Source organism: Corynebacterium singulare, assembly GCF_000833575.1.
GTDB classification, from domain to species: domain Bacteria; phylum Actinomycetota; class Actinomycetes; order Mycobacteriales; family Mycobacteriaceae; genus Corynebacterium; species Corynebacterium singulare.
Genome location: NZ_CP010827.1, coordinates 1,778,015 through 1,834,391, shown reverse-complemented (window position 1 = coordinate 1,834,391; position 56,377 = coordinate 1,778,015). Strand labels below are relative to the sequence as shown.

At 61.3% G+C, this 56,377-nt stretch carries 54 protein-coding genes and 1 riboswitch (2 of these 55 cut by a window edge); of the genes, 39 read left to right on the top strand and 15 right to left on the bottom strand.

Annotated features, from left to right (window positions below; all coding sequences use genetic code 11):
* Together CSING_RS08540 and CSING_RS08535 are read right to left on the bottom strand one after the other, a co-directional pair.
* Positions 1-482, bottom strand: the beginning of a protein-coding gene (locus CSING_RS08540) for a glycogen/starch/alpha-glucan phosphorylase (protein ID WP_042531450.1). Its footprint begins 1,903 nt before the window's first position; the window shows 482 of its 2,385 coding nt (coding positions 1-482); the start codon lies at positions 480-482; its stop codon lies off the left edge, out of view.
* Positions 483-600: 118 nt separating this feature from the next.
* On the bottom strand, positions 601-1,800 hold the full coding sequence (locus tag CSING_RS08535) for an amidohydrolase (RefSeq protein ID WP_042531448.1): 1,200 nt from the start codon (positions 1,798-1,800) through the stop codon (positions 601-603).
* A 36-nt stretch (positions 1,801-1,836) separates the two neighbouring features.
* On the opposite strand from CSING_RS08535, the gene CSING_RS08530 reads away from it, so the two are divergent.
* Positions 1,837-2,235 carry a hypothetical protein gene (locus tag CSING_RS08530; RefSeq protein ID WP_042531446.1) on the top strand — a complete coding sequence of 133 codons (399 nt, stop codon included), beginning with the start codon at positions 1,837-1,839 and terminating at the stop codon, positions 2,233-2,235.
* Here the strand turns inward: CSING_RS08530 and CSING_RS08525 are convergent.
* On the bottom strand, positions 2,225-3,367 hold the full coding sequence (locus tag CSING_RS08525; RefSeq protein WP_042531444.1) for a glycerate kinase: 1,143 nt from the start codon (positions 3,365-3,367) through the stop codon (positions 2,225-2,227). The genes CSING_RS08530 and CSING_RS08525 overlap by 11 nt on opposite strands.
* A gap of 173 nt (positions 3,368-3,540) precedes the next feature.
* On the opposite strand from CSING_RS08525, the gene gdhA reads away from it, so the two are divergent.
* Both gdhA and CSING_RS08515 read left to right on the top strand, forming a co-directional pair.
* Positions 3,541-4,887 carry an NADP-specific glutamate dehydrogenase gene (gdhA, locus tag CSING_RS08520; RefSeq protein WP_042531442.1) on the top strand — a complete coding sequence of 449 codons (1,347 nt, stop codon included), beginning with the start codon at positions 3,541-3,543 and terminating at the stop codon, positions 4,885-4,887.
* Positions 4,888-5,012: 125 nt separating this feature from the next.
* Positions 5,013-5,804 carry a DivIVA domain-containing protein gene (locus CSING_RS08515; protein ID WP_042531441.1) on the top strand — a complete coding sequence of 264 codons (792 nt, stop codon included), beginning with the start codon at positions 5,013-5,015 and terminating at the stop codon, positions 5,802-5,804.
* Between the two features lie 100 nt (positions 5,805-5,904).
* Here CSING_RS08515 and CSING_RS08510 read toward each other — a convergent pair whose 3' ends face one another.
* A complete protein-coding gene (locus CSING_RS08510; RefSeq protein ID WP_201773944.1) occupies positions 5,905-6,525 on the bottom strand; it encodes a hypothetical protein in 621 nt (206 codons plus the stop codon).
* Positions 6,526-6,695: 170 nt separating this feature from the next.
* Here CSING_RS08510 and CSING_RS08505 point away from each other — a divergent pair, with 170 nt between their 5' ends.
* The 16 genes from CSING_RS08505 (at position 6,696) to ffh (ending at position 26,621) form a co-directional block, all read left to right on the top strand.
* The gene (locus tag CSING_RS08505; RefSeq protein ID WP_042531439.1) at positions 6,696-7,235 is read left to right on the top strand and encodes a YceD family protein; all 540 of its coding nucleotides are present in this window, start codon (positions 6,696-6,698) and stop codon (positions 7,233-7,235) included.
* Positions 7,232-8,002 (top strand): ribonuclease III, encoded by a 771-nt coding sequence (gene rnc / locus CSING_RS08500; protein WP_042531437.1) that lies wholly within the window; start codon positions 7,232-7,234, stop codon positions 8,000-8,002. The genes CSING_RS08505 and rnc overlap by 4 nt, the downstream gene beginning before the upstream one ends.
* Positions 8,003-8,836, top strand: a complete 834-nt coding sequence (mutM, locus tag CSING_RS08495; RefSeq protein ID WP_042531434.1) for a bifunctional DNA-formamidopyrimidine glycosylase/DNA-(apurinic or apyrimidinic site) lyase — start codon at positions 8,003-8,005, stop codon at positions 8,834-8,836.
* 35 nt (positions 8,837-8,871) lie between these two features.
* A complete protein-coding gene (locus CSING_RS08490) occupies positions 8,872-10,398 on the top strand; it encodes an alanine/glycine:cation symporter family protein (protein WP_042531432.1) in 1,527 nt (508 codons plus the stop codon).
* Positions 10,399-10,683, top strand: coding sequence for an acylphosphatase (locus CSING_RS08485; RefSeq protein ID WP_042531431.1), 285 nt, complete (start codon positions 10,399-10,401; stop codon positions 10,681-10,683).
* Between the two features lie 10 nt (positions 10,684-10,693).
* Positions 10,694-14,197: a chromosome segregation protein SMC gene (smc, locus tag CSING_RS08480; protein ID WP_042531429.1), complete on the top strand. Its 3,504-nt coding sequence runs from the start codon at positions 10,694-10,696 to the stop codon at positions 14,195-14,197.
* A gap of 56 nt (positions 14,198-14,253) precedes the next feature.
* Complete coding sequence (gene ftsY / locus CSING_RS08475; protein WP_042531427.1) at positions 14,254-16,122, top strand: signal recognition particle-docking protein FtsY; 1,869 nt, start codon at positions 14,254-14,256, stop codon at positions 16,120-16,122.
* A 200-nt stretch (positions 16,123-16,322) separates the two neighbouring features.
* Positions 16,323-19,304 (top strand): DUF4040 family protein, encoded by a 2,982-nt coding sequence (locus CSING_RS08470; RefSeq protein ID WP_042531425.1) that lies wholly within the window; start codon positions 16,323-16,325, stop codon positions 19,302-19,304.
* Entirely contained in the window at positions 19,301-19,738 is a 438-nt protein-coding gene (locus CSING_RS08465; protein WP_042531423.1) for a sodium:proton antiporter, read from the top strand. The genes CSING_RS08470 and CSING_RS08465 overlap by 4 nt, the downstream gene beginning before the upstream one ends.
* Positions 19,739-21,280 carry a monovalent cation/H+ antiporter subunit D family protein gene (locus tag CSING_RS08460; RefSeq protein ID WP_042531421.1) on the top strand — a complete coding sequence of 514 codons (1,542 nt, stop codon included), beginning with the start codon at positions 19,739-19,741 and terminating at the stop codon, positions 21,278-21,280.
* Positions 21,281-21,832, top strand: coding sequence for a monovalent cation/H+ antiporter subunit E (locus CSING_RS08455; RefSeq protein WP_042531419.1), 552 nt, complete (start codon positions 21,281-21,283; stop codon positions 21,830-21,832).
* A complete protein-coding gene (locus CSING_RS08450; RefSeq protein ID WP_042531417.1) occupies positions 21,829-22,119 on the top strand; it encodes a cation:proton antiporter in 291 nt (96 codons plus the stop codon). The genes CSING_RS08455 and CSING_RS08450 overlap by 4 nt, the downstream gene beginning before the upstream one ends.
* 3 nt (positions 22,120-22,122) lie before the next feature.
* Positions 22,123-22,491: a Na+/H+ antiporter subunit G gene (locus CSING_RS08445; RefSeq protein WP_042531416.1), complete on the top strand. Its 369-nt coding sequence runs from the start codon at positions 22,123-22,125 to the stop codon at positions 22,489-22,491.
* A gap of 19 nt (positions 22,492-22,510) precedes the next feature.
* Entirely contained in the window at positions 22,511-22,849 is a 339-nt protein-coding gene (locus CSING_RS08440) for a P-II family nitrogen regulator (protein ID WP_042531414.1), read from the top strand.
* Positions 22,850-22,853: 4 nt separating this feature from the next.
* On the top strand, positions 22,854-24,953 hold the full coding sequence (locus tag CSING_RS08435; RefSeq protein ID WP_042533315.1) for a [protein-PII] uridylyltransferase: 2,100 nt from the start codon (positions 22,854-22,856) through the stop codon (positions 24,951-24,953).
* A gap of 48 nt (positions 24,954-25,001) precedes the next feature.
* Entirely contained in the window at positions 25,002-26,621 is a 1,620-nt protein-coding gene (gene ffh, locus CSING_RS08430; protein WP_042531412.1) for a signal recognition particle protein, read from the top strand.
* Positions 26,622-26,684: 63 nt separating this feature from the next.
* On the opposite strand, the gene CSING_RS08425 is transcribed toward ffh, so the two are convergent.
* Entirely contained in the window at positions 26,685-28,940 is a 2,256-nt protein-coding gene (locus CSING_RS08425; protein WP_042531410.1) for an acyltransferase family protein, read from the bottom strand.
* 305 nt (positions 28,941-29,245) lie between these two features.
* Between CSING_RS08425 and rpsP the strand changes: the two genes are divergently transcribed.
* Positions 29,246-29,770, top strand: coding sequence for a 30S ribosomal protein S16 (rpsP, locus tag CSING_RS08420; protein ID WP_042531408.1), 525 nt, complete (start codon positions 29,246-29,248; stop codon positions 29,768-29,770).
* 54 nt (positions 29,771-29,824) lie between these two features.
* Here the strand turns inward: rpsP and CSING_RS08415 are convergent, their stop codons facing one another.
* Positions 29,825-30,493 carry a TetR/AcrR family transcriptional regulator gene (locus CSING_RS08415; RefSeq protein ID WP_042531406.1) on the bottom strand — a complete coding sequence of 223 codons (669 nt, stop codon included), beginning with the start codon at positions 30,491-30,493 and terminating at the stop codon, positions 29,825-29,827.
* A gap of 23 nt (positions 30,494-30,516) precedes the next feature.
* Positions 30,517-30,915 carry a cupin domain-containing protein gene (locus CSING_RS08410; RefSeq protein WP_042531404.1) on the bottom strand — a complete coding sequence of 133 codons (399 nt, stop codon included), beginning with the start codon at positions 30,913-30,915 and terminating at the stop codon, positions 30,517-30,519.
* A gap of 33 nt (positions 30,916-30,948) precedes the next feature.
* Here CSING_RS08410 and rimM point away from each other — a divergent pair, with 33 nt between their 5' ends.
* From rimM to CSING_RS08385, 5 genes are all read left to right on the top strand, one after another.
* Positions 30,949-31,449, top strand: a complete 501-nt coding sequence (gene rimM / locus CSING_RS08405; RefSeq protein ID WP_042531402.1) for a ribosome maturation factor RimM — start codon at positions 30,949-30,951, stop codon at positions 31,447-31,449.
* Entirely contained in the window at positions 31,446-32,306 is an 861-nt protein-coding gene (gene trmD, locus CSING_RS08400) for a tRNA (guanosine(37)-N1)-methyltransferase TrmD (protein WP_042531400.1), read from the top strand. The genes rimM and trmD overlap by 4 nt, the downstream gene beginning before the upstream one ends.
* Positions 32,290-32,658, top strand: a complete 369-nt coding sequence (locus CSING_RS08395; RefSeq protein WP_042531398.1) for a hypothetical protein — start codon at positions 32,290-32,292, stop codon at positions 32,656-32,658. Before trmD ends, CSING_RS08395 begins: the two co-directional genes overlap by 17 nt.
* 38 nt (positions 32,659-32,696) lie before the next feature.
* Positions 32,697-34,997: a Tex family protein gene (locus CSING_RS08390; RefSeq protein WP_042531397.1), complete on the top strand. Its 2,301-nt coding sequence runs from the start codon at positions 32,697-32,699 to the stop codon at positions 34,995-34,997.
* A 362-nt stretch (positions 34,998-35,359) separates the two neighbouring features.
* Entirely contained in the window at positions 35,360-37,435 is a 2,076-nt protein-coding gene (locus tag CSING_RS08385; RefSeq protein ID WP_236683944.1) for a YhgE/Pip domain-containing protein, read from the top strand.
* On the opposite strand, the gene CSING_RS08380 is transcribed toward CSING_RS08385, so the two are convergent.
* From CSING_RS08380 to thiC, 6 genes are all read right to left on the bottom strand, one after another.
* The gene (locus CSING_RS08380) at positions 37,432-38,496 is read right to left on the bottom strand and encodes a ThiF family adenylyltransferase (protein ID WP_042531394.1); all 1,065 of its coding nucleotides are present in this window, start codon (positions 38,494-38,496) and stop codon (positions 37,432-37,434) included. The two genes, CSING_RS08385 and CSING_RS08380, sit on opposite strands and share 4 nt — an antisense overlap.
* A 32-nt stretch (positions 38,497-38,528) precedes the next feature.
* Complete coding sequence (locus tag CSING_RS08375) at positions 38,529-39,308, bottom strand: thiazole synthase (RefSeq protein ID WP_042531392.1); 780 nt, start codon at positions 39,306-39,308, stop codon at positions 38,529-38,531.
* Positions 39,309-39,506 carry a sulfur carrier protein ThiS gene (thiS, locus tag CSING_RS08370; RefSeq protein WP_042531390.1) on the bottom strand — a complete coding sequence of 66 codons (198 nt, stop codon included), beginning with the start codon at positions 39,504-39,506 and terminating at the stop codon, positions 39,309-39,311.
* Positions 39,503-40,648, bottom strand: a complete 1,146-nt coding sequence (gene thiO / locus CSING_RS08365; protein WP_042531388.1) for a glycine oxidase ThiO — start codon at positions 40,646-40,648, stop codon at positions 39,503-39,505. The genes thiS and thiO overlap by 4 nt, the downstream gene beginning before the upstream one ends.
* Positions 40,645-41,298 carry a thiamine phosphate synthase gene (locus CSING_RS08360; RefSeq protein WP_042531386.1) on the bottom strand — a complete coding sequence of 218 codons (654 nt, stop codon included), beginning with the start codon at positions 41,296-41,298 and terminating at the stop codon, positions 40,645-40,647. Before CSING_RS08360 ends, thiO begins: the two co-directional genes overlap by 4 nt.
* On the bottom strand, positions 41,291-43,093 hold the full coding sequence (gene thiC, locus CSING_RS08355; RefSeq protein WP_042531384.1) for a phosphomethylpyrimidine synthase ThiC: 1,803 nt from the start codon (positions 43,091-43,093) through the stop codon (positions 41,291-41,293). The genes CSING_RS08360 and thiC overlap by 8 nt, the downstream gene beginning before the upstream one ends.
* Positions 43,089-43,203, bottom strand: a riboswitch (TPP riboswitch). It overlaps the preceding gene by 5 nt.
* Positions 43,204-43,377: 174 nt before the next feature.
* On the opposite strand from thiC, the gene rplS reads away from it, so the two are divergent.
* From rplS to CSING_RS08310, 9 genes are all read left to right on the top strand, one after another.
* Complete coding sequence (rplS, locus tag CSING_RS08350) at positions 43,378-43,722, top strand: 50S ribosomal protein L19 (protein WP_042531383.1); 345 nt, start codon at positions 43,378-43,380, stop codon at positions 43,720-43,722.
* 303 nt (positions 43,723-44,025) lie between these two features.
* The gene (gene lepB, locus CSING_RS08345; protein WP_042533312.1) at positions 44,026-44,721 is read left to right on the top strand and encodes a signal peptidase I; all 696 of its coding nucleotides are present in this window, start codon (positions 44,026-44,028) and stop codon (positions 44,719-44,721) included.
* The gene (lepB, locus tag CSING_RS08340) at positions 44,699-45,427 is read left to right on the top strand and encodes a signal peptidase I (RefSeq protein ID WP_042531381.1); all 729 of its coding nucleotides are present in this window, start codon (positions 44,699-44,701) and stop codon (positions 45,425-45,427) included. Before lepB (CSING_RS08345) ends, lepB (CSING_RS08340) begins: the two co-directional genes overlap by 23 nt.
* Positions 45,424-46,065, top strand: coding sequence for a ribonuclease HII (locus CSING_RS08335; protein ID WP_042531379.1), 642 nt, complete (start codon positions 45,424-45,426; stop codon positions 46,063-46,065). The genes lepB (CSING_RS08340) and CSING_RS08335 overlap by 4 nt, the downstream gene beginning before the upstream one ends.
* A 91-nt stretch (positions 46,066-46,156) precedes the next feature.
* Positions 46,157-46,462: a DUF2469 domain-containing protein gene (locus tag CSING_RS08330; RefSeq protein ID WP_005528899.1), complete on the top strand. Its 306-nt coding sequence runs from the start codon at positions 46,157-46,159 to the stop codon at positions 46,460-46,462.
* A gap of 249 nt (positions 46,463-46,711) precedes the next feature.
* Positions 46,712-47,134: a YraN family protein gene (locus tag CSING_RS08325; protein ID WP_042531376.1), complete on the top strand. Its 423-nt coding sequence runs from the start codon at positions 46,712-46,714 to the stop codon at positions 47,132-47,134.
* Positions 47,121-48,644, top strand: a complete 1,524-nt coding sequence (locus CSING_RS08320) for a YifB family Mg chelatase-like AAA ATPase (protein ID WP_042531375.1) — start codon at positions 47,121-47,123, stop codon at positions 48,642-48,644. The genes CSING_RS08325 and CSING_RS08320 overlap by 14 nt, the downstream gene beginning before the upstream one ends.
* Entirely contained in the window at positions 48,641-49,819 is a 1,179-nt protein-coding gene (gene dprA / locus CSING_RS08315) for a DNA-processing protein DprA (protein ID WP_042531373.1), read from the top strand. The genes CSING_RS08320 and dprA overlap by 4 nt, the downstream gene beginning before the upstream one ends.
* A gap of 15 nt (positions 49,820-49,834) precedes the next feature.
* Positions 49,835-50,746, top strand: coding sequence for a tyrosine recombinase XerC (locus tag CSING_RS08310; protein ID WP_042531370.1), 912 nt, complete (start codon positions 49,835-49,837; stop codon positions 50,744-50,746).
* Here the strand turns inward: CSING_RS08310 and CSING_RS08305 are convergent.
* Entirely contained in the window at positions 50,709-51,227 is a 519-nt protein-coding gene (locus tag CSING_RS08305) for a M23 family metallopeptidase (protein WP_042531368.1), read from the bottom strand. The two genes, CSING_RS08310 and CSING_RS08305, sit on opposite strands and share 38 nt — an antisense overlap.
* A 430-nt stretch (positions 51,228-51,657) precedes the next feature.
* On the opposite strand from CSING_RS08305, the gene rpsB reads away from it, so the two are divergent.
* From rpsB to CSING_RS08280, 5 genes are all read left to right on the top strand, one after another.
* Positions 51,658-52,485, top strand: coding sequence for a 30S ribosomal protein S2 (gene rpsB / locus CSING_RS08300; protein ID WP_042531367.1), 828 nt, complete (start codon positions 51,658-51,660; stop codon positions 52,483-52,485).
* Positions 52,486-52,733: 248 nt separating this feature from the next.
* Entirely contained in the window at positions 52,734-53,546 is an 813-nt protein-coding gene (tsf, locus tag CSING_RS08295; protein ID WP_042531365.1) for a translation elongation factor Ts, read from the top strand.
* A gap of 232 nt (positions 53,547-53,778) precedes the next feature.
* Entirely contained in the window at positions 53,779-54,516 is a 738-nt protein-coding gene (pyrH, locus tag CSING_RS08290) for a UMP kinase (RefSeq protein WP_042531363.1), read from the top strand.
* Between the two features lie 71 nt (positions 54,517-54,587).
* A complete protein-coding gene (gene frr / locus CSING_RS08285) occupies positions 54,588-55,145 on the top strand; it encodes a ribosome recycling factor (RefSeq protein WP_042531361.1) in 558 nt (185 codons plus the stop codon).
* A 130-nt stretch (positions 55,146-55,275) separates the two neighbouring features.
* Positions 55,276-56,130, top strand: a complete 855-nt coding sequence (locus tag CSING_RS08280) for a phosphatidate cytidylyltransferase (RefSeq protein WP_201773999.1) — start codon at positions 55,276-55,278, stop codon at positions 56,128-56,130.
* 14 nt (positions 56,131-56,144) lie between these two features.
* On the opposite strand, the gene CSING_RS08275 is transcribed toward CSING_RS08280, so the two are convergent.
* On the bottom strand, positions 56,145-56,377 hold the 3' end of the coding sequence (locus CSING_RS08275; protein WP_042531359.1) for a LapA family protein. The gene runs 241 nt beyond the window's last position; 233 of the gene's 474 nt are visible here — the last part of the coding sequence; its start codon lies beyond the right edge, outside the window — the gene reads right to left on this strand; it ends in the stop codon at positions 56,145-56,147.

The window sequence follows — 56,377 nt, the reverse complement described above, 5'->3', positions numbered from 1 at the left end:
ATCCATGCGTCCGGCTCTTCGCGCTGGTAGCCATTCTCGAAGGACTGACGGAACAGGCCGTAGCGATACAGCAGACCGTAGCCGGTCACCGGGTAGTCCTGGGTGACGGCGGAGTCGAGGAAGCAGGCTGCCAAGCGGCCGAGACCACCGTTGCCAAGGGCTGCGTCGTGTTCAGCTTCGAGGACATCAGCCAGCTCGTGGCCGGCTGCCTTCGAGGCGGCGCGGGCCTCATCAACGAGGCCCACGTTTGTCAGGTTGTTGAGCAGCGCACGGCCCTGCAGAAACTCAGCGGAGAAATAGTGTTGCTGGCGGGCGGCGGCGTAGGCGCTTCGGGTAGCTTCCCAGTTATCGGCAATCTGCTCCATCACTGCGGACGATAGGCCGGACCAGAATTTACGGTTGGTAGCGGTCGGCGGCGTCACGCCGGCGGCGGCGCGGACGTGCCCGGGAACCGTTGTCTGAAATTCGGAGTGCTGGCTCATGGGTTTCCTTAAAGTTTCGCTCAATAATGCGGAAAAAGATCACTTTCAAGCTTAACTAGTTCCGATTGGGCGCGCAGACCTCCAGCGCGTGTTGCTGCGGTCCATCTTTCAGGTGGCTTTATCGAGCAAGGAAAGAGAGCACTGCGGCCGCAGCGGCGCGAGTTGCGGACTCCATGGTCGGGGCGTAGTCCGGCAGAAAGGTGGACTGGTGGTTGACTGGAGGGTTGTCTAGGAGCTCGTCCGGGGTAGAGCCGACAAACCAGAAGTAGTAGGGCACGCCCCAGGCCTGGGGGAGGTAGCAGAAATCCTCTGAGACCGTGGCTGGTTGGGCGGTGACGGAGAGCTCGCCAAAGACCTCATCAAAGGACGCGCGCACCGTCTCGTGGGCGCCAGGATCATTATCGGTGACTTCGCCATGGGCGTAGTACTCGAAGGTTGGCTCAGCCGGGCAGCCGGAGGCTTCGCATTCGGCACGCACCATGCGCTCGAGGGAGGCGTAGACACGTTCGGCCAACTCCGGCTTGTAGTAGCGGGTGTTGAGAACTAGCTCGGCGCTGCCGGGGATGATGTTGTTTTTATCGCCGGCATGCAGCTCGCCGACGGAAATGACGAAGAAGTCGTGGGGCGGCACTTCGCGTCCGACGATGGCTTGGAGGCGCGTGACCACCATGGCGGCGACATAGGACGGATCGACGGACTCGTGGGGCATTGAAGCATGGGCAGAGCGGCCGGTGATGTGGATCCGCAGGGAATCACAGCCGGCGAGGATAGGGCCGGCGGTGGACTGCACCTGGCCGGCCGGGCCAGGCATGACGTGCTGGCCTAGGCACACATCTGGCGTGGGCACACGCTCGGTGAGTCCATCCGCAATCATGTACTTCGCGCCCATGGAAGATTCCTCGGCCGGCTGGAACAAGGCTAGGAAGGTGCCCTGCCAGGCGTCGCGGTGGACGTCGAGAAGCGCACAGGCTCCCAACAGTGCCGTGGTGTGGACGTCGTGGCCGCACGCATGCATCGAGCCATTGGTGGCAGCGAAGTCCACGCCGGTTTCCTCCGTCACGGGCAGTGCATCAAAGTCGGCGCGCATGAGCGCCGTCGGCCCCACACCATTGCGGAAAATGGCGACAATACCGTGGCCACCAATGCCGGTCACAACCTCACAATCACAATCGTCCAGCTTCTCCAGAATGCGTCCCGCGGTGCGCTCTTCCTCGTGGGACAGCTCCGGGTGGGCATGGAGATCCTCGTAGAAGGCGCGCTGCCAGGAGAGGTCAACGGCGCTGGAGTTGAAAAGTGTCGCGAGTGTGGGATCTGCCATATTTACTGTCCTTTAAGTTAGGGTAGGATTACCTTCATGCCAATGATTCAGTTTGATGTTCTGGTGCCGGATGACCAAGCCGAGCGCGTTGCCGAGATCTTCACCACTGCTACCCAGAAACTGGTGGATAACAATTCGCTGACCGCAGCCGAGGTTACCCGTGTGGCTTCCCCACCGTGTGTGGAGGGCCTGGAGGAGCAGCTGCGCCAGACCTACCGTGACGAGCACGAGGACCGCGATCTTGAGGGCGCGAATGTGCACCGCTACGAGATTGCGGTGGAGGGGGTCACGGGGTCAGTGAACCAGCTGACAATGGTCCTTGCGCGTCTTCTGACTCCGCATTCGGTGCTGCCCAAGGATCACGTCTTGCTTGAAGATGAGGCTGCGCACGAGCGCCCAGCTATCTTCCCATGGTCGGTGCAGGTTAACCCGTAGTGCTCTGAATAAATTCCGTCACGAGTCTCTCAGTGGCGGCACTGATCTGCGCAGCGACTTCACTGTGGCTGTCACTGTCCAATTCGTGAAGTAGGGCTCCCTCTGGGGGCGCAACCGTGGCGGAGCCCGTAATGACGCCGAGGGTGGGGGAGCCCGCAGTGCCCTCCGCCGTTAACTCCGCCAGAGTGCCCACCACTTTGCCGGTAAGGGATTGCTCATCGAAGCAGCCTTCACCGGTGATGAGCAAATCGGTCTCGGTTAGACGCGCGGGGAGTCCAAGTTTATCGGCCACGTAGTGCCCGCCCGGCACGATCGAGCAGTGCTCATCCGTGCCCCACAATGTCCGTGAGAGCCAGCTCAGCGCGATGGGGATGCCGCCGGCAGCGCCCATGAATTCTGCGTGCGCATCCGTCCCAGTTACCTCGCACAGTTGCAGCATTGCGCCGGCAAGGAGGGCTACCTGCTCGCCCTCGGCGCCCTTTTGTGGGCCATACATGGTGGCTGCCTGAATGGGGACTGCGCGGGTATCCGCCACCAAGGTGTAATCCAGTAGGGCGGCTTTCATATTGAGTTGTGCCGTGTCGATGGTGTCCAGGTTCACCAGCGGGGCGCCGCCCTTGGGGAGCGCATAGCCGCGAGAGTCGTGTGCGGCGGCTCCCAGTGCTGCGAGGATTCCCAGGCCCCCGTCAATGCTGGCGCTTCCGCCGAGGCCCAGCACGATGTGCGTGGCACCGCGTGCCTCCGCATCGGCGATGAGCACTCCGGTGCCGTAGGAATCTGCGTGGAGTGGGTCGAGAGCGTCGGCCACGGCTGGAAGGCCGGTAGCCGCAGCAACATCGATAAACGCTTCCTCACCCACCAGTTGATAGCTTGCCTCCGTCAAGCGCCCCACTGCATCAGTGGTGGGCAACGTGATGGTCTGGCCTGGGGTGCCGTGGCGCGCGACGGCGGCGCTAGCAAGGACTTCTGCAGTACCTTCACCGCCATCCGCCATGGGAAGCGTCGTCACTGTGGATTCGGGCGCGAGGTCGCAGGCGTTCACCGCGCGGCGCGCGCCGAGGGCAATCGCCGCAGCAGCTTCCGCGGCAGTGGCGGTGCCTTTGAAAGAGTCGGGGGCAACGAGAATGTGCATACCCACGAGTATATGAGCCCTAGTGTGACGAACTTTTTTCAGGTCGCTGACCTGCGCGTGAAGGATGTCTCGGCATTTTCGTGTTGCAATTTAGGTCGAATGATAGAAAACTAACGGCTGTTCATTAGATGAAGTGCTAACCGTTCAGGTCGGCACCCTATGGAAGGATTGCCATGTCCATTGATCAGCAAATCTCTGACTATTACAGCAAGCTCCTCAAGCGCAACGCGGGCGAACCCGAGTTTCACCAGGCGCTTGCTGAAGTCCTTGATTCCCTCAAGATCGTCCTCAATAAGGACCCACACTACGCTGACTACGGTCTGGTTGAGCGCCTGTGCGAACCGGAGCGCCAGCTTATCTTCCGTGTCCCGTGGGTCGATGACAATGGCGAAATCCAGGTCAACCGCGGCTTCCGCGTCCAGTTCAACTCTGCTCTTGGCCCCTACAAGGGCGGCCTGCGCTTCCACCCCAGTGTCAACCTGGGCATCATTAAGTTCCTCGGTTTCGAGCAGATCTTTAAGAACTCTCTGACCGGCCTGCCCATCGGCGGCGGTAAGGGCGGCTCGGACTTTGACCCGAAGGGCAAGTCAGACGCTGAGGTCATGCGCTTCTGCCAGTCCTTCATGACGGAGTTGCACAATCACATCGGCGAGTACCGCGATGTTCCGGCAGGTGACATTGGCGTTGGTGGCCGCGAAATTGGCTACCTCTTTGGTCAGTATCGCCGCTTGGAGAATAAGCACGAGTCCGGCGTCTTGACGGGTAAAGGCTTGACCTGGGGTGGCTCGCTCGTGCGTACTGAGGCTACCGGTTACGGTCTGGTCTACCTCACCGCAGAGATGATGAAGGCTCATGGTGAATCCTTCGACGGCGCCAAGGTTATCGTGTCCGGTTCGGGCAACGTGGCCATTTACGCTGCGGAGAAGGTTCAGCAACTTGGCGGAACGGTTGTGGCTATGTCGGATTCCTCCGGCTACATCACCACCCCGAATGGTGTGGACCTGGAGCTGCTCAAGGACATTAAGGAAGTGCGTCGTGAGCGTATCTCCACCTATGCGGGGGAAGCCGGCCAGGGCGTGGAGTTCCACGAGGGCGGCAATGTCTGGGAGGTTCAGGCCGATGTTGCGCTGCCGTGTGCTACCCAAAACGAACTCGATGGTGATGACGCTAAATTGCTGGTGGACAACAAGGTGCGTTACGTTGCCGAGGGTGCGAATATGCCGTGTACTCCGGAGGCGGTTCACTACTTCCTGGAGGAGAAGATCGCCTTCGCGCCGGGCAAGGCTGCCAACGCCGGTGGTGTGGCCACCTCCGCGTTGGAGATGCAGCAGAACGCATCCCGTGACTCGTGGACCTTCGACTACACCGATAAGCGTCTCCACGAGATCATGTCGAGCATCTTCCGCAACATTGACAAGACCGCGAAGGAGTACGGTCTTGAAGGTGACTACGTGGCGGGTGCCAATATTGCCGGATTCAAGAAGGTAGCGGACGCCATGCTGGCACAGGGTGTTATCTAGCCCTTCTTGTAGCCCTTCTTGTTTGGCTGCCTCCTCAGGGCGCGACGTTGCACTGGGGAGGTTTTCGCTGTCAACACCCGCGTGGGATACAACGCGCTGCGTAACGGCTTGGTTAGGCTGGTGCCATGTACCGCGTTTTTGAGTCCCTCGATGAACTTGTTCGCAACTTGGAACAGGCCTATGCCGTTCCCATGACTTCTAATTGCATGGTTCCGCGTCACGAGATGCTTGCGCTTCTCGACGACCTTCGTAACGCCCTTCCCGTTGAAATGGATGACGCCCAGGACGTCTTGGACAAGCAGGACGAAATCCTTCACGGCGCAGAGGAGCGCGCAGACCAGATCATTTCCGAGGCTAACGCTGAGGCCGATGACACCGTCACGCGTGCGCGTGAGGACTCAGACGCCATGCTTGCTGACGCTCAACATCGCGCTACCACCATGGTTGCCCAGGCTGAAGATGAAGCGACCACGTTGGTTGACAACGCCCGCGCCGATGCAGAACGCACGCGTGCCCAGGCGGATGAGGAATATCAGCGCGCGGTTGCTGCCGGTCAGGCAGAGCAGGAGCGCCTTGTCTCCGAGTCTGAGGTTGTGCGCCGCGCTGATGACGAGGCACACCGCATCGTGGAGTCTGCGCACTCTGAGTCCAACCGTCTGCGCACTGAGTGCGATGAGTTTGTTGATGACAAACTGGGAGAGTTCGAGACCACGCTCTCTGACCTCTTGCGCACGGTTAACAATGATCGTTCCGCCCTGCGCCGCGGCGCCGGAGTGCGTTCCCGCGGTGAATCTCGTGCTGAGGGACGTGAGCTGCGAGGCGAAGCACGTGCTGATGCTCGTTCCGAGTCCCGAGGCGAAAATTGGGAACGCGAGTCGCGTCCACGCCGCGCACCGCGCGCGCCCCGTGACTACTAAACTTTCGGTGTGAAAACCGCGGCCCGGCCCTGTTGGGCCGAGCCCTTGTCACTATTATCGGGTTCTCTCACGACGCCGTTCGGCCCCGCAGCAGTGCCGCTTAAGCAGCGGAAGGGGAGATGCGGCGCGAGGTTTCGAAGGCTTTGGCGGCTTCACGGGCGGCCTCAGCGCGGTGGATCCGATCGGCCTCAGCAGCAGGTATTGTGCTCAAGGATGCGGCGATCCCCGCAGCGACCACACCCGGGAGGGCGTAGAGCACCCACATACTTCCGAAGCCCAGTCCCGACGCGAGGGGATCGGAGGTAGGCACCCACGGTGCGCCGGCACGGGCGAGCATGAGATCAACCCCACCAACGCTGAGCATCATCACACCGATCACGAGGAAAGCGGCGGAAAAGGATTCTCGTGCGCCCCAGACGATAAAGGCCGCGAACAAGGAAAACAATGCCGAGGAGATGATGACGATAGAGCTAAAGTGCAAGGGCAAGAGCGCTACTGCGCCCACCATGATGCCGGCGAGAACGCCAATGGGTGCCACGTGGTGGAGGAGTAGCCCGTCGCGGCCGAAGACGCTCGGTCGGCGCCGGGTCACGGTGCGACGGCAAACGACACCGATGGTGACCAAGGCCAGGGCTGGGACGAGACACTGTAGCGGGTACATCGCTGCGAGGTCACGTGCCGTGGACGCTAGGGCAGTCGTGTCAGTGGCGGTGTAGCTCATGTCACTCAACGGTAGGGGCAGAGCAGCGCGTTAGCGAGTCCTATAGACAACTCTTTACATGTCTGTGTCCCAACATTCAGACTCCTGCCAGTCTCGGGCGCTTGCTGGCAGCATTGCCAGGCAGCTTAGGAGTGGGGGATACGAGCACACAGGGTAAGCTGGGTGGCGCTATGAATTCACCATTGAAGTTCGACGTGACGGAATTGCTGCGCAGCCAAGGCTCCGAGGCTCTGCCCGAGCACCGCGTTCAGACGGGCCCAGCCCCAGAGCGCATCGGCGTGGAAATGATCGCTATCCCGCAAGGCAACGAGCTAACAGTAGACGCTACTCTGACGCCGCTGGGCTCGGGCGTGCTGGTGGATGCTGACGTTACCGGAACGCTGAGCGGCGAATGCGCGCGCTGCCTTGAGGAGCTTCACCCAGAGCTGGACCTACACGTCTCGCAGGTTTTCGCTGCCGACGAGTCCTTCATCAGCGGGGACGAGGAGGAGGATGAGGATCAAGGCTCCGGTGATGAGGTGCCAGAGATCAAGGACGGAGTCTTAGATCTTCTGCAGACCGTCATCGATGAGGCTGGGCTCACTCTGCCTTTTGCCCCGACGTGTGAGGGGGGTTGCGAAGCCGCGACTCCGGAAGGCGTGACCACCGGAGTCTCCGGAGAGGAAGAGCGCGTGGATCCGCGCTGGTCTGGGCTGGAGAAGTTCCTATGAGCAAGAAAAAGAAGCTCACCGGTGAGGAAGCACGTGCAGCTGCCTATGCAGAGGTTGACCACACCCCGTTGCTCAAGGCATTGGGCGTGGACATCGACGATGAGCACCTGTGCCTTGCGCTAACGCACCGTTCCTTTGCCAACGAGAATGGTCACCTTCCCAATAACGAGCGCCTCGAGTTTCTGGGGGATGCCGTGCTGGGACTGTCCATCGCGGCGAAGCTGTACGAGCGCTACCCGTCGCGCCCTGAATCGGATATTTCTAAAATGCGCGCCTCCATCGTCTCGCGCTACGGCCTGTCTGATGTAGCCCGCGAGATTGATTTGGGCAAGCATATTCTGCTGGGCAAGGGCGAACAGACCACCGGTGGTCGCGACAAGGATTCCATCCTCGCTGATACCACCGAGGCCATCTTGGGAGCGATTTATCGCCAGCATGGCTTCGAGGTGGCACGCGGGGTTATCCTGCACCTCTTTGCGGCCAAGGTTGAGAATGCCGTGGTCTCTGGCCGTCACATGGACTGGAAGACCACGTTGCAGGAGCTGTGTGCGGAGCTCAAGGCTGCGATGCCGGTGTATTCGGCGACCTCAACCGGTCCCGAGCATGATCAGACCTTTAACGCCGTGGCCACCGTCGCTGGTCTGACTGTGGGACGCGGCACAGGGCACAACAAGAAGCTGGCGGAGCAGCAGGCGGCTGAGGAAGCCTGCCAGGCGCTGCGTGAAACTCCGCTGCTGGTTCAAGGAACCGCAGCTAAAGAGAGCTAGATGCCCGAGCTTCCTGAAGTCGAATCCGTCCGCCGCGGACTTGAGCCATATCTTGCTGGGCGCAGTTTCGCCTCGGTGGAGGTTCTCCATCCACGAGCGAATCGTGGGCAGGAAGAGCCCCTCGCCGCGCTCCTACAGGATCGGAGGATTGCCGCTGTGGCGCGCCGCGGCAAGTTCATGTGGCTCGAGTTCGCCGATGAGGACCGAGCGGATCCGGCCCGCGATGTGCTGTTCATTCACTTGGGCATGTCTGGTCAAGTGCGGATCGGTGCGGTGGATTCCCCACACGTACGTATCGCTGCTGTGCTTGATGACGCCACCCCCATCAACTTCGTCGACCAGCGCACCTTCGGTTACTGGCGTCTCGCTCCGTGGTTGAGTATTGCGCACATTGCCTCAGACCCGCTCGAGCCTGACTTTGACGTGACCTCCGCCGCGCGTCGCATCCGCGCCAAGAAGACCGCGGTGAAGGTGGCGCTCCTAGACCAAACAGTGGTGAGCGGAGTGGGCAATATTTACGCCGACGAGGCCCTGTGGGCGGCGGGGATTTCCCCGCTGAAGAAGGCGAATACACTGCGGCAACGCGATGCGGTGGCTCTTGTGGAGGCTGCTGCGGATGTCATGCGTGCAGCGCTTGAGGTCGGCGGCACCAGCTTTGATGCCCTTTATGTCAATGTCAATGGTGAGTCTGGATATTTTGATCGCTCGCTGCATGTCTATGGGCGCGGTGGTGACCCCTGTGATCGCTGCGGAACTGAGCTGGTCAAGACAGTGCTGGGCGGGCGTGGCACCCATTATTGCCCATCCTGTCAGCGCAGGGGAGCGCGCAAGTAGGTTCATGGTGGCCATACCCATTAAGATTATGGCCCATGCAAGAAGTTTTCAGCACTGTGATTGGTGCCATTAATAACAGCCTCTGGTCTTATGTCCTGCCGTGGCTGCTCATCGCTGCTGGCCTGTTCTTCGGCATCCGTACCGCCGTGGTGCAGGTGCGAATGCTTCCGGACATGTTCAAGGCGGTCGTCGAGAAGCCCAAGGGCGTCGGTGTGGATGCGGATGCTGACTATGGCGGTATCTCAGCCTTCAAAGCTTTCACGATTTCTGCGGCATCTCGTGTGGGCACCGGCAATGTGGCTGGTGTGGCTGTAGCCATTTCCGTGGGTGGCCCCGGTTCGGTGTTCTGGATGTGGCTCATCGCCATCCTCGGTGGCGCCACCGCGTTCGTGGAGTCCACCCTGGCGCAGCTGTGGAAGGTGCGTGAAGGTGATGCCTACCGCGGCGGCCCCGCTTATTACATGTCCCGTGGCCTGGGATGGACACCGCTGGCCACCATCTTCTCCGTGGCCATTGCCATTACCTTCGGCTGGTTCTACAACGCTTTCCAGACCAACGCCATCTCTGATTCCCTCGCAACTTCCTTTGGCCAGGACTCCACCGTCTTCAAAGCGGGTGTAGGTGTTGCCATCGTCCTCGTGTCAGGTGCCATCATCATTGGTGGTGTGCAGCGCATCGCCACCATGACCCAGTTCATTGTCCCGTTCATGGCGGGTGCGTACCTCATTGTTGGTTTTATCGTCGTGGCCCTGAACTATGACAAGGTTCCGGACATGATCGCCTCCATCATCGGCTCGGCCTTTGGCTTCCGTGAGGCCGCCGGCGCCACCTTGGGCTTGGCCATGCTTAAGGGTATTCAGCGAGGCTTGTTCTCCAACGAGGCCGGCGAGGGCTCGGCCCCGAATGCTGCGGCAACGGCCACCGTTTCCCACCCGGTCAAGCAGGGTCTGGTTCAGACCCTCGGTGTCTACTTCGACACCCTCGTGGTTTGTTCCATCACGGCTTTCATCATCTTGTTGGGCACTGATTTCGAGACCTTTGGCTCGGATGCCATCGAGGGCGTGACGCTGACTCAGAACGCTCTGGCAGGAACAGTAGGCGAGTGGGGCATCCACTTCGTGACCTTCATTCTCTTCTTCCTCGCTTTCTCCTCCATTTTGGGCAATTATTACCTTGCCGAATCCAACGTGGAGTACCTCTCGGAAAAGAAGTGGGTGCTCTGGGGCTTCCGCATCATCGTGCTGGCGTTTGTTTTCTATGGCGCTGTCGCTCCGCTGGGCACCATCTTTGACCTTGCCGATACGGGCGCAGCCATCATGGTTCTTCTCAACATCTGCGCCATCGTTCCGCTCTCGGGCGTGGCAATCAAGCTGCTTAAGAACTATAACGAGCAGCGCCGCAAGGGCGTTGACCCGGTATTTCACCGTGATATGCTGCCGGAATTGAAGGGCGTCGAATGCTGGGATGGTTCTGACCCGGTAACCCGCCGTAGCCTGGAAGACCGTCGCGAACTTCGCCACCAGCGCGACCTTGGTGACCACACGAACTTGAGGGAGTACTAAATGGCAGAGCAGCGCTTGACTGCATTCGTTCACGGCTCGGTCCAAGGCGTGGGCTTTCGCTGGTGGACGCGCTCCCGCGCCCTTGAGTTAGGCTTGGCCGGTCATGCAACGAATATGAAGGACGGCCGCGTCCAGGTGGTCGCTGAAGGCTCGCGCGCTGACTGCGAACGCCTGCTGGAGCTGCTTCGTGAAGAACCGTCCACCACGCGCCGCCCGGGCGTGGTCGACACCGTGGTGGAGCAGTGGGCTGAACCACGCGGCGAGACCGGGTTCATCGAGCGCTAAACTAGTCCGAATGCACCTCAAATCGCTCACGCTGAAAGGCTTTAAGTCCTTTGCGTCCGCGACGAACCTGAAGTTCGAGCCCGGCATTTGCGCCGTCGTGGGTCCGAACGGCTCCGGTAAGTCCAATGTCGTCGATGCCCTGGCCTGGGTCATGGGTGAGGGCAGCGCGAAAACCTTGCGTGGCGGCAAGATGCAGGACGTCATCTTCGCCGGAGCCGGCGACCGCAAGGCCTTAGGCCGCGCCGAGGTTACCCTCACCATCGATAACTCCGATGGAGCCTTGCCCATTGAATACTCGGAAGTATCCGTCACGCGCCGCATGTTCCGCGATGGTGCGAGCGAATATGAGATCAACGGCGCCAAAGCGCGCCTCATGGACATCCAGGAGCTGCTCTCCGATTCCGGTATCGGTCGTGAGATGCACATTATCGTCGGCCAGGGAAAGCTTGCGGAAATCCTGGAATCCCGCCCGGAAGATCGTCGCGCCTACATCGAAGAAGCAGCGGGTGTGCTCAAGCACCGCCGCCGTAAAGAAAAGGCACAGCGCAAGCTCACCGGTATGCAGGCAAACCTTGACCGCCTGCAGGATCTCACCGATGAGCTAGGTAAGCAGCTCAAACCGTTGGCGCGGCAGGCGGAGGCTGCGAAACGAGCCGCTACGGTGCAGGCCGACCTTCGTGATGCCCGCCTGCGCCTTGCGGGTGACCGCGTGGTGCGTGTGCGCGCTACCTTCGAGGATGCCGAACGCCGCGCCGCGGTCCTGGCTGAGCAGGTCGAGGAGGTCACGGCTCAGCTCGAAGAAGCGACCGAGAACCAGCTCGAGATCGACGCCGAACTGGGGGATGTCTCTCCGCGCGCGGAGGCCGCCCAGAAATTGTGGTTCGATTTGTCGACTCTCTCCGAGCGCATCTCCGCCACGCAACGCATTGCCGCGGAGCGTGCCAGCAACGTGGGTGCGCAGGTGGCTTATGCCGGCCAGGATCCGGATGAGCTGGAGGCGAAGGCTCAGGTCGCCGACGATACCCATGCCGAGCTCCTCGCCGCTGCGGAGGAGGCGGCGGAGCGCCTCGAATCGATTCGGGAAGAGGTGGCCGAGCGCCGTGAGGCCTTCGAAGAGGCTGATAAGGAACACATGGCGCAGTTGCGCGCCATCGCTGACCGCCGCGAGGGTGTTGTTCGCCTCATTGCTGCCGAAGAAAAGGTGGCAGGCCAAGTGTTGGCCGCGGAGGCGGAGCTAGGCCGTCAGGAAGAGACCCTGACCAGCACCAAGGCCCGCACGCGGGGCGCTCAAGCAGAAGCCGATGAGGTTGCTGACAAACTCAGTACCCTGGCGTCGGAGCGCGAGCCCCTCGAGGAAGCGCATGTGCGTGCGGCCAGCGAGTCCGATGCTGCGGATAAGCGCCTTGAGCAACTGCGTGATGCCCAGCGTGAGCGCGAGCGTGCCGTGTACTCGCTACGCGCCCGCATCGATACCCTCGGACAGACTACTCCTGAGGCGCTCGACTTGGGCGAGGGTTTCTCGCCACTAGCGGATTTCATCTCCACACGGTACGAGACTGCCGTTGCTGCGGCCTTGGGATCTTTTGCTGAGGCGCAGGCGGGTGCGGTGAGCGAGGACATCGTGGCTAACGTGGCGGAGGCAAGCCGCACGCCGCTTGTCGACGTCTCCATGGCCGACCCCAGCACAAGCTGGCGCCTCGACGCGGATTTGCCGCAGGGGGCCGAGTGGTTGCTCGATCACCTGGTCCTCGTTCCGGAGGTGTCGACGGCGCTGACGCGGTTGCTGTCCGACGTCGTCCTCGTCAAGGACTTCGCCGCTGCCCGGGCCGTCGTTGCGGAGGATCCGCGCCTGCGTGCGGTGACGCCGGAGGGCCTGCTCGTGGGTGAGGGCTGGGTTGAAGCCGGCACTGGTAGCGCCTCAACCGTGGAGGTCAGCGCCCAGATTGCTGAGGCCGAGGCCCAGCTTGAGTCAGCGACCCATGAGCTTGAGGAACTCTCCGGAACCCTGGAAGGCGCGAAGCTCGCCGCCGACGATGCCCGCGTGACCGCCGCCAGCGCCAAGGCGGCTCTCCGCGAGCACGACCATGAGGTGGAGGCCTGGAAGCGCGACCACCAGCGCCTGCTTAAACAATACGAAGCCAACAAGGCCGAGCACGAGAAAGCCGCCGCCCACGCCACCGACATCGAGATCCAGCTGGTGCGCCTACGCGAAGAGTTGGACGAGGCCCGCGACCGTCTCTCCCGCATCGACGCCGATGAACAGGCCGACGAGCCCTCCTCCGTCGAGCGCGATGAGGCCTCACGTGCCCTTGAGCAGGTCAAGGCTATGGAGGTCGAGGCCCAACTGGCCGCCCGCAGTGCCGAGGAAAAGGTCGGCCAAGCGGCGGGTAGGGGAGAAGCACTGCGCCGCCAAGCGCAGCATGAGCGTCAAGCCAAAGCCCGCCATGATCAGGCGATGGCACGCCGCCAAGCGCAGGCCCGACTGGCGGGGGCTGTAGACAAGCACGCCCAAGACCTCGCCGCACGTGTCACCCATGCCTTGGAGCGTGCCGCAGAGGAACGTGATGAACTTGTGACCCAGCGTGGAGTGCTGCAGGGCCGTGCCCAGACGGCGAAACAGGCGGTCTCTGCCACCCGCCAGCAGCTGGATCGGCTGACGGATTCCGCACACAACTCGGAGATTGCCCGCAGCCAGGCGCAGGTTCGCGTCGATGAGGCCGAAGCCAAGATTGTGGAGCAGCTCGGCATCGCGATTCCGGATCTTTTGAAGGATTACACCCCGGGCGAGGATTTCGACCGCTCGGAGGAAACGGCTCGTCTCAAACAAGCAGAGAAGGACCTCAACTCCTTGGGTAAAGTCAACCCCTTGGCACTGGAGGAGTACAAGGCGTTGGAGGAGCGCTATACCTTCCTGTCGACACAGCTTGATGATGTTATCCAAGCCCGCAAGGACCTCACCGGTGTCATCGAGGACGTTGACGCGCAGATTCTGCAGCTGTTTACGGATGCCTGGCATGACGTGGAGGCGGAGTTCCCCAAAGTCTTCCAGACTCTCTTCCCAGGTGGTGAGGGACGGCTCATCCTCACGGAGCCCGATGACATGTTGGCCACCGGCATCGAGGTGGAGGCCCGCCCACCGGGCAAGAAGGTCAAGCGCCTGACCTTGCTCTCAGGTGGCGAGAAGTCCCTGACTGCGCTAGCCATGCTGGTGGCCATCTTCCGGGCACGCCCCTCACCGTTCTATGTCATGGATGAGGTGGAGGCCGCGCTTGACGACGTCAACCTCCGCCGCCTCATCGCCCTCTTCGAAGAACTGCGCAAGGACTCGCAGCTCATCGTCATTACCCACCAGAAGCCGACAATGGATGTGGCCAACGTTCTTTATGGCGTCACCATGCGCGGCGACGGCGTCACGCGCGTCATCTCGCAGCGCATGAGCCGCGCCGGTGAGGCCCCCGGCACCGCTCAGGCCGCTGAGGACGCCACGCGCCTGGGCGTTGATGCCCCGCGTTAACCTCGGTTTCCGGGCTCGTGGTGCCTGTCACGGGTAAGCCTGGCACTATAGAGGGCATGAATACTTACCTGTGGATTGTGTTAGCAGTCATCGTTCTAGTCCTGCTAGTCATCGTGCTCGTTGTGCTGGGCAAGAAGCGAGGCGAGTCGAAGAAGGTTTCTTTTGACAAGCCCGTTGAGGAGCCGAAGGAGCTTACTCAGCAGCAGAAGTCTGGAAATTACCAGGCCAAGTCTGGCTTTAACTTTGCCCCTGCCGGAGGCGGCGCTGCCAAGCAGCCTGCTACTGCCCCCAAGGCTAGCCAGCCGCAGAAACCGGAGCAGCCGCAGAAGCCGGAGCAGCGAGATGCTACGCAGCTGGCTAACGATCAGCTCACCGGTACCGAGAAGACCCCGAAGACCGCGCCTACCACGCCAGCTGAATCTGCTGCGCCGGCCGCCGCTGAGCCAACCACGCCTGTAAAGCCAGCGGAGTCCGAGACTGCTCCGAAGTCAGAGCCGGCCAAGAAATCTGCGCCAGTGGCTGAGCCCACTGAGGAGGAGGACTCCACCGCGGGTGCTGTCGCTTCGGGTGCTGCAACCGCTGCGGCCGCAGGTGCCATGGTTCCGGGAGTCGTTGCCGCCGAGATGGAGGAGCGCGAAGCTAACGCGCCCGAGGCTGATGCCGAGGCAGACACGACTGCAGATGAGCCAGTACTTGACGAGCCTGTCGCAGAGTCCCCAGCTACGGAACCGGTCGCGGAGGAACCCCGCGAAGAGACTCCCGCTGCCGAGACCGCGGAGGAACCGGCTGTTCCGGCAGTCGAGAAAGCCGCAGTTGAGGAAGCGGCAGTAGAGGAAGAGCCGGCGGCTGAGGCAGACGCAGAGGCCGAAGAGGCAGCCGCAGCGGCGGAGGCCCAGGCGGCGTCGGCAAGCGCGGCGCTTGAAGCTGAGCCGGACGAGCTCGAGGTCTCCGAGGACGCCGAGGTAGTTCAGGCCCCAGCGCAACCGCAGGACGGCATTGCGCCGGCAGCTGGCCGTCTGGGCAAGTTGCGTGGCCGCCTCTCGCGTTCGCAGAACGCCATCGGCCAAGGTCTTATGGGAATTCTCTCCGCTGGTGACTTGGACGATGATGCCTGGGAGGACATCGAAGACACCCTCATCATGGCGGATCTGGGAACCAAGGCAACGATGCAGGTCACTGACTCCCTGCGCGAGAAGATTGCCGAGCGCGGTGTGAGCTCCGAGGACGAAGCACGCGCCATGCTGCGTGAAGCTCTCATCGAGGTCGGCCACCCGGAGATGGATCGCTCCATCAAGGCCATGCCGAACGAGGGCAAGCCGGCGGTCATCATGGTCGTCGGTGTTAACGGCACCGGTAAGACAACAACGACCGGCAAGTTGGCTCGTGTACTTGTGTCGATGGGCCACAACGTGCTGCTCGGCGCTGCCGATACTTTCCGTGCTGCCGCCGCAGACCAGCTGGAGACCTGGGGCCGCCGCGTAGGTGCCACTACCGTACGCGGCAAGGAAGGCGCAGACCCAGCCTCCGTCGCGTTCGATGCCGTGGCAGCTGGTGTGGACCAAGGTGTGGACGTAGTCCTCGTCGATACTGCTGGCCGTCTGCACACCTCCGTTGACCTCATGGATCAGCTGGGTAAGGTCAAGCGCGTCGTGGAGAAGAAGACTGAAGTCGATGAGGTTCTTCTCGTGCTCGACGCCACCGTGGGGCAGAACGGTCTGACCCAGGCGCGTATCTTCCGTGACGTCGTGGACATCACCGGCGTCGTCCTCACCAAGCTTGACGGAACCGCCAAGGGCGGCATTGTCTTCCAAGTTCAGGAAGAACTTGGTGTGCCGGTGAAGCTCGTGGGCCTCGGCGAGGGCGCCGACGACCTCGCCCCGTTCGAAATTGAGGGATTTGTGGACGCCCTGCTGGGCGAAAAATAGAAAAAGATTCAGGCGGATTTTCTGCCTAATCTATTCCTCTATCTCTTCAGTGACCGTAGTGCTTTCGTGCGGAGGTGCTACGGTCTTTTTTGATCATAAAGAATGTGCTTAGGGGGAGGTCACAATGGTAGTCTGGGACAGTCCTGTCTATGTGAGGCTGAATTAACAGCCCTAACAACGGTTCGTGAGGCTACTCTTTCGTGACACTCTTGTATGTCCTAATCCTCGCAGCTGTCGCAGTGGCGCTTGCACCAGTAGCTGTCAAAGTTGCTGATCGCGCAGCCGGCTATCCGTTAGCCGGCATTTTTATTATCGCAGCGGCACTGTTAGCGAGAGAATTTCCTGCCCTTGCCCGCGGCGAAGAACTGTCCTACTCCGTGACCTGGGTTCGCGATGTCGTCGCGCCTGGTGTTGACGTCAACCTCGCCTTCCGTGGCGATGCACTGGGTATTTTCTTCGCCATGCTGGCACTCGTCATTGGCGCGGTGGTGTTTAGCTATTCCGCAGCCTATCTGCCCAAAGGCAAAGGAAACGTCAGTTTCTACGTGCTGATGACGGCGTTCACGCTGTCTATCTTGCTGCTGGTGCTGGCTAACGACGTCGTCGTGCTCTTCCTTGCCTGGGAGCTTGTCTCGCTGGCGTCCTTCATGCTCATTGCGCGCAGCGGCAAATCGGGCGAGGCGGGTTCGCAGCGCACGCTGATTCTCACCTTTGTCGGTGGCCTGACGCTGCTGTCCGGTGTGGCTATTGCTGCAACGGCAGCGGGGACCACGAACCTTGAGGACATCCTCGCCTCGGATGTGTGGGCAGAGCGCCCTGGCCTGACCACTGGTGTGGCCGTGCTCATCGCGCTTTCGGCCTTCACCAAGTCGGCACAGTTCCCGTTCCACTTCTGGCTGCCTGAGGCCATGGCTGCGGCGACGCCGGTGTCTGCCTTCCTGCATGCGGCGGCCGTCGTCAAGGCTGGTGTCTACCTGCTCATTCGCTTCTCTACCATCTTCCATGACGTGGCTGCCTGGAACTGGCTGCTCATCGTCGCCGGTATGGGAACTGCCGTCATGTCGGCTGTGTTCGCCGTACAGAAGACCGACCTCAAGAAGCTCACGGCGTATTCCACGGTGTCTCACCTGGGGTGGATTGTGGCCACTATTGGTGTGGGCACTCCCTTTGCCATTGCCGCGGCACTGGTTCACACCTTGGCGCACGCCCTGTTTAAGTCCTCCATCTTCATGCTCATCGGCGTGATTGATCACGAGGCTGGCTCCCGTGACATCCGCCGTCTTGGCGTGCTGTGGAATAAGATGCCATGGACCTTTGGCTCCATGCTTATTGGAGCGGCATCGATGGCAGCGGTGCCGCCGCTCTTCGGCTTCGTGTCCAAGGAGGGTATGCTCACCGCCTTTGAGGACGCACCCATTGGATCGGCGGGCCAGATTGTCTTGCTGATTGTCGCCGGTATCGGTGCCTTCTTTACGTTCACCTACTCGGCCAAAATTGTCTTTGGTGCCTTCTTCGACGGTCCCCGTGACATGTCCTCGACACACGAGGCGCCGGTTCGTCTATGGTTGCCGGCGGCCTTGCCCGGTGTCATGTCCGTGCTTGTCGTTTTCTTCATGGGAGTTCTGGACGGCCCGCTCGATGACGTCGTTGCGGCCGTCGGCATGGAAGCACACACGCATCTGGCACTGTGGCACGGTCTGAACGTTCCTTTCGTGATTTCGGTTCTCGTGCTTATCGCCGGCGTCGTAGGCGTTCTTTTCCGCAAGCCGCTGTGGACTGGGATGGAGGAGCGCGAGTTCCTGCCACGCACCGGTAACGATGTCCTCAAGTGGATTCAGGATGTGTGCACCAAGTTCGGTCGCTTTGTTGGCCGCATGTCTGACACACACAACCCGACGCTCTTTATCCTGCCGATCGTCTTCCTCATCATCTTGCTGACAGGCGCCACGCTGGTATCCGACGGCATCGATGGAGTTGCCCTTAACCCGCGCGTTGAGGGGCTTGACAATCCGTGGGATCTGCTCCCGCTGGGCATCGTCGCCCTGTCCATGTTTGGGCTGGTGCGTACGAAGAATCGCCTGACGGGCGCGGTCATGATTGGTACTGCCGGTACCGGTGTGACCCTGCAGATGTTCCTGCTGGGTGCTCCCGACGTCGCTTTGACCCAGTTCACGGTTGAGGCGCTCTCCGTCATTGTCATGATGATGGTGCTCCGCTACCTGCCGGAGAAATTCCACCAAGTGTCCCACAAGGGCCGCCAGACGGGTGCCATCGTTATCTCGGTGCTGGCGGGTGCCGCGGCTTTCCTCGGCGTGTGGGCACTGATGGGCCGCCACGAGCGCTCCGACTTGGCCATGTGGTACCTCAACAACGCTCCGGACATTACTGGTGGCGACAACGTGGTGGCCACTATCATCGTTGAGTTCCGTGCACTCGATACGTTGGGTGAGCTGTCCGTGCTTGGTATGGCTGCCGTCGTTATCGCGGCGGTGACCTCGACGCTGCCGCGCTTCCCATTCACCTCGGGTACCCGCCCAGCACCGTTTGGCCAGTCACAGCTGAACTCCGTGCCGCTGCGCAAGGGCATCGCGGTGACCATCCCGATTCTGGTGGTCCTGTCGGTGATTGTTTTCTACCGCGGTCACCAGGCCACCGGTGGTGGCTTCCCGGCAGCTCTCATCATGGGTGCGGCTATTGGCCTGACGTACCTCTCGCGAGGTACGGATGAGATCGTCTTTGGCCGCATGACTCCGATTCACCTCACTGGCATCGGCATTATCGTTGCGCTGACGGCGGGCTTCATCGGCTACATCCCGACCTCCCACAACGATGGTGGCTTCCTTACCGCTATCCACGGCCACGCCCTGGGACAGCATTGGACCACCTCACTCATTTTCGACCTCGGTATTTACCTCGCTGTTCTGGGCATGCTCAGCATGGCCATCAACGCCTTGGGTGGCTACCTCCGTCCAGGTACCGAGCGCGACTACCTGCCGTGGGTCCACGATGATGATTCGGCGCTGCCGAATACGCCACGCGTGGTGCTTGACGACGTCGACGATCCTTACCCCGAATCCATCAACCCGTCCTCCGACCCGGAGGCACTGCTGAACGACGCCCAGGCGCGCCAGCGTGTGTCCTCGCCTCACTTCACTCCGGATGAAGAGGAGAAGAATTCATGATCCTCGCACTGACCATCGCGCTGCTTATTGGCAGTGCCGTCTACCTCATTCAACAGCGCAGCCTTGTCCACATTGTGTTGGGCATGATGGCCTTTGGCCACGGCGCCAACCTCATGTTGTTGGCGACAGGTGTGTACTCCTACCGCGGGGAATCTTTCCCATCGCAGGTTCCGATGGACCAGATGGCAGATCCGCTTCCACAGGCTTTCGTCCTGACCGCGGTTGTTATTTCTATGGCGACCTCGACCATCCTGTTGACTTTGGCGGCCATGGGCGCCAATGACGACACGGACGTGGTCGAGCCGGTGGACGATAACACCATTGACCATGCCTTCTCCACGTTGGGCCGTGACACGCAGAATCGTGACATTCTGGAGCGCTCGGCTAACAAGATGGATCGTTTGAAGGAACTCGAACACGGGGAGGACAACTAGATGTATGACACCGTAAGCGCCCTCCTCCCGCTCTTCCCGGCGGTTCCCCTCGTATCGGCGGCGCTGGCGCTCCTTGCTCCGTGGCACCGCGTGCGTGATGCCATCATGCTCATCGTTCCGGGCGTGGGAATTTTCGCTTCCTTTGCGCTGCTGCTCTACACCATGAACAACGGCGTGGTGGCGCACAGCGTGGGTAACTATGTGGGCAACGCGGGTATCGCCTTCGCGGCAGATACCTTCTCGGCACTGATGCTCATCACGACGATGATCGTCGCCTTCGGGGCCAACTGGTTTGCCATCGTCGGCGGTGAGACGAAGTCTCGCTACTATCCCTCGCTGACGCTCATCTTGATTACCGGTGTGTGCGGAGCCCTGTTGACCGCTGATCTCTTTAACTTCTTCGTGTTCATTGAGGTCATGCTGCTGCCGTCCTATGGCCTTATCACCATGTCCGGAACGTGGTCGCGCTTGGCAGCAGGCCGCGCTTTCGTGTTGGTGAACCTGTTTGCGTCGACGCTGCTCGTTGTCGGTGTGGGCTACATCTATTCGGTGACGGGTGTGGTCAACCTTGGCGCGCTCAAGGGCGCGGCGGCTGGCAACGGCCCAGTGACCGTGGCGGCCGGCATCATTGTCATTGCTATTGCAGCCAAGGCTGGTGTCTTCCCCGTCCAGTCCTGGCTGCCACGCACCTACCCAGGCACGTCGGCTGCCGTCATGGGCCTCTTCTCCGGCCTGCACACCAAGGTGGCGGTGTACATGCTCTACCGCCTGTGGGTTCAGCTGTTCGATATGGACGAGCGCTGGGGCACCCTCATTATTGTGGTCATGATCATTTCGATGATTGTCGGCTCCTTCGGCGGTCTGGCAGAGAACTCCATCCGCCGTGTCTTGGGCTACCAGATGCTCAACGGCATGCCCTTCATTCTCGTGATGATGGCCTTCACCACGCACGACGCGCAGCGTGCCCTCGCCGCCGGTATTCTCTATACGATTCACCACATGCTGACGGTGGGTTCGCTCATCCTGGCCTCGGGTGCCATCGAGGAGACCTACGGCACGGGCCGTCTCAACAAGCTGTCCGGCTTGGCGCGCCGAGATCCCATCATCGCCTGGATTTTTGCGGCCGGTGCCTTCTCCGTTGTCGGATTCCCACCGTTCTCCGGCATGTGGGGCAAGGTTCTCATCGTGGCCGAGATTGCCCGCACTGGCGGGGGATGGGCGTGGACCGTCATCGCGGTCATCATCATTGCGTCCTTCGCTGCCTTCCTGTCGATGCTGCGCGTCTGGCGCCGTGTCTTCTGGGGCAAGGACCTGCCGAAGGAGAAAGTGCCCAAGGAGCTGGTTATCCGCAAGAAGCTCATGGCGCCCTCGGCAGCCCTTATCCTGGGTTCGCTGACCATGTTCCTTCTGTCGGGTCCTCTCATCGAGGTCACCATGGGGGCTTCGGCGGACCTGCTGGACACGGAGGCCTATTCCCACGCAGTGCTGGGTGATGAACCCGTAGCCCTACCCGATATCGACTCCATCCAGGAGGGCCGTTAAATGAAGACCGCCGTGAACTCAGTAATTTACGCGTTTTGGTTAATCAAGGAAATCTTCGTGGCTGGCTTCTCGCTCGCCATGGAGTCCTTTAAACCAAAGAACAACTATCACCCCGTCGTCGTGCGCTATCCGCTGCGCGTGACGAGTGCTTGGGAGATCTTCTGGTTTACCTCCTCGATTACCGCCACGCCGGGGACCCTCTCCCTGGGACTCCGCGAGCCGGTCAGGGAAGGCCTGCCGCGCATCGTCCTTGTCCAAGCCGTGATGGGTGATGATCCCGCGAGCATCGTGGCGGACCTTGCCGATATGGAAGAGCGCCTTGCCCCACATGTGAAAGGCACTGACTATGGTGTGCCGGGACAGGGTCCCACGACGGAGCTGGCTCCGACCTTCTACGAGTACACCCTCGATACCTTGGGCCGTCACATGCGTGCCCCGGACATTGCACAGACGGATGACACCCCGTTGGCCGCTGACGAGGTTGAAAAATATTCCGTGTGGCCGCTGCGCCACGCCGTGCCAACCAAGGCCCGAAAGGATGACAAGAAATGATTGATTTTGCCTCGTGGAGCGCCTTCAATTGGGTCGTCTTCGTGTGCGTTTTCATCATGGGAGCCTGCGTGTGCGCAGCCCTCGGGTTGGCGTTGCGTTCCCGCGATGAGCTCACACGAACCGTGATGAGCGATATGGTCTTTTACGGCATGATGTGCATGTACTTTTCTTGGGCCATGACGAACAATGCATCCATTGTGTACGACATCGCCATGTTGGCGGGCATTGCCGCCGGCGTGCTGCCAACGTTGTCGATGGCCCGCATCATTTCGAAGGGCAGGAGGTAGATCATGACCATTGCCGAAATCATCGCCAGCATTCTGTTGATTCTCGCGACGATTCTCGTCATCGCAACGGTTGTCGCACTGTGGCGCGCCCCTGACGCCCTCACCCGAGTCAACTTGCTTGGACCGACCGTGGGGCTGGCCGTACCGCTGCTGCTCGTGGCCAAACTCGTCGTGGATTTCGCTGAGACTGGTTTCTCCCTGTGGTCGCTCGTCCGCGTCCTCATTGCCTGCTTTGGCGTGTGGATCATCGGTTCGGTCGGCTCGTTCTACATGGGCCGCTCCATTTACGGTGTGACGGTCACGGACGTGAAATACGCCAAGCGCATGCATCAGCGCGCAGATACCGTCGAGGGCACCGACGAGGACGTGTAGACAGGATAGGATTAACCTCATGAAGCTCATCACTGCCATCGTCAAGCCGTTTACTCTGCCGGATATCCGCGAGGCCTTGGAACAACATAATGTCCACGGACTCACGGTCACCGAGACTCAGGGCTTTGGCCAGCAGCGCGGCCACAGCGAGGTCTACCGCGGCGCTGAGTACGCAACCGACTTTGTGCCCAAGGTCAAACTGGAAATCGTCACCTCCGACGAGCAGGTGGAGGAGATCCTGGCCGCGGTGGTCGACGCTGCTTATACCGGAAAAATCGGCGATGGCAAGATCTGGATCACACCGGTCGAGGACGTGATCCGCGTTCGTACCGGCGAGCGTGGCGACGCCGCCCTTTAAGCGCTTGCTTACTGCCGCCGAGCTGCGCGAGGAGGCCTGCGCGGCGGCCGATCGTCTCACGCAGTCTCTGGTTGTGCCGCCCGGCTGTGCCCTCGCCGCTACGGGCTCCTTTGCCCGCCGCGCCATGACCCCTTTTTCTGATCTCGATCTCATCCTCCTGCACCCCGAAGGAACAACGCTGTCCGAGGATGTGGTGTCGGAGGTCTGGTATCCCATCTGGGATGCCAAGTATCGCCTGGATTATGCGGTGCGCACTCCGAGTGAATTCGCCGCTATCGCCGGATCAGACCCAGCCGCGGGCTTTGCCCAGCTCGACCTATCGTACGTTGCGGGCGATAAGCAGCTGGTTGATTCCACCCGTGCGCAGGTCTATGCCACTTGGCGCCGCCTCCTCCAGGGCAATTTCGATGACTTCGTCGATATCGCGATTGCCCGCTGGCGCCGCTCTGGAACCCTTGCCACGATGACCCATCCGGATATCAAAAATGGGCGCGGGGGCCTGCGCGATATCCAGTTCATTCGTGCGCTGGCCCTGGGAAACCTTGCGGACGCCCCACGGCTTGAGAAGGAGCGAGCATTGCTTCTCGACGTCCGCACGCTCCTTCACGTCACCGCGCGCCGCCACCGCGATGTCCTGGATCCAGAGTTTGCTGCGGAGATAGCCCACGAGCTTGGCTTTGCTGACCGCTATGAGCTGTCGTCGGCGGTGGTCACAGCCGCAGCGGCGGTGGATAAGGCGATGGAGCGGGCGTTGGCGACGGCTCGCGGGCTTGTGGCCAAACGCAGCGCCACGCGTTCCCGGAAACCATTGGATATCGGCGTTGTCGATGTGGACGGCGAGATTCATCTGGCACGGACGGCGGATCTGACCGAGCCCTGGCTACTACTGCGTGTGGCCGCTGCCGCGGCGCGTTCCGGCCGAACGGTTGCCCCCAAAGTGTGGGAACAATTGCGCGAGGTGCCCGATCTTCCGGATCGCTGGACGGCTGCGGCTACCGACTCCTTCTTCGCCCTTCTGTCCTCACCGGTCAACACACCACGGCTTATTCAGGAGATGGAGACTCATGGCCTGTGGGAGCGCATCGTACCGGAGTGGTCACACATCCGTGGACTCTTGCCGCGCGAGCGCACTCATGCGCACACGGTGGATTATCATTCAATCCTCACGGTCGCGCGGTGCGCCAACGCCCGTACGTCCGTGGCGCGGCCAGATTTATTGCTGTTGGCGGGGCTCTACCATGACATCGGCAAGGGCTATGGGCGCCCGCACGAGCTGGTGGGAGCGGAGATGGTTGCCCGGGCAGCAGCGAAGATGCGCCTTGACCTAGCGGATCGATCTCGCGTGCAGACCGTCGTCGCCGAACACACGACGCTCGCTCGGATCGTGTCGCGCACGGACCCGCTTTCCGACGCCGCCCGAGACGAACTCCTGGAAGCAGTTCGATACGACTACCTCACCCTCGCCCTTCTCGTTGTTCTGGCTAAAGCTGATGCGGAATCGACCGGACCCGGCGTGTGGAACCGGCGTCTTGACCGCGGCATTGATGCAGTCAGTGGCCGTGCCTTTGCGCAGCTGAATGGTCTGCGCCCCACGAAGCCGTTGGTGTCGGTTGACCGTGAGATAGGGCTGCGTCACAACCCCGACAAGGACACGTTCACCGTGGTGTGGCGCGGCAGTTACCAACGTGAAGCCGTGCGTCCCCTGGCGCTCATCGCTGCCTTGGGCTGGTTCATTGTTTCTTCGCGCCTCGTCCGCACCGGCGAGGGCTACGCTGGCGAATTCGACGTCCGCGCCTTGCACGGCACCATTGACATGGAAACGGCGGAGGAACACCTTATCCAGTCCTATAAATCCGGAACCTACACAGTGCTGCCGCCCTTTGTGCCGGGGCCTGCGACGGCCATGTGGACCGGGGGAATCTTCGAGATCCGCATCGACGACTACACCGGAACATTGGGGCATGTGCTGGCACTGCTGCCGGACTGCGAGTGGCTCTCAACGAGTACCCCGGGTGCGACGATGGTGCTCCATGCTCTCCCACACGGAGAGATTCCCCGCGCGGCGCTGGTCCGGAATGTGACCCAAGCACTGGTCAACGGCTAAGCTGGGGGAGTTAAAAATTATCGACGATAGTTGAGGGAGCACTCCGACGTGTTTGAGTCTTTGTCTGACCGCTTGCAATCAGCCCTGTCAGGCCTGCGCGGCAAGGGCAAGCTGACCGAAGCGGACATCAATGCCACCGCGCGCGAGATCCGCCTTGCGCTGCTCGAAGCCGATGTCTCGCTCACCGTCGTGCGCGGCTTCATCAAGCGCATCAAGGAACGTGCCGCCGGCGCAGAGGTGTCCGAGGCACTCAACCCGGCGCAGCAGGTCGTCAAGATTGTCAACGAGGAACTCATTGAGATCCTCGGTGGTGAAACCCGCCGCCTCAACTTGGCGAAGAACCCGCCGACCGTCATCATGCTTGCGGGTCTCCAGGGTGCTGGTAAAACCACCCTCGCCGGTAAGCTCTCGAAGCACCTTGCTTCCAAGGGGCATGCCCCGATGCTCGTGGCCTGTGACCTCCAGCGCCCAGGCGCCGTGCAGCAGCTGCAGATCGTCGGTGAGCGCGCCGGCGTCGACGTCTTCGCTCCGGACCCGGGCACCTCTCTGGACTCCCTCGAACACGAGATGGGTACCTCGCATGGTGATCCGGTGGACGTCGCCAAGCAGGGTATTGAAGAAGCCAAGCGCACGCAACACGACATCGTCATCATCGATACCGCCGGCCGCCTCGGCATCGACGAAACCCTGATGACGCAGGCGCGCAATATTCGTGACGCCGTCAACCCCGACGAAGTCCTCTTCGTCATCGATTCCATGATTGGTCAGGACGCCGTCCAGACCGCCGAGGCCTTCCGTGATGGCGTGGACTTCACCGGTGTCGTCCTCACCAAGCTGGACGGTGACGCCCGTGGTGGTGCAGCGCTGTCCATCCGTGAGGTCACGGGCAAGCCCATCATGTTTGCCTCCACCGGTGAAAAGCTCGAGGATTTCGATGTCTTTCACCCGGAGCGCATGTCCTCGCGCATCCTGGGCATGGGTGACCTCCTGACACTCATTGAGCAGGCGGAGTCCAAGCTGGATCAGTCCAAGGCGGAAGAAGCCGCCAAGAAGATGGGCTCGGGCGACATGACGCTCAATGACTTCTTGGACATGATGCTCATGGTTCGTAACCTGGGCCCAATGGGCAACCTGCTCAAGATGATGCCGGGCGGCAACAAGATGAACCAGATTGCCGATATGGTCGATGAGAAGCAGCTCGACCGCATTCAAGCCATCATTCGTGGTATGACCCCACAGGAGCGCGAAGACCCGAAGATTCTCAACGCTTCGCGTCGCAAGCGTATCGCTAACGGTTCCGGTGTCTCCGTCTCCGACGTCAACCAGCTCATCGAGCGCTTTACTGAAGCCAAGAAGATGATGGGCCAGATGGCGGGCCGCTTTGGCATGCCGGGCATGGGCGGTGGCCGCTCGGCAACAAAGAAGAAGCCCAAGGGCCGCAAGGGCAAGAACGGCAAGCGCAAGCCGCCGAAGCGTCGCGGCGGCGGTGGCGGTATGCCGGGAATGCCGGGCATGGGTGGCGGCATGCCGTCCATGGAGGAGCTGCAGAAGATGCAAGAGCAGATGGGGGGCGGCGGAATGCCGGGTCTTGGTGATATGAAGATGCCGAAGGGCATGGAGAATATCGACCTCAACAACCTTGACTTCGGTCAAGGAAAAAAGAAATAGCGTCCGAACGATAGCGGCCCGTGGAGAGAAACTCCACGGGCCGTGTGCGTGTGCGGGCTTGACTTAGATTGCCTGGCCCGCCGGATACATCGGGTACGGGACTGGCCGCGGCGGGGTCGGGGCAGGTGGCGCCGCGGTGGTGGTGTCGGCCGCAGCGGCCTGCGTGGGCATCTCCGGGGCCTCCTGCTGAACCGTTTCACCGTTGAGAATGGGCGTGATGATGTCCCGGATGAGCGGAATCATGGAATCGGCGAAGGCCTTAGTGAAGTGGTGCATATCGCGGTAGACCATCACGTTGCCGATGACAACGGGGCAGTCGCCTGCGTCATTGCAGAACCACTTGGAGGTGTCAACAGCCAGCATGTTTTTGTACTGGGAGAGAACTGCAGCGCCGGGGTCGTAGCTCTCGTAGACCTCTTCGAAGCGCATGCCACAGCCCAGGGAGTCCTTCGTCGCGACGTAGCATTCGTCAAATTCGCGGCCATTGCCTTCATCGTCAAAGCCCCACGGATTGTCGCGGAAACCTACGAAGGGAATCTCGTGCTTGGCCAGCTCATCCCAGAAGGCTTTGTATCCTGGAGGGACGGCGTCAGGGCCGTGGCCGAACGGCTGTCCGGGGCGGGTGGAGGTGGAAACCACCAACGCGGGGTCGGCATCGATCAAGCGCTGGACGACGTGCTTGCTCCACTCGGCGCATTCAGGCTTCACATCGACCTCATCGCCCAACACGATTGGGCAACCTACACGGGTCAAGGGAACGAGCTTAAAACCCATTTCGCGGCCCAAGTAGTCAAGGGCGGAGGAATACTGCTCGGCGTGCGAGCCACCGACCAGGTACACCTCGACATCAGAGTCCATATCGCCGAAGACGCACGGCGTTGTGCCGTCCCTGCGTGTCTCGAAGAAGAAGTCGGTGGGCTGGTCTTCTGGGATGAAGCACCAGTTATCCGCCACTGGTGGGGTGATGCCACGCGCCAGAATGGGATCGGGTTTGACCGCTACGTTGTCTGGGGGCGTGATGTTGAGGGGGAAAGTGGTCGCTCCTGGGTAGAGTGCTGGGTTCAAAACCTCAGCGTCGGCCTCGTCCAAGGTGCGGGCCCACAAGGGTTGAATAGCAATGAGCGCGATGGTGCAGGCAGCTACGACAACGCCACCGACGGCGCGTGTGGCACCAGTAGTGGTGCGCAGATCAGCAAGGCCGCGGCGGACCGGGAGGTCGTCGGCAAGCGGGCGTTTGCGGTGCTGACGCAGGGGCTTCTCGACGAATCGGTGCGTCAGATCCGCCAAACCCAGCGATACCGCAATGATGATGACACCCAGCCACCACGGTGGTGTGTCGAAACCGAGGGCTACCGTGGAGATGATGAGCAGAGGCCAGTGCCACAGGTACAGCGGGTAAGCGATGTCACCGAGCCAGCGTGATGGCCGCGAGGTGAGTACGCGGGAGAAGGAACCACCGGAGCCGATGATGATGAGCACCGCGCCGCCGATTGGCAGCAAAGATAGTGGTCCGGGGAATGCTAGCGTGTCAGAAATGACGAGGCCCGTACCGGCAAGAGCGGCTAGGCCGACGGCGGTGGCAAGGTTCGACAGGTGTTGCGGCATCCGCAGCCGCGAGCCATAAATCACGAGGACGGCGCCAAGTGTCAGCTCCCATGCACGGGACCACGTGGAGTAGTAGTTCGCCGGGGTACCGAACAGTCCGTCGCGGCTGGCGTAAGCGAAGGACGCTACCGTTGCCACGATGAGGATGGGGCCCGCGATGGAGTTCACGGTGGGGAAGCGTTGCGGAGTGAGGCCGGACGGCTTTGGGCGCACACGCATGAACGCTGCAAGGACGAGGGCAAAGAGGATACCGATGAGGTAAAACTGGCCCTGCACCGCCATGGACCACATGTGCTGAAGCGGAGATGTGGTTGCTGATGCCGCAGCATAATCCGCGTCCTGGCGGGTGAGCTCCCAGTTCTGGTAGTAGAACACCGTTGCCGTGATCTGCTTGGTCAACTCAGTATTCATGAGCTCAGGAGCGAAAAGCCGAACCAGGATATAGCTTGCGCCGATAACGAGCACTAGCGCCGGCACGAGGCGGCGAATGGTACGCCAGATGGGCCACCACGGATTGAGCGAGGCATTGGGGCGGGCGGCGTAGCGCAGCTGGGAACCGAGGAAGAAGTAACCGGACAGCAGCAGGAAGACGTCCACGCCACCGGAAACGCGTCCGACGAAGACGTGGTAAATCACGACCAAAGCGATCGCGATGCCACGCAGGCCGTCAAGGTCGTAGCGGTAGCGGAATCTGGAGGGGGCTTGTTGAGTCATAAAGTAAGGTATGTGCGGCAGTGAAATAACCGCATTACAGACTACCCCTTTCGCGGGGTGGGGCCTAATACAGCGTTGGGGAAGCGGATTTCCTATTTTCCTTCCTGATCGTTAAGGTTAGTGGGGTTGCCCATGCATCGCGCGTGGATGACCGTGGGTGACACTGACAACTTCATTTCTGCGTAACGCCGTCACCGCCTACGGACGGCCGGCATGTCACGCGCAGGATAAATCCAAGGGCTGAACCGGCGCGCCGAACCTGGCGCGCGTCTGCACTGCCCGGTGACTAGAAAAGGAGCCAAAACATGGCTGTAAAGATCAAGCTGCAGCGTATCGGTAAAATCCGCAACGCTGAGTACCGCGTCATCGTTGCTGATGCACGCACCCGCCGCTCTGGCAAGGCTATCGAGAACATTGGTATCTACCAGCCGAAGCAGGAGCCGTCCCTCATTCAGATCGATTCCGAGCGCGCGCAGTACTGGCTGGGCGTTGGCGCGCAGCCGACTGAGCCGGTTCTCGCTCTGCTCAAGGTGACCGGTGACTGGCAGAAGCACAAGGGCCTGCCGGGTGCAGAGGGCACCCTGAAGGTTGCTGAGGAGAAGCCGTCCAAGCTGGACCTCTTCAACGCTGCTCTGGCTGAGGCTAACAATGGCCCGACCATCGAGGCCATCACCGAGAAGAAGCGCAAGGCTAAGGAAGAGGCTGAGGCTAAGGCTGCCGCTGAGAAGGCTGCCGAGGAGGCCGCTGCCGCTGAGGCTGCTAAGGCTGAGGAAGAGGCAGCAGAGTCTGAGTCCGCTGAGGCTGAGGAGTCTGCAGAGTCCGCTGAGTAAAAATCTCGCGACTTAAAAAAATTCCCCGTCGACCATCTGGTCGGCGGGGATTTTCTAATTCTTTGGATAGTTGAGGTAAGGATCCGAGGGGTTTTCGAACTCCAAGCCACGGATTGCGGCGGCGAAAACGGACGTCGCGATATCGCGCTTATGCTTATCTGACAGCGATGCTAGGTGGCCGCTTGTGCACAGGACTGTAAAGCCATGGACCGTAGACCATCCAGCGAGGCAGTTCTGCACCATGAACTCCCAGTCGGGCTCTTGGCCGATAGCCTGAGCGTATTGCCCCATGTAGTCATAAAAGTTGAACGCTGCTCGCACGCGCGGATCCTCGCCGGGGCCGTCGGTGGCGGCGGCGAGACCCGCGGGGATATCGAAACCACGGGATGCCATCATGCATTCGAAAAAGTTCTGCTCATCGTGGGCGTAGTCGAAGTAGGCAAAGGCAGCCGCCATCAGCTTGTCCACGATGGAGCCCTCGGTGTCTTGAAAAGCAGCGCTGAGGTTCTCGATGAGTTCGGCGGTGGCGATGTCCGTGACGGAGTCGAGAAGCGAGGATTGGTCTTTGAAGTGGCGGTAGGCTGCGGTGGGGGAGACTCCGACTGCACGGGTCGCGGCCCGGATAGTCACCGCCTGAGGCCCGCCCTCGCGGGCTAGAGTGATGGCCTCGCGGAGGATGGCCTCATGCAGGTTTCCGTGATGGTAAGGCTTAGGGTTGCTCACAATCTGATGATAATACTAATAGTCTAGACATTCGCGCTAGTGTTCGGTGTTAACATGGTGAGCAGCATGAGCGCTGGTTCCTTGTCGCACGTGACGGCGTGGGGGACGTAGGCTGGCAGGTGCACGATCCGTCCAGGGACCAGTTCTTCCTTATTATCTCCACATCTAAAGGCCACGGATCCTCGCACAACCTGGACAGTGATGGGGTGTGCTGCTTTATGGTCGGGAAGCTGGTGGCCGGGCAAAAAGGAAAAGAGGATGAGATTGGCGCCGTCTGCACTCAAGACTCTCTTGACCGCCGGCCGTGGGCGTTGAGGGTCTGGCTCAGGGGCCTCATCGAGCAGGTTGAGTGTGGTGAGAGCAGAGCCGGTGTGGGCGGCATCTCCAAAGGTGGTGAGGTCATTGATGGGAAGCTCAGTCATACCTTTCTAGGGTAGCCCGTTAAGCTAGCAGGCATGGAACTACTTATTGGTCGCGTGGTGAAGTCCCACGGCATTAAAGGCGAGGTCGCCGTCGAGGTGACTACTGATTCCCCCGAGGCGCGCTATACCGTCGGTGAGGTTCTGCATGGCAAGCAAGGCAAGAAGGAGCACGAGCTCACTATCGCTACGGTGCGTCCTCACAAGGGCCGTCTGCTCATCAGCTTTGACGAGATTCCAGATCGCACGACTGCGGATTCCCTGCGCGGCACGCAGTTCTTTGCCGCCCCCATCGAGGATCCGGACGATGATGGTTTCTACGATCATGAGCTTGAGGGGCTGCGCGTGATGCTGGATGGCCAGGATAGTGGGGAGGTTACTGGTGTGACCCATGGTCCGACTCAATCTCTGATCGAGGTGTCTCTGCACAGCGGTAAGAGCGCCCTTGTGCCTTTCGTGGAGGCGATTGTTCCCGAGGTCGATCTGGATGCCGGCACGTGCACCATCACCCCGCCGGAGGGGCTGCTCGACCTATGAGAATTGACGTTGTCACTATTTTCCCCGAGTACCTCGATCCGCTGCGCCATGCCTTGTTGGGCAAGGCCATTGAGCAGGGCGCCCTTGCCGTCGGCGTGCATGACCTGCGTCAGTGGGCCACGGACGTGCACAAGTCTGTCGACGATTCTCCCTACGGCGGCGGTCCCGGGATGGTCATGAAGCCCGAGGTGTGGGGCCCTGCGCTTGACGACGTCTCCTCCGGCACCGCCTCCACCCAGGACCTGGTGAGTGCGCTGCCGCACCTGAGCAAGCCGCGCCACGATGATATTCACGGTGTAGAGGCGCGCTCGTATGCAGAGGCCGGTGGCGAGGACAAGCCGCTGCTCATCGTGCCCACCCCGGCAGGGAAGCCTTTTACTCAGGAGGATGCTCAATCCTGGTCCGCAGAGGAACACATCGTGTTTGCCTGCGGGCGCTATGAAGGCATTGACCAGCGCGTCGTGGATGATGCCGCCAAGCGTTACCGTGTGCGGGAGGTGTCCATCGGTGATTATGTACTCATCGGTGGGGAAGTGGCTGTGTTGGTTATCGCGGAGGCCGTTGTGCGTCTCATCCCAGGTGTGCTGGGTAACCGGCGCTCCCACGAGGAAGATTCTTTCTCCGACGGCCTCTTGGAGGGGCCCAGCTATACCAAGCCTCGCGAGTGGCGCGGTTTGGCGGTGCCGGAGGTGCTGACCTCGGGCGACCATGCCAAGGTGGACCGGTGGCGTCGTGAGCAGTCCTTAGCCCGGACATGGGAGCGCAGGCCGGAACTGTTGGAAGCGGCTGAGTTGAGCACCGCCGATCGTGCATTTCTTGACGCCCTGAAGGAGGATAATCATGGACGTGAGCACTGACCTGTCGATTCTCATGACCGAGGCCGAATGGAAGAAGGTCTTGGCAGGTATGCCCGAGACACTGCGTGAAGGGGGCGTCGAGCCGCGTGACATTAATGCGGAGATTGTGTCTTTTACCTGCGAGCCAGACAATATTTTGGTCAATGAGTACATGGACAATAACGGGCACCCACCGGTGAGCGAGCACGTGTGGCGCGTTATCGTCAACGGTTCATCGGACCTGCCGCTGACGAAGGTGACCGCGGCCGTCGCGGACTGCTTGCCGGCGCACACCTTGTGGTACGGCACGTCTGAAATTGGCCATACGGAGTTTGGGCTAGGCACCGCCTGTGCGTGGCAAGGCGGGGTGTAGGTTAGGGAGGTCTTGTCCCCGACCCCAAAAGAGGTTTTGTGAACATCGCAGCCACCATCGCCGGCGAGCTGGGCGTCAAAGAACAGCACGTCGACGCCGCCCTCAAGCTCATGGCGGAGGGTAATACCGTTCCCTTTATCGCCCGATACCGCAAGGAGGCTACCGGCGGGCTGGATGATTCCCAGTTGCGCATCATCGAGGAGCGCTCCACGTACCTGCGCGAGCTGGAGGAGCGCAAAGAGACGGTCCTTGCGGCGATTGAGGAGCAGGGCAAGCTGACGGAGGAACTGCGCGCCCTCATTGCGGGGTGTGAGACGAAGGCTCGCCTGGAAGATCTGTACCTGCCCTATAAGAAGCGCCGAAAGACCAAAGCAGATATCGCGCGTGAGGCGGGGCTTGAGCCGCTGACGGACAAGCTCATTGAGAACCCCACGGCAGACCCAGCCGAGTTGGCGGGGGAGTATCTCACCGAAGGGTTTGAGGAGACCAAGAAAGCTTTGGACGGCGCGCGGGCAATCCTCGTGGACCGTTTCGCGCTTGACGCCGACCTAGTGGGTGAGGTGCGCGAGCGCATGTACACCACTGGCTCCATGAATGCCGGTGTGGTCGAGGGCAAGGAGGCCGAGGGCGCGAAGTTCAAGGACTACTTCAAGTTTTCCGAGCCCTTTGAGAAGCTGCCCTCGCACCGCATCCTGGCGCTCTTACGCGGTGAGAATGAAGGAGTGTTGCAGCTCACCCTCGATGCCGGTGATGATGCTGTATACGAGGGCCTGATCGCAGACCGATTCGACCTGGATACTTCCGCCTCGCGCTGGCTTGCCGATGCCGTCCACTGGGGCTGGCGCACCAAACTTTCCATCTCCTCGGGCCTTGATGTCCGCATGCGCCTCAAAGAGAAGGCCGAGGAAGGCGCACTCAAAGTCTTTGCCACGAACTTGCGCGATGTGCTGCTGGCTGCCCCGGCAGGGCAGCGCGCCACTTTGGGTTTGGATCCGGGCTACCGCAACGGCGTGAAGTGCGCGGTTGTGGACCCCACAGGAAAGGTCCTGGACACCACGATCGTCTACCCGCACCAGCCGCAGAAGAAGTGGGCTGAAGCGGTGAGGGAGTTGGCGTCGCTCAGCGCTGCCCATTCCGTCGATCTCATGGCCATCGGAAACGGCACCGCCTCACGCGAGACAGAAAAGCTCGCGGGAGAGGTTGCTGACCTCATCGCGCAAGCAGGTGGCACTCGCCCGAGTCCCGTGGTCGTGTCGGAGGCCGGCGCGTCCGTGTACTCAGCATCGCAGCTGGCTGCTGACGAATTCCCCGACATGGACGTCTCTCTGCGCGGCGCGGTGTCCATTGCGCGCCGCCTCCAGGACCCACTGGCGGAGCTCGTGAAGATTGACCCGAAGGCCATCGGTGTGGGGCAGTACCAGCACGATGTTAACCAGGTGGCGCTGGCCCGTACCCTCGACGGCGTGGTCGAGGATGCCGTCAACGGGGTTGGTGTGGATCTCAACACTGCCTCCGCGCCGTTGCTGGAGCGCGTGGCTGGCGTGAATTCCACGATTGCCGCCAACATTGTTGCCTACCGTGATGAGAACGGCACGTTTGCCTCGCGTAAGGAGCTCAAGAAGGTTCCGCGACTGGGACCGAAGGCTTTTGAACAGTCCGCCGGATTCCTGCGCATTAATGGCGGTAAGGATCCGCTCGATGCCTCGGCCGTGCACCCGGAGGCCTATCCGGTGGTGGCGCGCATTGCGGAGAAGACTGGGTTGGGTGTCGCGGAGCTCATTGGAAATTCGCGTGTGCTGACCAAGCTTGCACCGGCGGACTTTGCCGATGACACTTTCGGTGTTCCGACCGTCACGGACATCATCGCGGAGCTGGACAAACCAGGCCGTGACCCGCGCCCGGAGTTCAAGACAGCCACCTTCAAGGAAGGCGTGGACAAGGTTTCGGACTTGAAACCCGGCATGATTTTGGAGGGGACCGTCACCAATGTGGCGGCGTTTGGCGCGTTTATCGATGTCGGTGTACACCAGGATGGCCTCGTCCATGTGTCCGCCATGAGCCATAAGTTCGTCTCCGACCCGCATGAGGTCGTGCGCTCGGGCCAGGTGGTCAAGGTAAAAGTCATGGAGGTCGACGTGGAGCGCCAACGTATTGGGTTATCGTTGCGCCTCGACGATGAACCAGGGCAACCTGCTCCCAAGCGCCGCGGCGGCAACGGTGGCGGCCGTGGCAATTCCCAGAACCCGCGACGTGGCTCGAACCGCACGGGCGGCAGCCGTGGCCGCTCAGAACGCGGCGGTGGCTCGATGGCTGATGCCCTCAAGAAGGCGGGCTTTTAGCAGGATGGAGCCCTCGGCTAACCAAACGGTCGAGGGCGCGGGATCGCCGATGGTGCCCACTGGCCGCGATGCGTAGTTCACACTTCGCAACCGGAAGGGGGGAATAGAGGAAGCGAAAAGCTAATGCCCATAAGTTCACGTTAGTAACTCCACTAGTGGTATGTTTGTGGAAACAAATGACAGAGTGGCCTCGCTCACGCTTGGCCTTCCGGTAAAACTCCCTGGAAGGACGGCTACAAGCGGACCTAAACAATCACTTTGAGGAGGCAGGCATGGACCGTGAAATGGATTCGCGTCACGTGCACGGAGCGAATGGTGCTTCGCCAGTGAAGGGGGGCGAGGGAGCTGAGGGGAGCGAAGCGATGGGGTGGCACCGCGTTCTGGATTGGCGTCCCACGAGCACCTTATCGCGGGTGCTCATCGTCTTTCTTCTCGTGGCGCCCATCATCGTCGCCGGCACCATGATGTGGGCAATGTGGGATCCCTCCAAATACATGCGCAACATTGACTTGGCGGTGGTGAATGAAGATGTGGGCGTTGATAAGCAAGGAGAGTTCACCAACTACGGCGATCAGGTCGTAGAAGGCCTCATGGAAACGGAGTACCTCAACTTTGCGGAGGTCACTAAGGAAGACGGCGATGAGGGCCTCTTGAAGGGGAAGTACCTCATGGTGGTGACCATCCCCAAGAACTTCTCCGAGCAGGCGGTCACCATCATCAGCGATAAGCCCGTGAAACCGGAGATTCATTTCGCCACCAACGATTACTACGGCACGAATGGTTCGGTAATTTCTTCGAGCCTCATCCCGCAAGTGCAGACCAGTGTGGAAAACGCGATTTCTAAAAAATATGCGGATCAGGTCATTGAGGGGCTGAATAAACTTAGTGATGGGCTGGGGACAGCCGCTGAAGGAGCAGGACGTCTCGATGAAGGAGCAGGCAAACTGCAGGACGGAGGCGGGCGGGCTGTCGAAGGTATCGCGAAGCTCGATGCCGGTGCAGGGGATCTCAACGATGGAACCGGCCAGCTGGTGAACGGTACGACCCGCTTGAATGACGGCGTCGGGCGCCTTGGCGCCGGTGCCGCACAACTGGATGACGGTGCCGCTCAGCTTGCGGACGGTTCGGACAAGCTGCTTGCAGGAACCGGGCGCCTTGCTGATGGCGCGGGACAAATCGATGGGGGCGTCAACCAGCTCACCGGTATGCTTATCCCGCTGCTCAAGCAGGCCCAGATGGTGGTCCCGAGCTTGGTACAGCTTGTTGATGTCTTGCGTAGTCTCGGCATGGCTGAGCAAGCCGATCAGCTTTACTCGCTGGTGTCGGAATTGGATCCGGCGGCAAGCGGAAACATGGTGGCGCAACTCGAGAAGCTGGCAGAAGGCACCGGGCAGTTGTACTACAACCTGTCCGACCCGAACTCGGAATACCTCGGTGGTATGACCGCACTGAATGACGGTGCTCATCGGCTGGCTGGCGGAACAAAGGAACTACGTAGCGGTGTAGGTGAGCTGAGCAACGGTGCCGACCAGCTGCAGGATGGTGCTTCCCGCCTTCATGAGGGCACGGGCACGCTTAAGGACGGGACGAGCCAGCTCGCTGCTGGCGGAACCGAACTGAAGGATGGTATGGATCAGCTCAAAGCGGGGTCCAGCGAATTGGCCACCAAACTTGCTGACGGTGCCGCCAAGGCCCCATCCATTACCCAGCCGGACACGTCCGCTCGCAACATGGCCGTGCCCATCAACTTCACCTCCTCAAATGTGCACCCGGTACAGACCGTGATCAACCCGGTCGATCCGACGCAGAAGACCATCACAGGCGGTGCCTCCATGCTCTTCGTTCTGGTCTTCGGCTTCCTTGTCATGCTGCTCCTCGCGATGACGTTGCCGTACTACCTAGGGCGTCGCGGCCAGGTCGCTACCAGCCCGGTACGCGGTATCCTTGCAGCCTTCGGCGTGGTGACTGGGCTGAACTTCCTCGTGCTGGCCTTTATGGCTTTCATGTCCTCCACCATGGGGTGGGCTCCCGCAAGCTGGCCGATGATGATGCTGGTTATCGCAGCGATTGCTGCCGTGGGTGCTGCAACGTATCAGTTCTTCCTCGTGACCTTTGGTCGGAAGATTGGGGCCATTTTTGCGGTGGGCGCATTTGCACTAGGAGTCATGGTCTTCGGCGGAGTCTGGCCGGTGGCTGCGATTCCGCGCCCGCTGAGTGTGCTGCATCCGTTCCATCCGATGTCTTATGCGAAAAATGCGTTCACCCGCGCCACCGACGGCATCCACGACGGCACGTTCTGGGCCGGTATCGTAGTTCTGTTCATCGTGACCGCCCTGGCGCTGGTTGCATCGTGTGCGGTGTTCCGTGCCCGCCACCACGGCACTGCCCGCGTTCTGGATGAGCACCTTTTCCGCCCGAACGTTGTAGCAGGAGCCTAAAACATTGCGGGGTAGGCGGTGAGACCGCCGGGCAGGTTGCGCAGCTCAATTCCCATGTCAGCGGCTAGATCTGCGTAGCGCAGGGCGAATCCAGCGCTGCGTCCACCTGAGGGGCAGGCCACATAAACCAGTGCGGAGTCGCAGGACAACAGGGCGCCGCGGACGGAGTCATCGTCGGAGACGGTGTGCCAGGGCAGCGACACCGCGGGGGCTGGTGCGGTGGGGGTGTCGGAGATGTCGAGGAGGCAGGCGTGGCCGCTGCGAAGCTCAGGCGGTAGCGAAGGTTGGCCCGGAAGCGCGGTGACGAGTGCGCGGTCAGGGTCGGCACCCACCTGTAGTGTGCGAAAGCTGCCGGGAAGAGCCTCGTAGGACGTTACGCGTCCCACGAGCTCCGAGTGGTGCGGCAGCTGCGCGAGTGCGGCAATGGTGGCTGTGGCCATGATCCCAGCTATCACTGATGTCGTCGCTCCCAGTACGCCGGCGGTGGAGCATTCGAGCGCTTCGCCGTGGGGAGGCTCGGGGAAGAGATCACGCAGGCCCACGCCGCGGCCGTCGATGCAGTCTGTACCGGAGCGCCATAGCCCGGCCTGCCCACCATAACGAAGCACGGTTCCCCAGGCTAGCGGGGTGGAGGTGATTTCGCAGGCATCGGCGACGAGGTACTTCGTGTCGAAGGTATCAGAGCCGTCGAGAACGAGGTCGGCGTCGTCGCACAGGTCGAGGACGTTTGAGGCATCGAGGCGCTTCTTCAACGGGGTGATGGTGAGCTCGGGGTTGAGCTCACGGGCGCGGGCGGCAGCCACATCCGCCTTGGGCTTACCGACGTCTCCCGTACCAAACAGCACCTGCCTGTGCAGGTTGCTCATATCGACGGTGTCGGAATCGATGAGGGTGATGGTGCCGATTCCAGCCGCAGCCAGCTGTTGGAGGGCCGGGCAGCCGAGCCCTCCAGCGCCGACAATAAGGACGTGGGCGGCGTGCAGCCTCTCTTGGGCATCGTCGCCGAAGCCGGGCAGGATACGCTGGCGGGCGGTGCGGGCGCGTTCGGTATCGCTGAGCACTGAGACCTCCGTGTCGTCGTGGTGTGGTGCGACTACAAAACCTGGTCAGCCCAGTTCGCTAGACCGTCGAAGGTGGACGATGCTTGGGCATGTTCGCGCTGGGGGATGCGTCCAGCGCTGCGGGCGAGCCTGCCGGCCTCCACTGCGTGGCGCATCGCGGTGGCCATGGCTTCGGGGTCTTGGCAGCGGTTGACCGCGCTGGCAAGAAGAACACCGGAGCACCCCAGCTCCATGGCGAGGGTGGCGTCGGAGGCGGTTCCTATGCCGGCGTCGACAAGCACGGGCACCGACGCACGCGAGCAGATGAGCTCGAGGTTGTGTGGGTTGAGAATGCCCAGGCCGGTGCCGATTGGGGCGCCGAGCGGCATGACGGCCGCAGCCCCGGCATCCTCGAGGCGCTGCGCGGCTACGGGATCGTCGCTGGTGTAGGCCAACACAGTGAAACCATCGGACGCGAGGAGTTCTGTGGCGTCGAGGGTTTCGAGGACGTCGGGTAGCAGCGTGTGTTCGTCGGCGATGACCTCGACCTTGACCCACGAGGTGCCTAAGGCTTCGCGGGCCATGTTGGCGGTGAGCACAGCCTCGCGCGCGGTGCGACAGCCGGCGGTGTTGGGCAGCGGGGCGATGTTCAGTCGGCGCAATAAGTCGAAGACGCTCTCGCCGCTACTGGTGCCGGTGTGGCGCCGCATGGCTACAGTGGTGAGCTCCGTGCCGGAGGCAACCAGCGCGCGTTCCAAGGCATCGTGGCTGGTGGCACAGCCAGTGCCCATGATGAGGTGGGAGGAAAAAGTGGTATCAGCAATAGTGAGCATTTAGCCTCCTTGGACAGCAGTGAGGATTTCAACGACAGCGCCTTCCATGAGCTCAGTGGCTTCCCATCGCGAGCGCGGCACGACCTGCTCGGCGAGTGCGACGGCAGTGCCGTCGACGGCGATGCCTTTCTCATCCAGCAGCTCGGCGACGGTGGACGCTGAGGTGTCATAGGGTTGGCCGTTGAGGGTGAGGATCATGGTGTCTCCTTGAAGTGTCGCAAGGGCGAACAGGCGGTGAGATCGATGCTGGACTCGGCGTGCTCGATGAGCTCTCGTGTGCAGCGCGCTGCGAGGGCTGTGAGCAGGATGCCGTGGCGGAAATAACCGGTAGATACGACGAGCTTAGCGCCCACGCGTCCCAGGTAGGGCAGGTCATCCGGGGTGCCTGGGCGGGCACCTGCACTGGCCTCAAGGAATTCGCATTCCTCGACGGCAGGGAGAATACGTAGGGCATCGCGCAGCAAGGCATAAACTCCGCCGGCCTGGGCAGAAGTGAGCGAATCCTCCCGGGTCGTGGCACCGATGGCCAGAGTGCCATCGAAGCGAGGAATGAGGTAGACGGGACGGTCCTCCACGAAACCACGAACCACGCGGGTCAAAAGCGGCTGTAGGTGATCCGGCACCCGAAGGCGAAGGATGTCGCCGTACACTGGGCGCAACTGGAGGGGCATGCGGGCAAGTCCCGCGGACTCAGCCCAGTCGATGTCGCGCGCCCCGAGGCCAGCGGCGAGCACGACGTCGTCGGCCTGGAAGTCACCTACCGGGGTGGTGACGGCACCCGTGGAGGCATCGATAGCCTGGGCCGGCGTGCGAAACAGACGCACGCCCAGCGCTTGTGCGGCGCTGCCGAGGGCCTCCGCCCACTGGCGAGGAAAAACCTGTGTGTCGCCCGGAATACTCACTGCGCTGGCTAGACGCGGGGAGAGAAGCGGCTCGGAGCGGCGGGCCTCGCGCACCGTGATGCGCTCGACCTCCATGCCGTGGAGGGATTGATAATCGGCCAGGTCAGTGAGATGCTGCGCGTCTGCGCGATCAGCCGCGACGACAAGCGTGCCCTCCGCGCGGTAGCCCGTGGGCACATCCGTGTGAGCGGAAACGAGGTCAATGAGCTCTGGGTACCACGCACTCGAGGCGCGCATGAGAGGAAAAAGCGGATCTTGTTGGTAGACCACCTCGGCAGCGGGCGCGAGCATGCCGCCGGCATGGTGCGTGGCGCCCGAAGCTGGTGCTGGGTCGAGCACGGTGACCTCGTGGCCGCGGGCGGCTAGCTCCACGGCGGTGGCCAGACCCACCAACCCGGCTCCGATAACGATGACCGAGGAATCAGAGGCAGTACTCATCGTGCACCTTCGTCGAAGCCGGAAATCAGCGACCGGCAGTAGGCTTCCGGGTCGGTGGCGTGCATGATGCCGCGCACTACGGCCAGGCCAGCAACACCCGTGGCCGCGAGGTCGGCGGCATCATCAGCGGTGACATCCCCAATGGCCACGAGCGGGACACGGGACAGTTCGGCTAGTTCGGGATAGGCCTCAAGGCCCAGCGGCGCGCGGCCGGAATCTTTTGTCGGCGTCGCCCGGAACGGCCCGCAGCCGATGTAATCGATAAGGTCAGCTACCTGGTTGGCGTTCTCCACGAGCTCGCGGGTGCCCGTGGTGAGCCCAATGATGGCTTCCGGTCCCAGCACGGCTCGAGCCTGCGCCACGGGGAGATCATCCTGGCCAATATGGACACCATGAACCGGCTCGCCGTCGTGGCGCAGCGCGAGGGCGACGTCCACGCGGTCGTCGATAAGCACCTGCGTCTGAGGGTTGGCCGCTGCCACCGCGCGGGCGACCTCCTTACCCAACAGGTAGAGATCGCGCGCTGTAATCGGCTTTGAACGCACCTGCACCACCCCGGCTCCGCCCCGGGCTGCTGCCGCAGCGATGCGCACGACTTCCGCTGGGGAGTCCGCGGCGCCCGTGACGAAATAGCAGCGCAGATCAGGCATGCGCGGTGTCTTCCTTCTGGTAAAGCTGTGAGCCCTGGGCCTTGAACTCCGCCGACTTGCGCTCTTCGCCCGCGCGGGCGGCAGCAACCACGTCTGGGTCGACGGAAGCCTGGCCTGGGAAGCTGGGCATGCCGAGGGAATCGGAGAAGGTGTCGCGGATGTCCTGGCTGATGCGCATGGAACAGAACTTCGGCCCGCACATGGAACAGAAGTGGGCGGTCTTCGCTGGCTCCGCAGGCAGGGTCTCGTCGTGGTAAGCCTGTGCGGTATCCGGGTCCAAAGAGAGCGCGAACTGGTCGTGCCAGCGGAACTCAAAGCGGGCTTTGCTCATCGCGTCGTCCCAGGCGCGCGCCCCGGGGTGGCCTTTCGCCACGTCGGCAGCATGGGCGGCCAACTTGTAGGTAATGACACCGGTCTTGACGTCATCACGGTTGGGCAGGCCCAGGTGCTCCTTAGGGGTGACGTAGCACAGCATGGCTGTGCCACCCATGGCGATGTTCGCCGCACCAATGGCGGAGGTGATGTGGTCGTATCCCGGCGCGATGTCGGTGACCAGAGGGCCCAGCGTGTAGAAGGGGGCATCAGAAGCCCAATCCTGCTCCAGCTCGTTGTTTTCCTGAACCATGTTGAGCGGGACGTGACCGGGGCCTTCCACCATGACCTGGACGTCGTACTCCCAGGCGCGCCGGGTGAGCTCGCCGATGGTCTTGAGCTCCGCGAACTGGGCGGTGTCATTGGCATCGGCGAGGGAGCCCGGACGCAGGCCGTCGCCGAGTGAGAAGGCGACGTCGTAGCGCGCAAAAATCTCACAGAGCTCGTCGAAGTTCTCGTAGAGGAAGGACTCCTTGTGGTGCGCAAGGCACCAGCCCGCCATGATGGAGCCGCCACGAGAGACAATGCCCGTCACGCGCTCGGTGGTGAGCGGCACGTAGGGCAGCAGAACGCCGGCATGGATGGTCATGTAGTCCACTCCCTGCTCGCACTGCTCAATGACGGTATCGCGGAAGATCTCCCAGGTCAGGTCTTCTGCCACGCCGTTCACCTTCTCCAATGCCTGGTAGATGGGCACGGTGCCAATCGGGACGGGGGAGTTGCGGAGAATCCACTCGCGGGTGGTGTGGATGTCATCACCGGTGGAAAGGTCCATCACCGTGTCCGCGCCCCAGCGCGTGGCCCAGCGCAGCTTGGAGACTTCTTCGGCGATGGAGGACGTCACCGCGGAATTGCCGATGTTGGCGTTGATCTTGGTGAGGAACTTGCGGCCGATGATCATCGGCTCAGATTCCGGGTGGTTGACGTTGTTGGGCAGGATGGCACGTCCGCGCGCGATTTCGGAGCGGACGAATTCTGGGTCGCAGTGCTCGCGGAGTGCTACAAACTCCATTTCCTTGGTGATGATGCCCTGGCGTGCGTAATGCATTTGGGTGACGCGCTTGCCCTCCTTCGAGCGCAGCGGCTGTCGGCGCTCACCTTTCCATTCCTGAGAGGCGGCACCGCGGCGCTCGGCGGAGCGGCCATCATCGGCGAGGTTGCGGGCGCGGCCCTCGTACTCTTCGATGTCCCCACGCTCCGCGATCCACTCCGCGCGCAGCGCCGGGAGTCCTACCTCGGGCTCGCACTCTGGGCCGCGGGTGCGGTAGACGCGGAAGGGCTCGTTGGGCCCGGTGGGGGAATCATCCAGCTGGATTTCGGTCTCTGGGACCTCAAGGCCGTTCTCCCGAATGGGCGCGTAGGTGTGCTTGGGGTGGATCTCGCCGGAGTCAGAGTTCTGGGTTGGGTGATGGGTAGCCGTCATGGCTGCTCCTCTCTTCCTTCGCTGGTGCTAACCAGACAGGTTCGAACGGTGCAGGCGCGGTGTCAGCGCCACTCTCAGCCCACTTCCTGTGGGCACCCGTGGGGTATCAGTGCGTTACCCACCTTAGAATGCAAACAACATCCGTGTCAGGCGTTTGAAGCAATTTGTCCGGTGGGGATGGGATATGGAAAGATATCCCTGTTCTGTGTAACAGGCACGAACCGGTCAGCCGCCGTGAGGTGGCGCTAGGGTCCTCTGTCTTAAACTGAAAAGGAAAACATTCAATGGCAAACCTCATTGACAAGATCGACGCAGCCCAGCTGCGTGACGATATCCCGTCCTTCCGCCCGGGCGACACCCTCGACGTCAACGTCAAGGTTATCGAGGGCAACACCGAGCGTACCCAGCTCTTCAAGGGCGTCTGCATCCGCCGCCAGGGTGCCGGCATCCGCGAAACCTTCACCGTGCGTAAGGTTTCCTTCGGCATCGGTGTGGAGCGTACCTTCCCGGTTCACTCCCCGAACATCGCCTCCATCGAGGTTGTTCGCCGCGGCCGCGTTCGCCGCGCGAAGCTGTACTACCTGCGCGACCTGCGCGGTAAGAAGGCCCGCATCAAGGAGCGCCGCTAATCCTCGTGCGCTTCGGCCCTTCGTCTCTCACCATTGTTCGGTGGGGAGGCGGAGGGCCTGTGCTGTTTTAGACCCGCGCCGCGCCGCCTTACCGAGATGTCGCGGCGCATTGCTAGGATTTAGCCCGTGAATAAAGACAAGGACATGACCGAAGATGTCGCTGAAGATGTCACTGAAGGTGCCGCGCGGGACAGCGCTGACGCGGACAGGGCTGACGCTGCTCGAAGTGAAGGCGCTGCGGTAGGGGGGACGTCGCCAAGCACTGCGGAGCCGGCTTCGGCGTCACGCGAAGACAAGAAGCAGATGCCGTGGTTCCTTGAGACCATCATCGTGGTGGTGTGCGTGCTTGCAGTGGTAGGCGTCTTCCAGAACTTCGTGGGCCGGCAGTACGTCATCCCGTCGGGATCGATGGAGCCCACCCTGCATGGCTGCACCGGCTGCAACAATGACCGCATCTTCACCGAGAAGGTCTCCTACTACGGCGACAAGGAACCAGAACCCGGTGACGTCGTTGTGTTCAAGGGCACCAAGGATTGGGATACCAACTGGCAATCGCCGCGCTCAGACAACCCCGTGATTCACCGCATACAGGACGCCCTGAGCTATGTGTCCCTCACTCCGCCGGATGAGAACACGTTGGTCAAGCGCGTGGTGGCTACCGGTGGACAGACCGTCTCCTGTCAGGAGGGGGATCCTGCCGTCATGGTGGACGGTGAACCGATTGAGCAAGACTATGTCCAAGACCCGCCAACCTACCGAGTGGACGAAACCACCGGTTCCTATGCCTGCGGCGGTGCCTACTTTGGGCCGGTGACCGTGCCGGAGGGCAATATCTGGGTCATGGGTGATAACCGCACCGCCTCGGCGGATTCGCGCTACCACATGCAGGACGAGTACCAAGGCACCATTCCCGTGGAGAATGTCCGCGGCAAGGTGATGTTTGTTTTCTTCCCCTTCAACCGCATCGGTGGGGTCGATGACCCGGACATCCAGTCCTAAGCGCTGCGCGGAGACCGCGCGGCTGCGCACCCGGGATGTGGTGTGGGCACTCGCGGTCACCTTCGCCGTGCTGGCGCTGATTCAGGCCTGCGTGGGGCGGATGTACCTCATTCCCTCCTCCTCGATGGAGCCGACGCTGCACGGCTGCCCCGGTTGCACGAATGACCGCATAGTGGTGCAGAAGGTCAGCTATTACTTCTCCGATCCTCGCCCAGGGGACGTCGTGGTCTTTTCGGGGCCGGACTCGTGGAATACCTCTTTCAACGTTGACCGCTCCCAGAATGTCATGCTGCGCGGTCTGCAAAACCTCGGTGCCGTGGTGGGGCTCGTGCCCAATGGTGACAACATCTTGGTCAAGCGCGTCATTGCCACGGGTGGACAAACCGTGTCCTGTGAGGAGGGTGACCCCTCCGTCATGGTGGACGGCCATGCCACGAATCAGGAGGTGGTGCTTGACCCACCGGAAATTCCCATTGATGACCGGGTTGGCTCACAGGCATGTGGCGGCGCCTATTTTGGTCCGGTCACGGTGCCGGAGGGGCACCTGTGGGTCATGGGGGATAACCGCACGAACTCCCTGGATTCGCGCGCACATCTGGGCGATAAGCTGCAGGGGACGGTACCCGTAGGCAATGTGCGTGGCAAAGTAGCGGCCGTAGTACTGCCGGTGAGCCGGGCGCAGCTCATCGACCACCCAGGGTTATGAGACGTCTCAAACAGAAGCGCACCTATGAGGTAGCCCTGTCAAAGGCCGGTTTAGGCCCAGTGGCAGGCGTGGATGAGGCCGGGCGCGGGGCTTGTTGTGGACCGGTGACTATTGCTGCCTGTATCCTTCCGGACCGTATTATTCAAGGCCTAGAGCGCCTTGATGATTCCAAGAAGTTGAGCCCCGCGGCCCGAGCACAGTTGGAGCCCGTCATCAAGCGTCGCGCGCTGGCGTGGTCCGTTGTGCACATTGATGCCGGGTCCATTGACACTTTCGGCATTCAGCACGCCAACGTCTCTGGCATGCGCCGCGCGGTGGCGCAGCTCGAGGTGCAACCAAGCTATGTGCTTACCGACGCCCTCCGCGTCCCCGGCATCCCTGCCCCACAGCTGCCGATCATTGGTGGAGATGCGGCCGCGCGGTGCATTGCGGCGGCCAGCATCTTGGCCAAGGTGTCTCGGGACCGACTTATGGATAGCTTGGCGGAGCGCTACCCGGGCTACGGGCTGGGAAGTCATAAAGGCTATGGCACCGCTGCACACCACGATGCCATTGCGCGCTTGGGAGCGACCCCGGAGCATCGGATGAGTTACCGCAATGTGGCAGGCGCTCATGCTCAATTCCTCGCGCGCGCCTGAGCCGTTCGGAGCGCTGCGGGAAGTAAGCTGAGGCACGTTCTGTCAGAAAGAGTGACAACGACCGGACATGTGAGCGAAGGAGAAGCACGCCGTGAGCGCTGAGGAACTCGATAACTACGAGGCTGAAGTCGAGCTGTCACTGTACCGCGAATATCGCGATGTGGTCAGCCAATTCTCCTACGTGGTGGAGACTGAACGCAGGTTTTACCTGGCCAACGCGGTCGAGCTTATTCCGCATACCTCGGGGCCAGATGTCTACTACGAGGTCCGTATGTCGGATGCATGGGTATGGGACATGTACCGCTCCGCGCGTTTCGTGCGCTATGTCCGCGTCATCACGTACAAGGACGTCAACATCGAAGAGTTGGACAAGCCCGACTTCGTGCTGCCGGAATAAGCAGGTAGCCAGCAGCAGCTGAGTCCTCGCTCGGCTGCGGTGAGTGTGGATAACCGTCGGGGAGAGGGGGCCCAATCGGTGACCCCGGACTAGTTATCCACAGAACTATGGCTTCTTGGGGCCAGGTCCTCGCCAGGAGGGGCGTTACTGGGGTGTTCTGGACAGTGTCGTGAGATTAACGGCATAAGGAAAGTGCTTGTGTCGTGCTTGCGGCGTGCAACGAACACGATCACTCCAAGGAGCACCTCCATGACCAGATCTACAGCGACCACGCCCCGCGTTGGGGACCTCCATGCGCCTATAGGGCAGACTATGCGTCCGAAGGACGCTTTAGGGCGCGCTGGCGAGAAATTCGCGGCCGACTTCTACCGGGCACGCGGAAGCCAGGTGATAGCCGCCAATGTCCACTATCGCGTGGGCGAGATTGACCTCGTGGTCCGAGAACCAGATGGAACCATCGTTTTCGTCGAGGTCAAGACCCGCGCCTCGCGCGAGTACGGCGTGGCGGAATCAGTGACGAAACGGAAGCTACAGCGCCTACGCAAGGCGGCCGCGCAGTGGCTGGATGGTAAGCCGATCTCCGAAATCCGCTTTGATGTCCTCGGCCTAGTGAAATCCGGCACCGACTTCGATGTCGAGTATTTCCAGGGGGTGGAGCATGGCTCTCGGTAGATGCGACACCATTGCGCTCGATGGCGTCCTGGCCAAAGTCGTGGTTGTGGAAGCCAACGTCGGCCCCGGGCTGCCTGGGGTTCATGTGGTGGGCTTAGGCGATGCCGCAATTTCTGAGTCCCGTGACCGCATCCGCACCGCGGTGAGTAATTCACGCCTGCCCTGGCCGAAAACTAAGGTGGTTGTGTCTATGTCTCCGGCTTCCTTACCGAAGGCAGGCGCACACTTCGACTTACCCATGGCGTTGGCCATCCTGGCTGCGGGGCAAGCCGAGAATTGCCGGCTCAACGGTACTATTGTCCTGGGAGAACTAGGACTTGATGGACGTGTCCGGCCGGTCTCTGGAATTATCCCCGCACTGCTGGCCGCCCGTTCACAGGGCTATGACACGCTCATTATCCCGCCGGGCAATGCTGCCGAGGCAGCGCTTGTGCCAGGCATGCGGGTACTGGTGGCAGAGACCCTGTGGGATGCTTTTGCCTGGGCATGCGGCAATGATTGCTTGCCAGCGGCAGAGCACGTTGCGCGGGACGTGGTGCCCGTGCGCGAAGAGTTAGCTGACTTCAGTGAGATTGCTGGGCAAAAGGAGGCAAAGTGGGCAGCGGAGGTTGCTGCAGCCGGCGGCCACCACGTCATGATGGTGGGCCCACCTGGCTCCGGCAAGTCCATGATCGCCTCCCGCTTGCCGAGCATCCTTCCGCGCCTGACCACGGATCAAGCGGTCGAAGCCACAGCTATTCATTCAGTGGCGGGTTCAGTAGGAACAGTCATTTCCCGCGCACCTTTTATCGCCCCGCATGCTTCGGTGTCCAGAGCGGCGCTGATTGGCGGCGGTTCAGGTAGGCCACGGCCCGGCGCGGTGAGCCTGGCGCATCACGGCGTTCTCTTTCTTGATGAGGTCAGTGAGGTTCCCGCCCAGGTTCTCGATGGGTTGCGGGCACCTCTGGAGGAAGGCCAGGTACGGCTCGCGCGGGCGCGCCGGGAAGTAACCTTCCCTGCACGGTTCCAGCTTGTACTCGCGGCGAATCCGTGTCGGTGCGGTACAGAGGACCCGGCACGCTGCGAATGCAGATCGGTCGACAGAATGAACTATCTTTCCAATCTTTCGGGGCCGCTGCGGGATCGTCTCGACATCGTGGTGTCACTGTCAGGGCAATCAGCCGTGCTCAATGCTGAGGGAGAAGAAACCTCAGCGGTGATCGCTGAACGCGTAGCGATAGCCCGTGAGCGCATGGCCCAACGCTGGGCCTCTGATGGGCTTGACGTGCTCATCAATGGTGCGGTGCCGGCGTCCTACCTGCGCCGCCATCGACCCGCAGCGGAGTCAGCCATGGTCATGCTTGCGGCTTACTTGGCCGAAGGAGAGCTGAGCCAACGCGGAGTCGACCGCGTTCTGCGCTTGGCCTGGACGTTGGCGGATCTGGAAGGTTCACAGCGCCCGGACCTCGACCATGTCAGTAGAGCGCTCGATTTGCGTGGCTCCGGCACTATTGAAAGGTTGGCGGCATGAGCGAGCTCAATCTGTCGACGCCCCAGCACACGTGGGCCTACCTTAACCGCGTGGTGGAAGGCCCGTCCCCCGTACTTCATGGATTGCTTACCCACTATCCAGCGGAGGAAATCGCGCATGGAATCTACAAGGGAGAGGATTGGATAGGTCCGCTGCGTCAGACCACGGCGTCGCGCCGTGACTGGCTCCGCCAAGAGGAGGACCTAGCTGCTGCCGAGGCGGTAGGGGCTAGACTCATTACTCCGGAGGATACCGAGTGGCCAGGCGAGGAATTCTCCAGTGCTTTCGGTTTCTATCAACAAGGCGTGGTGGATGCTCCTGCGACCTTTGACGATCAAGCGGTGCCACCCCACAGCCTGTGGGTACGCGGCAGCAATCTGCGTGAGACATTGGCACAGTCGGTGGCGTTGGTTGGCACTCGGGCGATAAGCCGCTATGGATGGGAAGCTAGCCGTCTCCTCGCTGGCGGATTAGCCTCACACCAGTGGACGGTGGTTTCCGGCGGGGCAGTAGGCGTGGATACCGCGGTACACGAGGCCGCTGTGGAAGCTGGCGGGCAGACCGTGGCCGTGGCTGCCTGCGGCATTGATATTTCCTACCCGGCGCGCAATGCCTCACTTTTCAAGCAGATCGCCGGTTCTGGTTGCGTGGTGTCGGAGTTCGCGCCGGGAACGCGGCCGCAGCGATTCCGATTCCTCTCTCGCAATCGCCTCGTGGCGGCGATGACTGCTGGAACCGTCGTGGTGGAAGCTGGTTTTCGCTCAGGGGCACTGAACACGTTGAACTGGGCCGAAGCTTTGGGGCGAGTGGCCATGGCGGTACCAGGGCCGATAACGACGTCTGGGTCGCTAGGGTGCCACCAGCGCATCCAAGAAGGGCGCGCCCAGTTGGTCGCCTCGGCTGATGAAGTGCGCGGCTTGGTGGGGCAAGCCGGAGCCGTGGACGCAGCGGGGCAGTATGAATTGGAGTTTCAACCCACGGCAGTGCAGCGCCTCTCGCGCAACGAACTCAAGGTTTATGACTCGACCCCTCCGGAAACTGCGGATTCGGGCGCTAGTGCTGAGGACATCGCGGCTGCAGCGGGGATGCGGGTTGCCTTAACGGTGCACTTGCTCGTGGCGATGCAAAAGATGGGGGTGATAGCGCGCTCGGGGGCGCTGTGGCAGCGCACATGAGTAGACTTATGAGTCATGAGTGGCGCAAGTGAAAGAAGTGGGCGGCGCGTAGGTGGGCAGCTAGGTGAGGCAATTGAGGATTTCGCCGAGCACCAGCGCATCGTACGCGGCCGTTCCGAGGCCACCGTGCGCGGATACTGCTCCGATCTGCGGCTTTTGGCTTGCAGCGTGCCTGATTTTCAGTCTTTCACGTTGAGCTCCCTGCGTGCGTGGCTAGCCCAAGGCGTTGAAGAGGGTAAATCGCGCTCCACGCTGGCACGGCGCACTGCTTCCGTGCGTGCGTTCTCGGCGTGGGCGGCGCGCGAAGGTCACCTTGACGCTGATGTTGCCCAACGTCTTGTTACACCAAAAGTAGGCAAGCATCTGCCCACGGTCATGTCTCCCACTGCAGCTGGCGAGCTGATGGGCAATGCGGTCTCTTCGGACGAGGTTCACTATTTGCGTGACAGTGCCATGCTCGAATTTCTCTATGCCACTGGCGTGCGTGTAGCCGAGATCGTGGGCCTTGACGTGGACGATGTTGACCTCTCACGCCGTACCGCACGCGTGACAGGTAAAGGAAACAAGCAACGCGTTGTGCCTTTTGGCGAGGCGGCTGCCGACGCGCTCACCGCGTGGCTTTCTGCCGGCCGTGCCCAGTTAGCGGGGCAGACAGAAGCAATGTTCGTAGGAACTCGTGGCGGCCGCATTGATGCCCGTCAAGTTCGGCGTGTTGTTGAGCGTGCCGCCCAGGTTAGTGGTGCCTCGGGGCTTACTCCGCACGGCCTGAGACACTCCGCGGCAACGCATTTATTAGAAGGCGGCGCGGATCTTCGTATGGTCCAGGAATTATTGGGCCACTCATCGCTCCAAACAACGCAGGTCTATACGCACGTCTCGGCACAGCGTCTCAAGGACGTGTACGCGCAATCCCACCCACGGGCTTGAGTCGAATGATGGGTTCTCCCAGCAGACTCAGTGGATCAATGTAGTCGTCGCGGCCTTCAATAGCTCCCCAATGCAGCCCAGGATAGCCATCGACGGAAGGTGCGAGAGTCCCGATAACCTGTCCTTCGCTCACGTGGTCGCCCTTTTCCACCCGCGCGTGGACGGGCTGGTAAGTCGTGCGGATACCGTTAGCGTGCGCGATAGACACCACTGGTGTGCCGGCCACGGAACCAGCGAAGTGCACGACGCCATCGCCAGCGGTTCGTACCTTGCCGCCTACGGGTAAGGCCAGATCCACTCCACGGTGGCCGGCCAGCCAACGCTTTTCTGGTGGTTCGAAGCCACGGACAACTTGCGTGGCGGTGGGTGTCCCGGTAGTGGGATCGACGAAGGCGGCGGAGAGGGGTACGGCGATAAGCGCCGACCAGAGAACGACAACAAGCGCGACGGTGACGGTGAGAGGATGAAGGCGGTGAACCATGCTCTCAGCATGACTGTGGGGTGACATTGAGGGAAGAAGGCAGCGATGCCCTGTGGATAACATGTCAACGATGGTGCTTATGGTGAAGCAGTGAAGAACTGTGTGAAACCTTCAACAAAGAGCATGTGAAAATAGGCCTGTCGTTTTGGACTCCTCATGGTTGCGGTATTAAGCTGGCCGTCAGCAGTCTGTGTTCACTGTGCTTGTGCTTCCCTTCGGGCACGATGTCCTCGGAGCATAAAGGTAGGAACATCGGATTGACTACGCGCGGCGAAGTAGTCGCTTCCTGGGTTAAGGGAGAGACAGTCCGTGGTTGACGTGGTCCCCATGTAAATGGGGTGTTGGCCTGGGCCTTCGTTGCTAGGGTGCGGAATAAAACACCGCACAATTTTTGTAAAACCGAAACAACCTAAAAGAAAGCGAGCGAATCATGGCAGTTGTAACCATGCGCGAGCTCCTCGACGCTGGTGTCCACTTCGGCCACCAGACCCGTCGCTGGAACCCGAAGATGAAGCGCTACATCTTCACCGACCGTAACGGCATCTACATCATCGACCTGCAGCAGACGCTGACCTACATCGATGAGGCCTTCGAGTTCGTCAAGGAGACCGTTGCGCACGGTGGCACCATCCTTTTCGTGGGCACCAAGAAGCAGGCTCAGGAAGCAGTTGCTGAAGAGGCAACCCGCGTTGGCATGCCGTACGTGAACCACCGCTGGCTGGGCGGTATGCTCACCAACTTCCAGACTGTCTCCAAGCGCCTCAAGCGCATGAAGGAGCTGCAGGCCATGGATGCCGCTGAGGACGGCTACAAGGGCCGCACCAAGAAGGAAGTTCTCATGCTGAACCGCGAGCGCATCAAGCTTGAGCGCGTTCTGGGCGGCATCGCCGAAATGAGCAAGGCTCCGTCCGCACTGTGGATCGTTGACACCAACAAGGAGCACATCGCGGTCAAGGAAGCTCACAAGCTCAACATTCCGGTTGTGGCCATCCTGGACACCAACTGCGATCCGGATGAGGTGAACTTCCCGATCCCGGGCAACGATGACGCTATCCGCGCCACCAAGCTGCTCTCCGGCATCATTGCTACCGCAGTGGAAGAGGGCAAGAAGGCCCGCGAGGAGCGCCAGCTTGCACAGGCTAAGGAAGCCGCTGGCGATTCCGCTGAGAAGGACGCTCGCGACGCCGCTGAGGCTGCCGCAGCTTCCGACCCGGCCTCCGCCGACAAGGCTGAGGACGCCGAGAAGTCCGCAGAGTAATCTGCGTCCCCTAAGCCCCCGCACCGCGTGGTATTTATCACCCGCGGCGATGGGGGCTTTTTCTCACGCGCCCAACCAAGGCGTGTGACACGCCACCACATGCACACTGTGCCGCGTGGTGTTCCACGCGTTACCCTCGCGGGGGAGTTGAAGAATCACTAACACCCCCTCAACGCGACGTGGTGGTAGCGATTCAGCTACGCTGTTTCATCGAATACCGTTTAATTCCAAGGAGGAACGCTCCAACTATGGCTAACTACACTGCTGCAGACGTTAAGGCATTGCGCGAGGCCACCGGCGCCGGCATGCTCGATTGCAAGAAGGCCCTCGACGAGTCTCAGGGTGACTACGACAAGGCTGTCGAGTACCTGCGCATCAAGGGTGCAAAGAACGTATCCAAGCGCGCTGAGCGTGAGGCTACCGAAGGCCTCGTTGCCGTATCCGGCAACACCATGGTCGAAATCAACTGTGAGACCGACTTTGTAGCTAAGAATGATGCCTTCAAGGCTTTCGCTACCAAGATCGCCGAAGCAGCTGGCGAGGCCAAGGTCAACTCCGGTGAGGAGCTGAACAACCTTGAGCTCGACGGCAAGAAGGTCTCCGAGGTCGTTGACGAGGAGTCCGCAAAGACCGGTGAGAAGCTGCAGGCACGCCGCGCTGTCACCATCGAGGGCGACAACGTTGCTGTCTACCTGCACCAGCGTTCCGCTGACCTGCCGCCGGCAGTGGGTGTTCTCGTGTCCTACGAGGGCAACGAAGAGGGCGCACACGCTGCGGCCCTGCAGATTGCTGCGATGAACGCTGAGTACCTCACCCGCGAGGATGTCCCGGCTGAAATCGTGGAGAAGGAGCGCGAAATCGCTGAGGCTACCACCCGCGAGGAGGGCAAGCCGGAGGCTGCTCTGCCGAAGATCGTGGAAGGCCGTCTCAACGGCTTCTACAAGTCCGTCGTTCTGCTTGAGCAGGCTTCCCTGTCTGACTCCAAGAAGACCGTCAAGCAGGTTGCTGAGGAAGCCGGCACCACCATCAAGAGCTTCGTTCGCTACGAGGTAGGCGCCTAAGCCCTCTCTAAGCATCACGTGCTTTTAGCGCGCGTCCCCCTTACTCCCTCCCGCGTCTGCTGGGATGAGAGAGAGGGGGACGTTGTCGTTTGGGGGCGTCGCCAAGCACTGCGTGGGGACAGGCGCGGGTGAATATTTATGACGACGGCACCTATGGTTAAGATGGAACAGAATAATTCAAGTGCTTACCTCGGATGCTCAATTTGGAGCACCGCCACGCGTGAAGGAGACGATGAAGGCCGTGACCACCCCTGAATCGAAGCGAACCGGATACAAGCGAGTCATGCTCAAGCTGGGCGGTGAGATGTTCGGCGGAGGCAAGGTCGGCATTGACCCCGACGTTGTGGAAAACGTCGCCCGCCAGATCGCTGAGGTGGCCAGTCAAGGCACCGAGATTGCCGTCGTCATCGGCGGAGGCAACTTCTTCCGAGGCGCCGAACTCTCCCAGCGCGGTATGGACCGTGCCCGCTCTGACTACATGGGCATGCTCGGCACCGTCATGAACTCCCTAGCACTCCAAGATTTCCTCTCCCAGCAGGGCATTGACTGCCGCGTTCAGACCTCCATTAACATGGCGCAGATTGCGGAGCCCTACCTGCCGCTGCGAGCTGACCGCCACCTGGAGAAGGGCCGAGTCGTCATCTTCGGCGCCGGCATGGGCATGCCGTACTTCTCCACCGATACCACCGCCGCACAGCGCGCTCTGGAAATTGGCGCAGAGGTTCTGTTCTTGGCTAAGGCCGTTGACGGTGTGTATTCGGCAGATCCGCGCACTAACCCGGATGCGGAGCTCTATTCCGAAATCACCCCGCGTGAGGTCATCGAGAAGGGCTTGAAGGTTGCTGATGCCACCGCATTCAGCCTCTGCATGGACAACAACATGCCGATGCTGGTGTTCAACCTCCTCACCGAAGGTAACATCAAGCGCGCTGTCAATGGTGAGAAGATCGGCACGCTGGTCCAGTCTTAGTACAAACGGGCCGCGACCTGCTAGATTCTTTCCCAGAACTTTTAACTATTTCAAGGGAGTTGTAAACCCTCATGATCGACGAGATCCAGCTCGAAGCAGAAGAGCACATGACCGCCTCGGTGGAGCACGCCCGCGAGCAGCTTCTCACCATCCGTACTGGCCGTGCGAATCCTTCCATGTTTAACGGCCTGGTGGCTGACTACTACGGCGCTCCGACCCCGATTACGCAGATGGCCACCATCTCTGTTCCGGAGCCGCGCATGCTGCTCATCAAGCCCTACGAGCAGTCCATGATTCACGAGATCGAGAACGCTATCCGTAACTCGGATCTTGGTGTTAACCCGACTAATGACGGCCAGGTACTGCGCGTCACCGTGCCGCAGCTGACTGAGGAGCGCCGCCGCGACATGGTCAAGATGGCCAAGAGCAAAGGTGAGGATGGCAAGATTGCTATCCGCAACATCCGCCGCAAGGCCATGGAGCAGCTGAAGAAGCTCCAGAAGGATGGCGATGCAGGCGAGGATGAAGTCATCGCCGCCGAGAAGGAGATGGAGAAGATCACCTCCGGCTACATCGACCAGGTGGACAAGCTCGTCGCCAACAAGGAAGAGGAGCTCATGGAGGTTTAACCTCCTTTAATGAACTCCGATTTGCCGCCGCGCCAAGGCACCGACCAGCACGGCGGCCTTTTCTGTGTAGGAACCCACCACGTGACAAGGAGCTAGCGTGACCACTGAGCACTCGCGGCATACCCGCCGAATGCCCAAGCCAAAAAATAGCGCGGGCCGTGATCTGCCCGCCGCCATTGGCGTCGGAGTGGGACTGGGCGCACTCGTTGTTTTCGCGGTCTGGGCCGGGCCCTTTGTGTGGTATCTCGTTGTCGCTGCGGCCCTTGGTGTGGCCATGTGGGAGGTTCTCACCCGTCTTCGGGAGCATTCCTACCAGGTACCACGCACGCTGCTTATCGTCCTGGGCCAGGCGATGGTGTGGGTGTCGTGGTTTCTCAACGCCCCGGGGCTCGTAGCGGTCTACGTGGTGGCTGTTTTGGCGCTCATGTTTGGCCGTCTTTTCCACAATGGGCGGCACCGCCCACCGATTAACTATCTTCGCGATATGTCCGTCGGTATCTTCGTGCTGACCTGGATTCCCCTCTTCGGAACCTTCGCGGCAATGCTGTCTCGGGTGGAGACGCCCTTTGCCTCAGGAGCGGCGTCAATCGTGGTGTTTATGCTCTGCGTCGTAGCCTCCGATACCGGCGGCTTCATCGCTGGCGTTATGTTTGGCTCACACCCTATGGCCCCCGCGGTAAGTCCTAAGAAATCCTGGGAAGGCTTCGCCGGCTCCGTCATTTTTGGCACCGTAACCGGCGCGCTGTGCTTTGCCTTCCTGCTCCACCACACCCCCTGGGTGGGCGCCCTCATGGGCCTTGGCCTCGTGTTCTGCGCCACCTTGGGCGATCTGGTGGAGTCACAGTTCAAGCGCGAACTGGGAATCAAGGATATGTCGGCTCTTCTGCCAGGACACGGCGGCATCATGGACCGCCTTGACGGCATGCTGCCGTCCGCAATGGTGACGTGGGTGGCCATGAGCTTCCTGACCACCCTCACTCCGTAGCGTCTGTTTGTTGTTTAGCGCTTGGCCTGCTTGCGCACCTGACGGCGCAGCTCGAACATGCGCCAGCCACCGACGAGCGCCATGATGAGCGCACCCGCAATCGCGCAGATCAGATACGTAACGCCGGCCGGGAACTCAACGGACCAGTTGAGGAAGTTTAGCGGTACCTCATGCTGGTTCTGAAGAATGAAGATGATCAGCACGATGAGGAGCAGGAAGCCCACGATGAGGGCAATCCAGGTGCTGG

What these genes read in the sequence shown, in the direction of transcription:
- CSING_RS08535 (WP_042531448.1), bottom strand. Translation starts at nt 1,800, where the DNA reads ATGGCAGATCCCACACTCGCGACACTTTTCAACTCCAGCGCCGTTGAC.
- CSING_RS08530 (WP_042531446.1), top strand. Translation starts at nt 1,837, where the DNA reads ATGCCAATGATTCAGTTTGATGTTCTGGTGCCGGATGACCAAGCCGAG.
- CSING_RS08525 (WP_042531444.1), bottom strand. Translation starts at nt 3,367, where the DNA reads ATGCACATTCTCGTTGCCCCCGACTCTTTCAAAGGCACCGCCACTGCC.
- gdhA (WP_042531442.1), top strand. Translation starts at nt 3,541, where the DNA reads ATGTCCATTGATCAGCAAATCTCTGACTATTACAGCAAGCTCCTCAAG.
- CSING_RS08515 (WP_042531441.1), top strand. Translation starts at nt 5,013, where the DNA reads ATGTACCGCGTTTTTGAGTCCCTCGATGAACTTGTTCGCAACTTGGAA.
- CSING_RS08510 (WP_201773944.1), bottom strand. Translation starts at nt 6,525, where the DNA reads ATGAGCTACACCGCCACTGACACGACTGCCCTAGCGTCCACGGCACGT.
- CSING_RS08505 (WP_042531439.1), top strand. Translation starts at nt 6,696, where the DNA reads ATGAATTCACCATTGAAGTTCGACGTGACGGAATTGCTGCGCAGCCAA.
- rnc (WP_042531437.1), top strand. Translation starts at nt 7,232, where the DNA reads ATGAGCAAGAAAAAGAAGCTCACCGGTGAGGAAGCACGTGCAGCTGCC.
- mutM (WP_042531434.1), top strand. Translation starts at nt 8,003, where the DNA reads ATGCCCGAGCTTCCTGAAGTCGAATCCGTCCGCCGCGGACTTGAGCCA.
- CSING_RS08490 (WP_042531432.1), top strand. Translation starts at nt 8,872, where the DNA reads ATGCAAGAAGTTTTCAGCACTGTGATTGGTGCCATTAATAACAGCCTC.
- CSING_RS08485 (WP_042531431.1), top strand. Translation starts at nt 10,399, where the DNA reads ATGGCAGAGCAGCGCTTGACTGCATTCGTTCACGGCTCGGTCCAAGGC.
- smc (WP_042531429.1), top strand. Translation starts at nt 10,694, where the DNA reads ATGCACCTCAAATCGCTCACGCTGAAAGGCTTTAAGTCCTTTGCGTCC.
- ftsY (WP_042531427.1), top strand. Translation starts at nt 14,254, where the DNA reads ATGAATACTTACCTGTGGATTGTGTTAGCAGTCATCGTTCTAGTCCTG.
- CSING_RS08465 (WP_042531423.1), top strand. Translation starts at nt 19,301, where the DNA reads ATGATCCTCGCACTGACCATCGCGCTGCTTATTGGCAGTGCCGTCTAC.
- CSING_RS08460 (WP_042531421.1), top strand. Translation starts at nt 19,739, where the DNA reads ATGTATGACACCGTAAGCGCCCTCCTCCCGCTCTTCCCGGCGGTTCCC.
- CSING_RS08455 (WP_042531419.1), top strand. Translation starts at nt 21,281, where the DNA reads ATGAAGACCGCCGTGAACTCAGTAATTTACGCGTTTTGGTTAATCAAG.
- CSING_RS08450 (WP_042531417.1), top strand. Translation starts at nt 21,829, where the DNA reads ATGATTGATTTTGCCTCGTGGAGCGCCTTCAATTGGGTCGTCTTCGTG.
- CSING_RS08445 (WP_042531416.1), top strand. Translation starts at nt 22,123, where the DNA reads ATGACCATTGCCGAAATCATCGCCAGCATTCTGTTGATTCTCGCGACG.
- CSING_RS08440 (WP_042531414.1), top strand. Translation starts at nt 22,511, where the DNA reads ATGAAGCTCATCACTGCCATCGTCAAGCCGTTTACTCTGCCGGATATC.
- CSING_RS08425 (WP_042531410.1), bottom strand. Translation starts at nt 28,940, where the DNA reads ATGACTCAACAAGCCCCCTCCAGATTCCGCTACCGCTACGACCTTGAC.
- rpsP (WP_042531408.1), top strand. Translation starts at nt 29,246, where the DNA reads ATGGCTGTAAAGATCAAGCTGCAGCGTATCGGTAAAATCCGCAACGCT.
- CSING_RS08410 (WP_042531404.1), bottom strand. Translation starts at nt 30,915, where the DNA reads ATGACTGAGCTTCCCATCAATGACCTCACCACCTTTGGAGATGCCGCC.
- rimM (WP_042531402.1), top strand. Translation starts at nt 30,949, where the DNA reads ATGGAACTACTTATTGGTCGCGTGGTGAAGTCCCACGGCATTAAAGGC.
- trmD (WP_042531400.1), top strand. Translation starts at nt 31,446, where the DNA reads ATGAGAATTGACGTTGTCACTATTTTCCCCGAGTACCTCGATCCGCTG.
- CSING_RS08395 (WP_042531398.1), top strand. Translation starts at nt 32,290, where the DNA reads ATGGACGTGAGCACTGACCTGTCGATTCTCATGACCGAGGCCGAATGG.
- CSING_RS08385 (WP_236683944.1), top strand. Translation starts at nt 35,360, where the DNA reads ATGGGGTGGCACCGCGTTCTGGATTGGCGTCCCACGAGCACCTTATCG.
- CSING_RS08375 (WP_042531392.1), bottom strand. Translation starts at nt 39,308, where the DNA reads ATGCTCACTATTGCTGATACCACTTTTTCCTCCCACCTCATCATGGGC.
- thiS (WP_042531390.1), bottom strand. Translation starts at nt 39,506, where the DNA reads ATGATCCTCACCCTCAACGGCCAACCCTATGACACCTCAGCGTCCACC.
- thiO (WP_042531388.1), bottom strand. Translation starts at nt 40,648, where the DNA reads ATGAGTACTGCCTCTGATTCCTCGGTCATCGTTATCGGAGCCGGGTTG.
- CSING_RS08360 (WP_042531386.1), bottom strand. Translation starts at nt 41,298, where the DNA reads ATGCCTGATCTGCGCTGCTATTTCGTCACGGGCGCCGCGGACTCCCCA.
- thiC (WP_042531384.1), bottom strand. Translation starts at nt 43,093, where the DNA reads ATGACGGCTACCCATCACCCAACCCAGAACTCTGACTCCGGCGAGATC.
- rplS (WP_042531383.1), top strand. Translation starts at nt 43,378, where the DNA reads ATGGCAAACCTCATTGACAAGATCGACGCAGCCCAGCTGCGTGACGAT.
- lepB (WP_042533312.1), top strand. Translation starts at nt 44,026, where the DNA reads ATGCCGTGGTTCCTTGAGACCATCATCGTGGTGGTGTGCGTGCTTGCA.
- lepB (WP_042531381.1), top strand. Translation starts at nt 44,699, where the DNA reads ATGACCCGGACATCCAGTCCTAAGCGCTGCGCGGAGACCGCGCGGCTG.
- CSING_RS08335 (WP_042531379.1), top strand. Translation starts at nt 45,424, where the DNA reads ATGAGACGTCTCAAACAGAAGCGCACCTATGAGGTAGCCCTGTCAAAG.
- CSING_RS08325 (WP_042531376.1), top strand. Translation starts at nt 46,712, where the DNA reads ATGACCAGATCTACAGCGACCACGCCCCGCGTTGGGGACCTCCATGCG.
- CSING_RS08320 (WP_042531375.1), top strand. Translation starts at nt 47,121, where the DNA reads ATGGCTCTCGGTAGATGCGACACCATTGCGCTCGATGGCGTCCTGGCC.
- dprA (WP_042531373.1), top strand. Translation starts at nt 48,641, where the DNA reads ATGAGCGAGCTCAATCTGTCGACGCCCCAGCACACGTGGGCCTACCTT.
- CSING_RS08310 (WP_042531370.1), top strand. Translation starts at nt 49,835, where the DNA reads ATGAGTGGCGCAAGTGAAAGAAGTGGGCGGCGCGTAGGTGGGCAGCTA.
- CSING_RS08305 (WP_042531368.1), bottom strand. Translation starts at nt 51,227, where the DNA reads ATGGTTCACCGCCTTCATCCTCTCACCGTCACCGTCGCGCTTGTTGTC.
- rpsB (WP_042531367.1), top strand. Translation starts at nt 51,658, where the DNA reads ATGGCAGTTGTAACCATGCGCGAGCTCCTCGACGCTGGTGTCCACTTC.
- tsf (WP_042531365.1), top strand. Translation starts at nt 52,734, where the DNA reads ATGGCTAACTACACTGCTGCAGACGTTAAGGCATTGCGCGAGGCCACC.
- pyrH (WP_042531363.1), top strand. Translation starts at nt 53,779, where the DNA reads ATGAAGGCCGTGACCACCCCTGAATCGAAGCGAACCGGATACAAGCGA.
- frr (WP_042531361.1), top strand. Translation starts at nt 54,588, where the DNA reads ATGATCGACGAGATCCAGCTCGAAGCAGAAGAGCACATGACCGCCTCG.
- CSING_RS08280 (WP_201773999.1), top strand. Translation starts at nt 55,276, where the DNA reads ATGCCCAAGCCAAAAAATAGCGCGGGCCGTGATCTGCCCGCCGCCATT.